A 57,671-nucleotide genomic window follows, 5' to 3' on the forward strand; every position below is an offset into this window, starting at 1 on the left:
TAGTTAGTTAGTTAGTTAGTTAGTTAGTTAGTTAGTTAGTTAGTTAGTTAGTTAGTTAGTTAGTTAGTTAGTTAGTTTTTAAAGAGTAGCATAATGTTGTAATTATAAGACAATAAAAAACCCGAGCAAAGCTCGGGTTTTCTTATTTGATTCTCTTGTTAGAGTGAATCGTAGTATATAGAATTACTTTTGGTTTACAACTCTAAATGTAGTTCTTCTGTTTGCTGCATGCTCTCTTTCAGAACAAGAAACACCATCAGCACAACGGTTAGTTAATTTGTTTTCACCTAAACCGTTAGCAGTTAATTGGCTTCCATTAACACCTTTAGACATTAAGTACTTAACAACTGCACCTGCTCTTTTTTCAGATAAAGTTTGGTTGCTTGTTTTGTTTCCTCTTGCATCTGTGTGAGATTCAATTACAACTGCAACACCATCTTTTAATACTGGTAATAAACGAGCATCAATAATACGCTTAGCAGCTGGAGTTAAAGTAGCACTACCCAAGTTCCAATTAATTGGTAATGGAGTATTGTTTACTAATTCACAGTCTACAGTTTTCCAAGAAGTTAATCCTCCTTTAGAAACTAAAACTTCTTTAGTTACAGTCTTATATTTTGCTGCAACTGGTACAGTTTCTTCCCAAGCATCTTTTTCTAAAACAGTTTTCTTAATTGTAGAATATTTAGGCTCAGACTTCACAACTCTTGTAGTTGGAGGAGTTACCATTACTGTTTTCTTAAATACTTTAGTTTTTGCTGGAATAGCTACAGTAGTTGTAGATTGAGCTCCAGGGTTAGTTACTGTTACTGAAGTGCTTTCAGAAGGAATGTCAATAACTCTTGTTGTAGGAGGAGTTACCATTACAGTTTTCTTAATTACTTTAGTTACAGCAGGTACATCAACAACTCTAGTTGTAGCAGGAGTGTCAACAACAGTTCTCTTAACTGTAGTAGTTTGTTCTGGAATAGCAACAACTCTTGTTGTAGGAGGAGTTACCATTACAGTTTTCTTAATTACTTTAGTTACTGCAGGAATAGCAATAGTTCTAGTAGATGGAGGGTTAGTCATAACTCTCTTCTTGACAACTTTAGTAACCTCTGGTATAGCTATTACATTTGTTGTAGGAGGAGTTTTCATAACTCTCTTAGTGTATGTTGCAAAACAGCTTGGGTCATTAGAACCTTCAGCACATTTACCAGCGTTAGCTAATACAGATGCATCATTACTTAATACAGTTTTGTTAACTGTAGTGTATTGAGCAGGAACTTCTTTATAACACCAGTAACGACAATCGTTAGGGTCAGAAGACTCACAATCAGGAGCTTTTTCGCTCATTTGCCATCTTGCAGATGCAGCTCTTACTTCAATAGTTTCACTATCTCTACCAAAAGATGCAGGTACAACTCTTAAAGAGTTTCCTTCAACCTTTTTTCTGTAAGATAAAGTTTCTGTTCCGTAAGTTGCAGGTACTACTGCTAAACGCTGAGAAGCTTCTCTTGTTACAATAACAACATCTCTCATTTCGTAAGTTGCAGGTACAATCTCTAAACGAGAACCAGCTTCTTTTACAGTAACAACAACATCTCTAGTTTCGTATTTAGCAGGTACAACCTCTAAACGTTGAGACGCTTCTCTTGTTACTATAGTTTCTGTTACAGTTTTCATTGTAGCAGGAACAACAACTAAACGTTGGTAAGCTGCTTTAGAAGTAATAACTACATCTCTAGTTTCATACTTAGCAGGAACTGTTACTAAACGTTGAGACGCTTCTTTAGTCATAACAACTTGTTTAGAAGTAGTTGCTCTTGCAGCGACTCTTTGTAAGCTTTGTCCACCTTCGTCAGTTGTAACAACAACATCTCTGTTTTCATAAGTTGCAGGTACTACAACTAAACTTTCACCTCCAGCATCAACTAATACTCTTTCAGTAACAGTTTTGTACTGTGCAGGGTGCGTTACAATTCTTTTGTAAGCTGGCGCTACTTCTATAGTAACATCTTGATTTTTCCATACTTCTGGAGTTTTACAGCGTACATAACATTTTCCTGGTTCTGCGTTTGTAGGTAAGTCCTGTGCAGATACCGTAAATCCGAACATTAATAATGCTCCAGAAAATAATAGTTTTTTCATAATAAATGATTTGATTTTGATTTAATTTTTCTCTACTTAGTATGACACACGATCTTTAGTGAAAGTCACATGACAAAGATAGTAAATTTAAAAAGAATGTTAAAGAGTTGTTAATGTTTTTTAAAAAACAGTTATAACTTGTTGTGGTACAAGCTTTTAATTATGCCGTCAGAAAGTCCAATTTTTGGCACAAATATTTTTCTAGCCCCACTCCATTTCATTGCAGATAAATATATTTTTGTTGCTGGAACTATAACATCTGCTCTATCTGGATTTAAACTTAGTTCAGTAATTCGATCCTGGTAACTCATCTTTTTTAAGAACTGATATTGTGCATTTAAATAAATGTAGGAGATTGGGTTTCCTTCTGTTCTGCCAGACATTTTAAATAATTTGTTAATATTTCCTCCAGAACCTATTAAAGAAATACTTTTATAATCTTTAGTGTTTTCTTTAATCCACTTTTCTACACTTTTAAATTTTACTTTATTTTCTGCTTTAGAGTTGTTTAGTAAACGTACGGTACCCATTTTAAAGGATTTAGAATTAACTATTTTTCCTTCAGAGAAAACGGTAAATTCTGTACTACCACCACCAACATCTACATATAAGTAAGACTTGTCGCTTTGTATTAGCTCCTTTAAATCTGTAGAAGAAATAATTCTGGCTTCTTCCTTACCATTAATAATGTCAATTTTAATTCCTGTTTTTTTAAGAATTTTTTTAGCAACATCTTGTCCATTCTCAGCTTCTCTCATTGCAGAGGTTGCACAGGCTTTATATCTTTCTACACCATGAATTTTTATTAAAAGTTTAAATGCTTCCATAGCATCTATCATTCTTATGGTGTTTTCTTCTGAAATTTTTCCGTTAACAAAAGCATCGGCACCTAAACGAATAGGTACACGGATTAAGGCAGATTTTTTAAACTTAGGTTCTTTTCCTTTTTCGATAATAACATTGGAAACCAAAAGTCTAACTGCATTTGATCCAATATCTATAGCGCCATATTTTTTTATTTCTAACAAACTATCTATGATTTTTTGGGAATTCTACCATTATTGTAGTCCCTTTTTTTATGTTTTTCCAATGTTTTTCTTCAAATTCAATTGCAATAACACCACAAGTAGAGACATGTGCAATTGGTTTGCTTCCAAATTTATTTACAAATGTATTTATTCCATGATCATGACTAAAAATAATTGCACTATCAAAACTATCATCTAATGCTTTTACGGTTTTTACCAAGTAACCATCGCTAAAACTATATAATTGACGTTTAATTTGCAAATTAGATAACGGATAGCTAAAGTTTTCGCAAAAAATTACAGAAGTATGTAATGCTCTATTAGCACTACTAGAAATAAAGACATCTGGTTTCTGTATTTTAGAAGCCAAAAATTTTGATAATAGATGAGCGTCATTTATACCGCGCTCTTTTAAAGGTCTATCAATATCTTGCACACTATCATAACTCCAAGAAGATTTTGCGTGACGAACAATGTAAAGTGTTTTCATTTTAACTTTAAAATAGAGCTGTAAATATAAAAATTACGGTTGTAATCTTTCTAGTTTCCAAGAAAAATCTTTTTGTAAAGTGTAACGTATCCTATCGTGCATTCTATTTGGGCGACCTTGCCAAAATTCAATAGAAACAGGCTTCACTAAAAAACCGCCCCAATGTCTAGGTCTTAGAATCTCTTTGTTAATGTGTTTTTTTTCTTCTTCGGAAAGTTGTTTGTCTAGCAAATCTCTAGAACCAATAACTTCACTTTGTTTAGATGCTAAGGCGCCAAGCTTACTTCCGTCTGGGCGAGATTCAAAATAACCATCAGATAAATTTTCTGCAAGTTTTTCTGCGCTACCTTTTATAATAATTTGCTGTTCTAAACCAGCCCAAAAGAACGATAAACAAATGTTATTGTTGGCTGCAATAGCTTTTCCTTTTTCAGAATTATAATTTGTGTAGAATATAAAACCTTCCCAAGTATATTTTTTTAGTAAAACAACTCTATTTTTAGGAAAACCATCTAATCCAATAGAAGAAATGGTCATTGCATTGGCTTCATGTACAGTATCAGATTCGTCTGCATTTATAAACCAATTCCTAAATAATTCTAACGGATTCTCCGGACAAGTACTTTCTAAAAGTTCTTGTTTTTGATAGGTTTTTCTATGATTACTTAAATCTTGTGGCATTATTGTAGTTTAAAAGGTGTTTTTTGGAAGGTTCGCTAACGTTGTTGTATAAGAAAATTTGCGGTTTTGTCAGCGAGGAATTTCCTAAGGAAATTCAGAAGTTGGCAAAAATGCAACTGCTTTTGATTAAGTACTAATTTAGCATTTTTTTTTATACGGTGTTAGCCATAGTTTTTTTAAAATTCAGTTCGAGAGTTACCATCAGTCATAAAATCAAATTTTTCATAAAACTCTGGACTATTTAAAATTTTCTTTAGGTCACTTTTTGAATTTTTATTTCTTATCAGTATTTCAAAATCATATTTTTTTCCTGACTTTTCTGTTATAGTCAAGTAGTTTTTGTTTCCGAAAATCGAGTGAGTTGTCCAACTTCCATAATCCATATATTTCAGATAAATATTTTCAAGTTCATTCAGAGCAACACTCTTACTTTCATCGTTCTCGTTAAATTCAATTCTTTCTGTTGAAATTTTTAGTTTTCCGATTTTTTTCGGTTTGATAAAAGACTGTCCGAATAGAAAATAAATTCCTGATACATAAATTGCAAGAGCAAAATATTTCAAATATATGTTTTGACTTTCTTTGTCATACATAAAAATGTAAAATCCTGAAATCATATAAAGAATGATAAATACAATCATAAAGATTTTATTGAATCCCTTTGTTTTTACTATTTCAGTTTCAAATTCTGCTGTCATTTTTCTTTAATTATAGCTAATGTAAAAGAATATCCATTGTTTTAATTGTGGATATTCAACGTTAGCGAAGTTACCCAAAAATACCTTTAGAAACAAACCAAACTATTTCTTATAACGCATTTTTTTATAATTAAAATGGGTGTTCCATAAATCTGATAGTATATTTGCACTTTACTTATATATGTCCATAAACACACTTTTAATAACACCTCCTTTTACACAATTAAATACGGCGTATCCTGCAACAGCGTACATTAAAGGTTTTTTAGAATCTAAAAATGTACAAATAACGCAAATGGATTTAAGTATTGAGTTGTTTACGGCTGTTTTTACCAAAGAATTTATTGATGCAATTTTTAAACAAGCAGCAATGCTTGGTAATAAAGAATTGCCGTTGGTTTGGAATCAAAAAGAAGACTATATTAATAAGGTAGATTCGGTAATGAATTATTTACGCGTGCAAGAAGTTACCGCAGCGTATCAAATTGTACACAAAGATTTTTTACCACACGGACATAGACGTATAAAATTAGAAAAAGATTTAAGTATTGAGTTCGGTAAATTAGGAATCTTAGACAAGGCAAAACATATTGCAACCTTATTTGTTGAAGAATTAGGCGATTTTATAAAAGCTAATGTAGACGAGTTTTTCTCTTTTACGCGCTATGCTGAACAAATTGCTAGCGCAGCTTCTAGTTTTGATGAGTTAGCCGAATGTTTACAATACGAAACTACGCTGATAGAAGATGAAATGTTGTATTTGTTGGATGAAAAATTACAACAAGACAGCTATGATTTAATTTGTTTTACGGTGCCTTTTCCTGGAAATTTATTTTCTGCTTTGCGATGTGCGCAACATATAAAACAAAAATACCCGAACATTAAAATAGGAATGGGCGGCGGTTATTGCAATACCGAACTGAGACGCTTGTCTGATCCAAGAATTTTCGATTTTGTAGATTTTATCACCTTGGATGATGGCGAAAGTCCGTTGTTACGAATTACCGAATTTTTAGAAGGAAAAATAGGTGAGGAGTCTTTAGAAAGAACTTATATATGTCGAGATAATAAAGTTGTGTATGCAGATAAGATTCCAAACACCATTTTTCATCATAAAAATTTACCAGCGCCAAGTTATGTTGGTTTACCTGCGGAAAAATATTTATCGTTTTTGGATGTTATGAATCCAATGCACAGAATGTGGTCTGATGGAAAGTGGAATAAACTCACTATTTCTCACGGATGTTATTGGAAACAATGTTCTTTTTGCGATGTTACCTTAGATTATATCGGAAATTACCAAAACACAACAGCAGATGATTTGGTAAGTAAAATTGAAAAAATAATTTCTGAAACGGGAATTACAGGTTTTCATTTTGTTGATGAAGCTGCGCCGCCAAAAATGCTAAGAGCATTGGCTAATAAATTAATTGAACGCAAAGTGTACATTACTTGGTGGACAAATATTCGTTTCGAGAAAACATTTACGCCAGAATTATGTGCTTTGTTATCTAAATCTGGCTGTATTGCAGTAACAGGAGGTTTGGAGGTTGCTTCCGATAGATTATTAGCAAAGATGAAAAAAGGTGTAGATATTGCCCAAGTTGCAAGAGTTACCAAAGCTTTTTCTGATGAAAATATTATGGTACACGCCTATTTAATGTTTGGTTTTCCTACGGAAACGGAACAAGAAACAATTGATTCTTTAGAAGTTGTGCGTCAATTATTTCAAAACAATTGTATTCAATCTGCATTTTGGCACCAATTTGCGTGTACAAGTCATAGTCCAGTTGGTAAAAACCCAGATGAATTTCAAATTAATATTATTGGTCCAGAATTTAAAGGTTTTGCTGAGAACGATCTGTATCACGAAGATCCAACAGGAGCGGAGCATCATTTATTTAGTGAAGGATTAAATATTGCCTTAAATAATTACTTAAATTATAAAGGTTTTAATATTCCGTTACAAGAATATTTCAATTTTAAAGTTCCTGATAAAACGTTGCAACCTAATTTAATTGCTGATTGTTTAGAAGCTGGAATTCCGCAGAAAAAAACTACTTAATTTTATTAACGTAATTAGCAAGATAAACGCCAGAACTAATACAAGCTTGTAGCAAATAACCGCCTGTTGGTGCATCCCAATTTAACATTTCTCCAATACAAAATTGATTAGGTAAATTGTTGATTTCAAAGTTTTCATTCACAGCTTTTAGGTCAATTCCGCCAACTGTAGAAATAGCTTCGTCAATAGGAGAGAAGTCGATAATATCTAATGGAAATTTTTTAATGTTTTCAGCTAAATAACTGCTATTTAAATATGTTTCTTTTGGAAGATATGTTTTTAATAAATCAATCTGAGAAGGACTTAATTTTAATTCCTTTTTTAAAATTTGAATAGTGTTTTTTTGATTTGAAGTAACCATTTTAGAAAGTATATTTTCTAATGATAAAGAAGGTTTAAAATCGATATAAATTGTTGCTTTTTTATGTTGATTTAATGCCTCTCTAATTTGCGGACTTAAACCATAAATAGCATTTCCTTCCAATCCAAATTTTGTAATAACAGCTTCACCTTTTTGCGTTTTATTATCACAAGAAATAGCAATGTTTTTCAATGGTTTTCCTTCGTTTTGTTGAATTAAATTAGGCTTCCAGTCAATTTTATAGGCACAATTAGTGGCTTGAAAAGGAATGGTTTTAATGCCTTTTTCTTTGAAAGTGTTTAGCCAACTTCCATCAGAACCTGTAACTTTCCAACTTCCGCCTCCTAAAGAAAAAACGGTGTAATCTGAAATAACAGTTGTATTGTTTATTATTGGATTATTATCTGAATTCCAACCAGAAAAAACATGTTCATATTTAATGTTTACACTTTTACTTTCAAGATGATTTAGAATTGTCGTTAAAACTTCAATCGGTTTAATGCCTTCTTTTGGATAAACTCTTTTGCTACTTCCGATAAAAGTTGGAATTCCGATTTTATTTAACCAATTTCTGAAATCAGTATTCGTAAAGTTTAATAATGCATTTTTCAGAAAATTAGAAGGCGTATAACGTTTAATAAATTCAGAAATATCTTCGGAATGCGTAAGGTTGAATCCTCCTTTTCCAGCAACTAAAAACTTACGGCCGGCAGTTTTATTTTTTTCATAAATAGTAACCGTAAATTTCTCTTCCTCTAAAAAAGAAGCGAGTAAAAAAGCAGAAGGTCCGCCACCAATAATTGAAACCGTTTTTTTCACAACTTATCAAGTATATCTAATAGCTTAATTTTTTTCTTGATATAAGTTTTTTCAAGCAATTCTAATTTTTTAGTTAGGTCTTTTTTGTAACCTGTTTTTGTGAATTTTTGAATATGTTTTTCAATAGTTTCGTCAGTAAATAAGCGCAATTCTTTTTTACAAGAATCGCAAATTGTAAACTCAAAAAGTTGAGTTCCGTTTTTATCACAATTAAAACATTTGTTATTCATATTAAACTTATTGAACAAAACCTGGCCATCTTTTAAGATAGGTAATAAAAGTTTTACTTACGCCTTCTTTTAAAAGATGTTCTTCGGAAACAGGAACTTCATTTGGCGTAAAATTTGGGTTTTCAATCACTAATTTAGGGAAATTGTGATGTAAAATTGCGGATGTTCCAATTGAAACAAAATCTACATTGTTGTCTAAAACTCTTTGCACATCCTTTGCATTGCTAATTTTTCCAGCAACTGTCCATCTTACGTTTTTAAAATCGATACTTTTAAAGTGTTCCAGTAAAGATATATTTTGATGTTTTTCTTCGTGTGGCATTTTAAAAACATCCCATAAAGAGATGTCTAAAAAATCTATTTTGTTCAAGTTTACAAGATTTTGACAAACAGTTTTTATTTCGTCAATATCCATTCCAAATCTTTCTGGAGACAATCTAACTCCAAGTAAAAATTCCTTGCCGCATTTTTCTCTAATTCCTTCAACAATTTCGAATAATAATCGGGCTCTGTTTGTTAAGTTCCCTCCGTATTCATCGGTTCTTTTATTTATTTCAGAACTTAAAAATTGCGTTAAAATATATCCGTGTGCACCATGAACTTCAACACCGTTATATCCACATTCTTTTGCTCTAAATGCTGCTGAAATAAAGTCTTCTTTTAATTGAATAACCTCACTTAAAGAAAGCGCTCTTGCTTTTGTTTTTTCATTGTTTGAAGGACAAACAGGACTACCTTCAATTAATTCTGATGGAGTTCTCATTCCTGCATGATGTAGTTGAACTACGGCTAAACTGCCTTCTTTTTTAATGGCAGAAGACAATCTTTTATGTCCATCATTTAAAGAATCATTAAAAATACCGAGTTGTCCAGGGAAACCTTTTCCTACTTCTTGAACGTGAGAAGCGCAAGTCATTACTAGCCCAAAATCTCCTTTAGCTCGCATGGTTAGCCAATTAAATTCATCATCGGATAATTGACCGTTTTCATGACTTTGCTGGTTTGTTAACGGAGCTAACATAAATTTGTTTTTCATGATAGTTCCACATGGAAAAGTTATAGGAGAATTAGGTTTTGTCATTATGAAATAGGTATGTTTTTTTTAAATATTGCAAGTTTAAAGTAAAGCTAAAAAAGTTTAATTTCTTGTAGATTTAATTAAATACAATCCAATAAAAGTTAAGAAACCGTTTAAAACCAATACAAAGAATCCAAAATCGAATCCTAATTTTTCTTTAGAATAATAGCTAATTAAAAAGGTAAGAACTGGTGCAATTAAACAAATTGCAGGAACTATTTTGTCTTTCACATTTAATTTAGTGAATAAACCAAAGGCATATAAACCTAATAAAGGTCCGTAAGTATAACCTGCAAACGTGAATATTTTTGCAATTACACTTGCATCAGCAATAAAGTATTTAAAGATTAAAATGGTTGCAATTAATACAAAAGAGAAAATAATATGAATTTTCTTTCTCGTTTTTTCTTGTTGAATTGCATCTTCTTTTTTGTCAATTTCTAATATATCAATACTAAAAGAAGTGGTTAATGAAGTTAGTGCAGAATCTGCGCTTGAATACGCTGCAGCAATTAAACCTAACAAGAAAAATAATGCTGTTGCTAAACCTAAAGTTCCTTTGGTTGCAATTATAGGAAACAATTGATCTTTGTGAGCATCAATTCCGTTTTGTTGTGCGTAATCAGTTAATAAAACACCCAATGCTAAAAAGAAAAAGTTAACAATTACGAGTACAATTGTAAACCAAAACATGTTTTTTTGCGCATCTTTTAAGTTTCTGCAAGTCAAGTTTTTTTGCATCATGTCTTGGTCTAAACCTGTCATAACAACTGCAATAAATGCTCCAGCTAAAAACTGTTTCCAGAAATAATTCCCTGCATTTACATCATCAAAAAAGAAGGTTTTAGATAGCTCATTATCTGCAACGTAAGAGAATATGTTGCTGATTTTCATTTCATCAGAAATGGTGTAAATACAAACACCAACGGCAATTAACATAAATAATGTTTGTAATGTGTCTGTCCAAACAATGGTTTTTATTCCGCCTTTAAAAGTGTATAACCAAATTAATAATATGGTAATAGAAACGGTTACCCAAAACGGAATTCCATATGCATCAAACAAAATTATTTGCAACACATTGGCAACTAAAAATAATCGAAATGCTGCGCCAATTGTTCTGGAAAGTAAGAAAAAACTTGCACCAGTTTTGTAAGAATAGTTTCCAAACCTGTCTTGTAAATAGGTGTAAATTGAAGTTAAATTTAATTTATAATAGAGTGGAAGTAATACCAAACCAATTACAGCATAACCAACAACATATCCTAAAACCATTTGAAAATAACTCATACTATCGCCTTCAACCCAACCAGGAACAGAGATAAATGTAACTCCAGAAAGTGAAGCGCCAATCATACCAAAAGCCACTAAATACCAAGGAGAAGAGTTGTTTGCCTTAAAAAAAGTAGTGTTATTTGCCGATTTTCCTGTAACGTAAGAAATAAAGATTAAGACAGAAAAATAAGCTAAAATTAATAATAGTATATGAAGTGGTTGCATGAATTAATTATGAATTTTTAATTACGAGTTACGAAGATATACTTTTTAAAATTTTAATCGATTAATTCGTAATTGATAATTGATAATTCCTAATTTTGCATTCTATGGATTTTTCTTCAAAACTTCTTGAAAATGCTGTAAATGAAGTTTCTCGTTTGCCAGGAATTGGTAAAAGAACTGCGCTTCGTTTGGTATTACATTTGTTAAAACAACCTTCAGAAAACACAAAATTTTTAACGGAAGCGTTGTCTGGATTGCGTGAAAACGTAAATTCTTGTGAGAAATGCCACAATATTTCCGATACCGTTATTTGTGCTATTTGTAGCAATCCCAACAGAAGAGCTGAAATTGTTTGTGTTGTTGAAGATATTAGAGATGTAATGGCAATTGAAAGTACGGCACAATTTAGAGGTTTGTACCATGTTTTAGGCGGAAAAATTTCTCCTATTGAAGGAATTGGGCCTCAAAATTTACAAATAGAATCTTTAGTAAACAAAGTAAAAGAAGGTGAGATTAAAGAATTAATTTTTGCATTAAGTTCTACAATGGAAGGTGATACAACCAACTTTTATATTTATAAACAGATTGAAGAATTCAACATTACAACTTCTACAATTGCTCGTGGAATTTCCGTTGGTGATGAATTAGAATACGCAGATGAGGTTACTTTAGGAAGATCTATTGTAAATAGAATTCCTTTTGAGCAGAGTATAAGAGGATAGTTTTTAGCTTTAGTAGTGGTTTATGCAGTGAGTAACTGAATACTACTTACTGGAAACCTTCTTCCTCATCTTCTTTCAGCAGCTTCTCCTCGTGTTTATCCCAAGATTTTCTAGCACGTACTTTTTTATAGAGTTTAATGCTCATCATCATGAGTGTTCCAAAAAGGATAATTCCTACAACGCCCCAAACCCAATTAATAGCGCTTTTTAAAGTTACTAAAAACACAATTGCAAATAAGATTATGGTTGCAACTTCGTTCCAAATTCGGAGTTTAAAAGCGGTGTATTTAATTTCGTCATTTTGTAATTGTTTAAAAATTCTATGACAAGAAAAATGATAAAAATACAATGCTAATACAAAAGCCAATTTTACATGCATCCAAGGCATCTCTAGATAAATAGGGTTTTTCCAAAGCATCCAAATGGCAAAGAAACTGGCTAAAATTGCAGAAGGCCACGTAATAATATACCACAAACGTTTGCTCATTAATTTGTATTGCGTTTGTAAAATTTCTTTAGCAGGAGCTGCTTTTTTTTCAGCTTCTGCGTGATAAATAAACAATCTGACGATGTAGAATAAGCCTGCAAACCAGGTTACTACAAAAATAATGTGAAGCGCTTTTACGTATAAGAAATCCATATGTTTCGGTTGTCAGTTATCAGTATTGATAATTGGTTATTGTTCAATGTTAATTGCTTTATTGTCAAACTCATTAATCCAACCCGCTAATACATTTACCCATTCGTCATTATCATTTATGCAAGGAACTGTGTGGAATTCTTCTCCACCAGCTTCTAAAAATTCATGTTTACCTTCCATTGCAATTTCTTCCAATGTTTCTAAACAATCAGAAACAAAAGCTGGAGTTACAATTGCAAGTTTTTTAATTCCGTCTTTTTCAGCTTTGTTTACAATTGTTCTGTCGGTATAAGGTTGCAACCAAGGATCAACACCTAAACGAGATTGAAACGATGTTGAAACTTTATTTTTATCCCAACCTAATTCAGTAATTACATTTCTAGTTGTTTGCATACATTGGTGTTTGTAGCAGAATTCGTGTGCCTTAGAGGGTGAACTACAGCATGGTGCTTCACCAGGAATTCCTGGTTTGCAGTGACTTTTTGTAATGTCAGATTTTCTAATATGACGCTCCGGAACTCCGTGATAAGAAAACAACACATGGTCATAATCCTTATCCGCTAAATAGTCTTTTATGCTATTTGATAAAGCAGAAATATATTCAGGTTTGTTGTAAAAAGCAGGAACATCTGTAATTTTCATTTTAGGAAAGAATTCCTTTCTTAACTCTTCAGCAAGAACAACAATAGTTTCTGTGGTTGCCATTGCAAATTGTGGATATAATGGAACTAACATAACTTGCGTTACACCTTTGTCATGTAATTCTTGTAAACCACTTTTTAAAGACGGATTTCCATAACGCATTGCTAATGCTACTGGAAGTTCGGTTTTTTGTTGAACTTTCTTTTGTAATCTTTCTGATAAAACAATTAACGGTGAACCGTCTTTCCACCAGATTTTTTTATAGGCTGCGGCAGATTTTTTTGGTCTTGTGTTTAATATAATTCCTTTTACTAAAAATGCTCTAAACCAATAAGGAACGTCAATTACGCGTTCATCCATTAAAAATTCGCCTAAATAATTTTTTACATCTTTTGGATCTGTGCTCTTCGGAGATCCTAAGTTTACTAATAAAACTCCTTTCATTATTTTCTTAATTGATTTGTAGTTTCGTAAAGAGCAATTGCTAAACTGTGTATTACGTTCATGCTAGAATTTCTTCCAAACATTGGTATTGCAACTGTTTTATCTACTAAATTTATGTTTTCTATTCCGTTTCGTTCGCTACCCAAAAGTAATACGATTTTTTCATTTGAAGTAAAATCAAAATCTTGAATATTGATGCTTTTATCAGTAATTTCTATACCAATAATTGTATTCCCTGCTGCTTTTAACTGGTTGATTGTTTTTTCGAAGTCCGTGTAATACTCAAATGGAATTTGCGTCAACGTATTTCGTGCGGTTTTTTTTACAATCCTATTTTCTGTTGAAGGAGAATTTTCATGTAAATATATTTTTTGAACTCCAAAACTTTCGGAAATTCTAAAACACATACCTATATTTTCTGGTGTTCTAATTGCGTCACACAGAATTGTAATAGGGAATTGTTGCTGTGTATTTTCTATGTCGTAATGTGTTAATTGCTTCATTTAGTTGTTTTGTAAAGACAATACATATTGCTTAGGTGTTGTTCCAAATTTCTTTTTAAAAGCAGCTATAAAATGACTCGAAGTGCTGTAGCCAACTTGTAAGCCAACTTCGTTAACGTTGTATTGATTGCTTTCTAATAGCTTTTTAGAATGTTCCATCTTATAATCAAATAGAAAACTAAAAACGGTGTCTCCATAAATTTGCTTGAAGCCTTCTTTTAATTTCTTTAGGTTTAAGCCAATTTCGTTTGCTAATTCCTGTAAACTTGGCGGTTCTGCCATTCTAGAAATAATAATTTCTTTCGCTTTTCTAATTTTTAAGACATCGCGTTCATCAACTAAAAACGGGCAATATTCACCATCTAAATTTTCATCTTTCTGAAAATGTAAACTCAATAATTCGTAAATCTTTCCTTTTATGTATAAATCTTTTATAGAACTGTTGATGTTGGCATTAATAATTTGCTGTAAAACTATTAATACAGTAGGTTTTATAACACTATCGTCATAATATTTTCTATTGCTATTTTCTTCGGATAAAAAAGGAATGTAGCTTGCTTCTTTAGAGAACAAAGAATGGAATTTTTTTATCGATATTAATAAAGAAACCATGGTAGATTTTGGTAGAATTTCTAAGTTTATCGGTAATTTTTGTTGTGGATTGTATAATAAAATTGAGTGTTTGTCTAAAACATCAAACGTATAATTACCATTATTAAAATGAAATTTTAAGTTTCCGCGTAAGCAAAAGTGCAATTGAATAAATGTACTGTCAATATCTCTTTCTAAATGACGGGTTTTAGAAGTCTCATTCTGAGTGTGTAAGACAAGAAAATCGTTTTCAAGATTAATTTCTTCAAAAGGACTCTGAGCGACATTTTTTGGCATTTTCAAAAATTTAAAAGGATGCTATTTTATTTAGAATTGTTCTAAATTAAATTCATTCAAATAGCTAAATTCATTGCAAAAATAAGTCATTTAGATGATATTTGTCATAAAATAAACTAAAAAACAAAAAACGACATTTAAAGTTCTTTTAGCGATACTTTTTTCTTTCTTATCTTTTTACTTTTGAGCGATATTTGAAATTATTGAATGACTTTCCATCACAAGAACACAAATCTATATAACATTGGTGTCAGCTATAAAAAAGCCGATGCGCATATACGAGGTAAATTTTCTTTATCAAAAGAGAATCAAATTGCTTTACTGGAAGAAGCAAAACAAAGTGGTGTAGATGGTATTTTAGTTTTATCAACTTGTAACAGAACCGAAATTACTGGTTTTGCAGAACACCCTTTTCAACTTATAAATTTACTTTGTAAATACTCTAAAGGAAGCGTAGATGAGTTTTCAAAAGTTTCTAATGTTTCTAAAAATAAAGATGCTGTTCAGCATTTATTTAGAATGGGAACAGGTTTGGATAGCCAAATTTTAGGGGATTATGAAATAGTTGGTCAACTAAGACAAGCATTTAAACAAGCTAAAAACTTAGGAACTACCAATGCATATTTAGAACGTTTGCTAAATAATATTATGCAAGCAAGTAAACGTGTTAAGAATGAGACTAAGTTAAGTTCTGGAACAACATCGGTTTCATATGCAGCTGTTCAATATATAATTCAAAATGTTGCAGATTTTAATTTGAAAAATATTTTAGTTTACGGATTGGGTAAGATGGGGAAACATACTTGTAAAAATCTTGCTGAATATACACGTAACGAGTCTGTAACCTTAATTAATAGAACAGAAGAAAAAGCAGTTGAATTTGTAAAGGAGCATCCTTCAATAAAGAAAGCAGATTATGCAAATTTAACGCAAGAAGTAGCTAATGCAGATGTGCTAATTGTTTCAACAGGCTCAGATAAACCAACTATAACAAGAGAACATATTTCGGAAGGTAAAGAAATCTTAATTTTAGATTTATCAATGCCAGAAAATGTTTCGGAAGAAGTTAAAAATCTTCAAAATACTACCTTAATAAATGTTGATGAGTTATCTAAGATTACAGATAAAACATTGGCAATTCGTCAAGCAGAAGTTCCTTCTGCAGAAAAAATTATTGACGAGCATAAAGAAGAATTTACAGCTTGGTTAAATCATCGAAGATTTACACCAGCAATTAATACATTAAAGCAATCGCTTGAAGCAATTCAAAAAGATGAAATTAATTTTCATAAAAAGAAAGTTAAAGATTTTGATGAAACACAAGCTGAAATGCTAACCTCACGCTTTATTCAGAAGATAACAACACAGTTTGTAAAACACTTAAAAGAAGAAAATACTTCTGTAAGTGATAGCATAAAAGTGATAGAAAAAGTCTTCGGAAACAACTAAAAAAATCATGCAAAAAACAATTAGAATTGGAACTCGAGATAGCGAATTAGCACTTTGGCAAGCCAATAAAGTTCGTAAAGAGTTAGAAGCCTTAGAATATAAGTGTGAAATTGTTCCAATAAAATCCACAGGAGATATCGTTTTAGATAAACCATTGTACGAACTTGGTATTACGGGTATTTTTACTAAAAACTTAGATATTGCTATGTTAAATGGCGATATTGATATTGCAGTACATTCTCTTAAAGATGTTCCAACAGTTTTACCTGAAGGAATAATACAAGCAGCTGTTTTAAAACGTGGGAATTATACAGATATTTTAGTTTTAAAAGACAACGAAGAGTTTTTTGGACAGCCAAACGGAGTTATTGCAACAGGTAGTCTTCGTAGACAAGCAATGTGGTTAAACCGTTATCCAACGCATAAAGTTGTTGGACTTCGCGGTAACGTAAATACACGTTTAGAAAAGTTAGACAACAACGATTGGAACGGTGCAATTTTTGCAGCAGCAGGTTTGGAAAGATTAGGTAAACGTCCATCGGAATCTATAGATCTTTCTTGGATGCTTCCTGCACCAGGACAAGGTGTAATTATGGTTACATGTTTAGAAAAAGACGATTTTACTAAAGATGCTTGTGAGCAATTAAATCATTATGAAACACAAGTATGTGTTGGTATAGAGCGCGAATTCTTAAATTTATTGGAAGGCGGTTGTACTGCTCCAATAGGAGCTTTAGCCTATATTGATGCAAAAACTGAAGAGATTAATTTTAAAGGTGTTTTATTAAATAGAGACGGAACTAAAAAAATTGCGGTAAATAAACCTGCAAAAGTTGGTCGTCATCGTTATTTAGCAAAAGATTGTGCCGATTATATAATTAACAGAGGAGGTAAAGAGTTAATGGCAGAAGACGAGGATGTTGAAAAGGAATTTTCAATTTATTCAACCAAAGCATTATCAGAAATTCAAAAAAACTTATTGCCAACTTCTATGAAAGTAGAAAGTAGCGATTTTATAAAAACTCGTTTTAATAGAATTCCACCAAAAACGGTAAAAGACGAAATTAAAAACGTAATTTTTACAAGTAAAAATGGAGTAGAATCTATTTTAAATTCTTTTACTTCGGATGAGTTACAGTTTAAAAATATTTACTGTGTAGGTCGTAGAACTAAGAAGTTAATAGAGCAACGTATAGGTAAAGTTAAACACGCCGCAAGAAATGCAGCAAAGTTAGCAGAGTATCTTTCTTCTGAAATTGCAGAACAAAAAGTCACCTATTTCTGTAGCGATTTACGTTTAGATACGTTACCAACTATTTTAACTGAAAACGGAATAAGAGTCAACGAAGTTGAAGCTTACAAAACAATGTTTAGCCCAACAATAGTTGATGAATCTGTAGACGGAGTTTTATTTTACAGTCCATCTACAGTAGAAAGTTATTTGCAGGAAAATGAGGCAAATAAAATTGCTTTTTGTATTGGAGAAAGCACAGCTAAAGAGGCAAGAAAACATTTTGAAAACGTACAAGTAGCAAATTTACCAACAGTTGAGAGTGTAATTGAAATGGTGAATTTACATTTTGTGAAAGAGTAAGATTATGTTCAGAACTAGAAGACTTAGAAAAACAGCAGGCATAAGAAGGTTAGTTCAAGAAACTAAACTTTCTGTAGACGATTTTATTTATCCACTTTTTATTGAAGAAGGAGAAAATATAGAGTCAGAAATAACTTCAATGCCAGGAATAAAAAGATATTCTTTAGATAGAATTTCTAAGGAGTTAGATGAGGTTGTTGAACTAAAAATTCCTGCAGTTTTATTATTCGGAATTCCATCGAAGAAAGATGATGAAGGAACTGAAACTTGGAACGATAACGGAATTATGCAACAGGCAATCCGTTTTATCAAGAAAAACTATCCAAGTTTATATGTAATTACAGATGTTTGTTTTTGTGAATATACAAGTCATGGACATTGTGGAGTTATTCATAATAATGATGTTGATAATGATGCAACGTTAGTAAACCTTGCAAAGCAAACAATATCGCACGCAAAAGCAGGAGCAGATATGGTTGCGCCTTCAGGAATGATGGACGGAACAATTGATATGATGCGTCAATCCTTAGATAATTCAGGTTTTGCAAACTTGCCAATTATGGGTTATTCAGTAAAATATTCATCAGCATTTTATGGGCCTTTTAGAGAAGCGGTAGATTCTGCACCAAGTTTTGGAGACAGAAGAACCTACCAAATGGATCCAGCAAATAGAGATGAAGGAATGCGTGAAGCAACTTTTGATGATCAAGAAGGAGCGGATATTTTAATGGTAAAACCAGCATTGTCTTATTTAGATATCATCAGAGATTTAAAAAATAATTTCGACAGACCAATTGCATGTTATAATGTAAGCGGAGAATATTCTATGATAAAAGCAGCTGCAGAAAAAGGTTGGATAGATGGCGAGAAAGTAATGATGGAAAGTTTACTGTCTATGAAAAGAGCAGGAGCAGACATTATTATTACCTATTTTGCTAAGGAAGCAGCAAGGTTGCTGTTAAAGCGTTAAACTGTTTAATTGTGTAACTAAACAATTGCACGATTCAACAAATACACAATTACACATTATGTTTAAAAAATCAGAAAAATTATATAAAAAAGGATTGGTAAATCTTGTTGGAGCTGTAAACTCTCCAGTAAGAGCATTTTCTTCAGTTGGTGGAAATCCGTTATTTATCAAAAAAGCAAAAGGTACTAAAATTACTGATGTTGATGGAAACAAATATGTAGATTTAGTATTGTCTTACGGACCAATGATTTTAGGTCACAGACATAAAAAAGTGCAAAAGGCAGTAGAAAAAGCATTAAAAAAAGGATATTCTTTTGGAGCATCTACTCAAAACGAAATAAAATTAGCAAAAATAGTTTGTGATGCTTTTCCAGGAATGGATAAAGTACGTTTTGTAAACTCAGGTACAGAAGCTGTTTTAAGCGGAATCCGTTTAGCAAGAGCATTTACTGGAAAAGATAAAATTATAAAATTTGCAGGTTGTTATCACGGTCATCAAGATGCGTTATTGGTAGCTGCAGGTTCTGGTTTAGCAACATTAAGTTTGCCTGGATCTAAAGGAGTTCCAGAAGGCGCAGTAAAAAACACGCTAATTGCTAATTTTAACGATTTAGAAAGTGTAAAAAAACACTTTGAAAATGATGATAATATTGCAGGAGTAATTATTGAGCCAATTGCTGGTAATATGGGAGTTGTAATTCCTGAAGATAATTTCTTGGTAGAGTTAAAAGCCTATTTAAAAACAAAAGGAGCATTGTTAATTGCAGATGAAGTAATGACAGGTTTCCGTTCTAAATTTGGTGGAGCTCAAGAATTATTAGGTATAGAAGCAGATATTACATGTTTAGGTAAAGTAATTGGTGGAGGTTTTCCAGTGGGAGCTTACGGAGCAAGAGAAGAAATTATGCAAGAAGTTGCGCCATTAGGAGGCATGTATCAAGCAGGAACTTTATCAGGAAATCCAATTGCAATGGCAGGAGGAATTGCTACGTTAACCGAATTGAAAAAGCAAAACCCATATGCTAAGTTCGAGGAAATAGGAAGTATTTTAGAAGTGATTCTATTAGAAACAGCTAAAAAATACAATGTAGCTTTAACTGTAAATAGGTTTGGTTCAATGTTAAACCCTTTCTTTGTAAATAGTGAAGTTACCAATTTTGTAGAAGCTCAATTGTCGGATACAGATAAATTTGCAGTTTTCTTTTGGGAAATGATTAAAAATGGTGTGTTTTTACCACCATCTCAGTTCGAAGCATGGTTTTTATCATCTGCTTTAACAGAAAAAGATATTCAAAAAATAAGTAAAGCAATTGATGCAGGAATGTTAGCTGTATCAAAAATGTAAAAAAAAAATGCTTTATGCAATAAGCTTTATGCAGTATGCTTAAAGCCTAAAGCCTAAAGCTTAAAGCCAAATCATGATAAAAAACGATTTATTTTTAAGAGCATTAAAAGGAGAAACTGTAGATAGACCACCAGTTTGGATGATGCGTCAAGCAGGTAGATATTTGCCAGAGTTTATGGAAATCAAGAAGAAATACGATTTCTTTACACGTTGTCAAACGCCAGAACTGGCTTCAGAAATTACAGTACAACCAATTCGTAGATACGGAATGGATGCAGCAATTCTGTTTTCAGACATTTTGGTAATTCCACAAGCAATGAATATCGAAGTGCAAATGAAACCAGATTTTGGACCATATTTACCAAATCCAATTCGTACTCAAAAAGACGTAGATAATGTAATTGTTCCAGATGTTCATGTGGAATTAGATTATGTGTATCAAGCCATAAAAGCAACCAAAGAAAAATTGAATGATGAAATTCCATTAATTGGTTTTGCAGGTTCGCCATGGACAATTTTATGTTATTGTGTGCAAGGTCAAGGTTCTAAAAACTTCGATAAAGCAAAGCAATTTTGTTTTACAAATCCAATTGCTGCACATCAATTATTGCAAAAAATTACAGATACAACAATTGCCTATTTAAAAGCAAAAGTTGCAGCAGGCGTAAATGCTGTTCAGGTTTTTGATTCTTGGGGAGGAATGTTGTCTCCAGTAGATTATCAAGAATTTTCTTGGCAATATATCCAGCAAATTATCGATGCTTTAAAAGACGAAGCACCCGTAATTGCATTCGGAAAAGGATGTTGGTTTGCCTTAGATACAATGGCAAAATCAGGCGCATCTGCATTAGGTGTAGATTGGACGTGTTCGGCAAGAAATGCCCGTTATTTATCTGGCGGAAATATTACTTTACAAGGTAATTTTGATCCTACACGTTTATTTTCTCCACCTGCTGAAATCAAGAAAATGGTTACACAAATGATCAATGAATTTGGTAAAGACAAGTACATTGTAAATCTTGGTCACGGTATTTTACCAAACATTCCGTTAGACAATGCCAAGGCGTTTATTGACGCTGTAAAAGAATACAAGAGTCCGTCTTAAAATAATAATTTGGGCGTTACCACGCAAAAAAGCGTGGTCGCGCTTTCCATTATATCTTTTTATGCTGAATTTATTTCAGCATCTGTTTATTTAAAGAAGTAATTTTATTCTTTGTAAGAGATACTGAACCGAGTTGAGCATAAAAAGGATGTCATTTCAATCGCTAATGCGGAGCAGCGTCTCTGAGAATTAAACGATTTTAGGAATAAAAAGAAACGAAGATGCCACATTTTATATTAGATTGTTCGGAACCAATTCTTGAAATTCAAGATCCACAAAAAGTTATAGAAGCTGTTTCCGAAACTGCTTTTGAAACAGGTTTATTTGATAGAAATGATATAAAAGTACGCATGAATCCTTTTAAGCATTCTTTGGTGCAAGGAGGTAATTCTGATTTTATTCACGTTTTTGGAAACATAATGCAAGGAAGAACAGAAGCCCAAAAAGCAAATCTTTCAAAGAAAATTGTAACTAAACTGAATGAGTTATTTCCAGAAGTGCCAATTATCTCAATAAATATAAGAGATTTCGAAAAAGCCACCTATTGTAATAAAAACATGATTTAACAAAATGATTCAAAATATTTTAAGCGGAATTAAAGCCTATTCAGGTGCTTTTGATTTAATATCAAAACTAAAACTCTGGAAATATTTTGCAATCCCAATTGTAATTAGCGTTTTAACAGCAACTATTGTTGGTTTTACTGCGTATGGGTTATCAGACAATATTGGTGTCTTCTTAGCTAAAATTTGGATTTGGGATTGGGGCAAAGAAACAGTAATATCTATTACTTCATTTATTGGAGGAATCTTTGTTTTAGTCATCGGATTAATTTTATACAAACACATTATTTTAGCCTTATCTGCGCCATTTATGAGTCCCGTTTCCGAAAAAATTGAAATTCATTTCAATGGTAAACTAAATCATAATCATAGAAAAACTTCATTTCAAGAGCAATTATGGAGAGCAATTAGAATCAATTTTAGAAATTTAGGAAAAGAAATATTAATTACTATTCCTATTTTATTGCTAAAGTTTATTCCTGTTGTAAATATATTTTCTACCGTTTTGTTGTTTTTAATTCAGTCGTATTATGCTGGTTTCGGAAACATAGATTATACGTTAGAAAGACATTTAGGTTATAAAGAGAGTATCAACTTTGTTGGAAGAAACAAAGGTGTTTCCATCGGAAATGGAATCATTTTTATGCTGTGTTTGTTAATTCCTGTTGTGGGAATTATAATTGTTTTACCATTATCGGTAACAGCAGCATCTGTAAAAACAGTAGAATTGTTAAATAAAGAAAATGAAAGAGCAGTTTTTTAAATACATACAAGAATTACAAGACACTATAACAGCTACTTTAGAAAAAGTTGATGGTAAAGCCAAGTTTCAAGAAGACAATTGGAAACGTGCTGAAGGCGGCGGAGGAAGAACACGCGTTATAGAAAATGGGAATATTTTTGAAAAAGGAGGCGTAAATATTTCTAAAGTTTTTGGAGAATTACCGGAAGCGTTAAGAAAACAATTTGGAGTAAAAGAAGGAAATTTTTTTGCTTGCGGATTAAGTTTAGTATTGCATCCAACAAATCCGTTTATACCAACTGTACACGCAAACTGGCGTTATTTTGAAATGTATGATGAAGCTGGTAATATTGTAACGCAATGGTTTGGTGGCGGACAAGATTTAACGCCGTATTATTTATTTGAAGAAGATGCAACTCATTTTCATGCGGTTTGTAAAACTGCTTGTGATAAACATAATTCAGAATTTTACCCGAAGTTTAAAAAGGTTTGTGATGATTATTTTTGGAATAAACATAGAGATGAAGCTCGCGGAATTGGCGGTTTGTTTTTCGATTATCAAAAAGAAACCGAAGAGTTTTCAATAGAAGACAGATATAATTTTGTAACTGAAGTTGGTAATAGTTTTTTGGAAAGTTATGTGCCTATTGTAGAAAAAAGAAGAGAAATTGAGTATTCTAAAGAACATAAAGACTGGCAAGAAGTTAGAAGAGGTCGTTATGTAGAGTTCAATTTAGTACATGATAGAGGAACACTTTTCGGACTAAAAACCAATGGGCGAATAGAAAGTATTTTAATGAGTTTACCTCCAACGGTTCAATGGATTTATAATCATCATCCAGAAGAAAATTCTGAAGAAAGTAAATTATTAAAAGTATTAGCTAAACCTAAAGACTGGGTGTAGTTAATTATTGAAAACATAATTTTAAAGCCAAAAACCAATGTTATTTGTGTAATAATTTTTTTTTGGCCTTATTTTTTATGAATATTGTAAATATGTGTAAAAATTTTCATCAATAAAAAGATGAAAAAATCCGTAGTATTTTGTACTTTTGTTCTCGTTAAAACAGACTTACTATGGCAAGATTCGAATTAAAGTTACCAAAAATGGGTGAAAGTGTTGCGGAAGCAACTATTACTTCTTGGTTAAAAGAGGTTGGTGATACTATTGAATTAGATGAAGCAGTTGTAGAAATTGCTACAGATAAAGTAGATAGTGAAGTGCCAAGTGAAGTAGAAGGAACACTTGTAGAAATTTTATTCGATAAAGATTCGGTTGTTAATGTTGGAGACACTATTGCGGTTATAGAAACTGAAGGAGGAAGTGTCGAAGATTCAACTCCAGAAGTGAAAACTGAAGTTGCTCCTGTAGCTGCAGTTACAGAAGCAGCTAAAACTGTTGAAGTTGCTAAAGAAACTGTTGCGACTCCAATTTCTAAAACATCTGAAAGCGGGAAATTTTATTCCCCATTAGTAAGAAATATAGCGCAGACAGAAGGAGTTTCTATGGAAGAGTTAGAAACTATTGCTGGTTCGGGAAAAGATGGAAGAGTTACAAAAGAAGATATATTATCTTATTTAGAAAATAGAAGTGCAGCGCCAGTAAAAACTGTTGCGAAAACCGAAGTAAAACCAGAGAAGAAAGAAGCCGTAAAAGCGGCTCCAGTTTCTGTAAATGGAGAAGATGAAGTTGTAGAGATGTCTCGTATGGGGAAACTTATTGCGAAACACATGGTAGATTCTGTTCAAACTTCGGCGCATGTTCAGTCATTCATTGAAATAGATGTAACTAATATTGTAAAATGGAGAGGAAAAGTAAAAGATGCTTTCTTAAAAAGAGAAGGAGAGAAGCTTACTTTTACACCAATTTTAATGCACGCTGTTGCAGCAACGATTAAAAAATATCCTTTAATAAATATCGCTTTAAATGGTGATACAATTATTAAAAAGAAAAATATAAACCTTGGTATGGCAGCAGCATTACCAGATGGAAATTTAATTGTTCCTGTAATTAAAAATGCAGATCAATTAAACTTAGTTGGAATGACAAAAGCTGTAAATGATTTAGCAGGCAGAGCAAGAGATAATAAGTTAAAACCAGATGAAATTCAAGGTGGAACTTATACAGTAACAAATGTCGGTAGTTTTGGTTCTGTTATGGGAACACCAATTATCAATCAGCCACAAGTTGCAATTCTAGCTTTAGGAGCTATAAGAAAAGTGCCAGCAGTAATTGAAACTCCAGATGGAGATTTTATTGGAATCAGACAAAAAATGTTTGTTTCTCATTCTTATGATCACAGAGTTGTAAACGGAGCTTTAGGTGGAATGTTTATTAAAACACTTAAAGAAACTTTAGAAGCTTGGGATATGAACCAGGATTTTTAGAAAATAATTAGATATAAAAAAAGCTCGTTACTAAATTTTAGTAACGAGCTTTTTTATTTTTTACAAAATAACCACCAATTCATATCTCTACTTAATTTAAAACCTAATTTTTGGTAAAGAGGAATTGCCAAATTCCCTTTGTTTGTATGAAGCATTGGAAGTTTGTTTTCTCTTATAATATCTTTTGCTGTATGATATATTAATTGTTTCGCATAGCCTCTTCTTGTATAATCAGGGTGAGTTACAACCGAACTAATTTCTATAAAATCGTTGGTTTGCATTCTTTGACCAGAAATAGCAACTAATTTATTGTCTTTAAAGATTCCAAAAAACTTACCCATTTCAAAACCTCTTTTCTGATAAAATCCTGGCATTACTAACCAAATTAAATCATATACTTCATCTATATGTTTAGTAGTTAATAATACAATTTCTTCATTTATTTCTACATCGGTTAAATTTTCTAAAACCATTTGACAGCCATCTATTTTTCTTTCTAAAATAGTAGTGTCAGAATTAATGTTTGGAATTCCATCTTCTGAGACTAAAAAGAATTTATCTATTCTTTCGGCATATTGTGTTAATGCTTCTGGAGTTTTTTCAGCATTAAAAAAAGCGCCAAAATTATTTATTTCTGGGTCATAAAATTGAACACCATCATATTCAATAAGAAATTCTTTATGTGTTTCTTGTAAAGAATACCATACTGGGTTTTTGAGTTTTTCTTCTAATGAATTCATAAAATAAAGGTAAAAAAAAAGCTCGCAATTTGCGAGCTTTTTTATAGTATAAAATTTAAAATCTTAAGCTAGCATTGTAACTGGATTTTCAATAAACGTTTTTAATGTTTGTAAAAACTGAGCTCCAACAGCACCATCAACAGTTCTGTGGTCGCAAGTTAATGTTAAGTTCATTGTATTACCTACAACTATTTGTCCGTCTTTAACAACTGGTTTTTGTACAATTGCACCAACAGATAAAATTGCTGAATTTGGTTGGTTTATTATAGAGTTAAAATTCTGTATACCAAACATACCTAAGTTAGAAACTGTAAATGTACTTCCTTGCATTTCTGCAGGAGCTATTTTTTTGTTTCTAGCTTTACCTGCTAAATCTCTAACACCAGCACCAATTTGAGTTAAACTTAATTGATTAGTGTGTTTTATAACTGGTACTAATAAACCATCATCTACAGCAACTGCAACACCAACGTGAATATGACTATGGAAAACTGTATTGTTGTCTGTCCAAGAAGTATTTACTTGTGGGTGTTTTTGTAAAGCCATTGCACATGCTTTTACAACCATATCGTTAAAAGATACTTTAGTGTCTGGAATAGCGTTTATGGTTTTTCTAGAAGCCATTGCATTGTCCATATCAACTTCAATATTTAAACTGAAATCTGGTGCAGAAAATTTAGAGTTACCTAAAGATTTTGCAATTGCTTTACGCATTTGAGAATTCTTAACTTCTTCAGATTTTTCTTCTCCAGAAGCAACAAAACTCATTGCTGGAGCAGAAGAAGTAGCTTTAGAAGCTTCAACAGTTTTAGCAGCAGGAGTGTAGTTTTCTACATCTTTTTTAACAATTCTTCCGTTTTCACCAGAACCATTAATGTCTGCTAAACTAATTCCTTTGTCTTTAGCTATTTTCTTAGCTAATGGTGAAGCAAAAATACGTCCACCTGAATTATTTGTAGTAGTGTTAGTTGTTGATTTAGTTTCCGCAACCTTAGTTTCTTCTTTCTTTTCTATAGGAGTAGCTTTTTCTGTTGGAGCACTAGCAGTAGCTCCGCCATTTGCTACAATTGCAGAAACATCTGTTCCTTCTGGACCAATAACGGCTAATAAACTATCTACAGGTGCAGTTTCACCTTCGTTTATACCTACATATAATAATGTTCCTTCGTAGAAACATTCAAATTCCATAGTAGCTTTGTCTGTTTCAATTTCAGCAAGAATATCTCCTTCACTAACGGCATCACCAACTTTCTTTAACCAAGAAGCTACAGTACCTTCTTCCATTGTATCACTCAAACGAGGCATAGTTATAACTTGAACACCTTCTGGTATTTCCGCTACACTTTTAGGTGCTTCGTCTTTTGTTTCTTCTGTAACTACTGCTGTTTTTTCTTCTATTACAGCTGGAGCATTTAATAAAGCTGAAAAATCTTCACCTTTTTCCCCAATAATAGCTAATAAAGTATCTACTGGTGCAGTTTCTCCTTCTTGTACACCAATGTGTAAAAGTGTACCTTCATGAAAAGATTCAAACTCCATAGTAGCTTTATCTGTTTCAATTTCGGCAAGGATATCACCTTCTTCAATTGCATCTCCAACTTTTTTTAACCAAGAAGCTACAACTCCTTCTTCCATTGTATCGCTTAAGCGAGGCATGTTTATTACTGTTGCCATATTATTTTCTTGAGTTTAATTAGCTTATAAAAGGATAATCTTCTTGATCGTAAACAGTATCATATAATTGCTGTGCTTCTGGATATGGAGAGTCTTCTGCAAACTTCTCACATTCAGCAACCATATTTTTTACTTCTTTCTTAATGGCATCAATTTCTTCAGCTGATGCATATTTTTCATTTTGAATAATATCTAAGACTTGCGTAATTGGATCAATTTTTTTGTACTCTTCAACTTCGTCTTTAGTACGATAGTGTTGTGCATCAGACATTGAGTGTCCACGGTAACGGTAGGTTTTCATTTCTAAAAACGTTGGTCCATCTCCACGTCTTGCTCTTTGTAAAGCTTCATCTATAGCTTCTGCAACTTTAATAGGGTTCATTCCATCGACAGGCCCACAAGGCATTTCGTATCCTAAACCTAGTTTCCAAATATCTGTATGGTTTGCTGTTCTTTCTACTGAAGTTCCCATTGCGTAACCATTATTTTCAACAATAAAAATTACTGGTAATTTCCAGTTCATAGCCATGTTAAAAGTTTCATGTAAAGAACCTTGACGTGCGGCTCCATCTCCAAAACAACATAAAGTTACGGCATCGTTTCCTTTGTATTTATCTCCAAAAGCTAAACCAGCTCCTAAAGGTATTTGTCCACCAACAATTCCGTGACCACCATAAAAACGGTGTTCTTTAGAAAAAATGTGCATAGAACCACCCATTCCATGAGAAGTTCCGGTTGCTTTTCCATACAATTCTGCCATTACGCGTTTAGGATCAACTCCCATACCAATTGGTTGAACGTGATTACGATACGCAGTAATCATTTTATCTTTTGATAAGTCCATTGCGTGTAATGCACCTGCTAAAACAGCTTCTTGACCGTTGTATAAGTGCAAGAAACCTCTTACTTTTTGTTGAATATAAACTGCTGCTAATTTGTCTTCAAATTTCCTCCAAAAGAGCATGTCTTTATACCAGTTTAGGTAGGTTTCTTTGGTTATTTTTTTCATAAGAAATAGTTGTTGTTTGTATTTGCTTGTTTAATATGCAAAAACAAAAATAACTGTTTTCTTTTGAATATAAAAATGAGTTTTCAGTAATTAAAGAAAACGATTTCGAAGAATTGGTTTTAGTTGTGTTTATACATTTAAAAACACTGACTTTTTATTAGTTTATAACTTTTTATTTAAAGTTATAAAGTGCGAGTTTTAGCTATAAGTTTTGGATGAGAATATTTTAATTTTTACTAATAATTAGTTAGTAATTTGTAGAATTTAACGCCATTTTTTTCAACATCAAATCGTTTAGAATTAATGTAACCTTTTTCTATTATGCTGTTAATTTCTAATGAATTTGATTTATTCATCACGTAATTAATTTTCTCAATTAATTCTTCTGAGTCTTTTTCATTATTTAAGTAGATAACACTGTCCTTAAGGTGGTTTTTTAATACTTGTATACTGGACGATATTACAGGAGTTTTCATTATTTGCGCTTCTATTGGAGGTCTTCCAAAACCTTCAAAAGAAGATGGAAATACAAAAATATCGCTTATTTTATATAGTGTGTTTAATTCGTTTTCTGTCAAGTCTTCTAAAAAAAAGAAATTTGAGATATTATGAGTTTCTATGTATTTAAAATTATGAAGCCTGTTTTCTTCTATAATTGCTTTTCCTACCTTAATAAAGGTGAAATCAGGTAAGTTTGCTGCTGCTTTTATAACAGTAGGAACATTTTTTCTTTCTTCTTCTGATGAAACTGTTAATATTATTTTCTCATCATTTTTAAAGCCAAATTTCTTTAAAAAACTAATTTTAGCTGCTTTGTTTAGAGTTTCTTGAGGCGAATCATTTATCTTAAAACTATTTTCAATAACAACACCATTTTTTTTAATGTTTGGAAAAGATTCTGATACTTTTTGATAAGTATAAAGTGAAACAAATATTACATGTTTAAATTTTGAAATTTTAGAATAGCTTTTCAGAAGTATTTTATTCTTCATTTTTTGAATAAAAGAAGGGTTTTTATCTGTTAAGTTAAAATCTCTGTAATCGTGTATTATAATTATTGAGTTCTTATATGGGAAAAAAGGAAATAAAGTTGCTAATAAAAAACTTTCAACTACAAAAACATTAGTGTTTTTCCTGTACAGAAAAATAACTTTAAGTGGTAAAATAATTAGTTGATAGATTTTTCTGAAAACTGAAGTAGCAGAGTAGAGGATGTAATGGCTTTCTATTTCTAAATCTGTATAATTTTCATTAAAAAATGAAATAAAAGTGTTTGAGTATTTATAAATACCTGAGTTTATGTATTCCTTGGGGCCAAAAAACCAATTAATTTTCTTCATGTAGCGTTTTGTGATTTTTTTAAAACACTAAAGTAGTTTTTTAGATTGAAGTTGAATACTATTATTCGGTTTTACTAATAGCAATTGTAGCTTTTGCGCCTGTTGCTAATTCCCACTGATTTGAAGAAATTAAAGTGCCACAATCGTCATATACTTTAAATCCTGCGGTATTTGGTCCAGAAGTTCCTTGGTTTAACGCTTTAAAATCTATAGTATTGATACCAACTTCTAAAGGGATTTTAAAACTTTGATAACTTTGACGCAATACAATATTAAAAACTACAGGAACATTGTTATGGTAAACAGTTACTCTATCATTATCTGGGTGTTGGTAGTCTCTACAGTACACGGTAATAAATTTACCATTACTTCTAAAGCTACCTAAATTTTGATCTATAACAGCGTATCTACCGTTTATTTTTTTGAAGTTTTTACTAAATCGTTCTTTAGCAACTTGAGCATCGTTTTTAATGCCTTTGTTTTTTAATTTACGCTCGTCTTCTTTTTTTTGTTGCTTTTTCTGCTCTTCTTTACTTGCTGTTTTAAAGCCATTGTTATTACCAAAACCAATAGTTTTTGGCTTTGTAATGGTTTTTACAGGAGCTTCAAAAGTACCAATAGATTTTCCTTTAGTATTACCGCCATTATTGTTGTCTAACTGAGCAAACATTTGGTTTGCAGTTAATACTGTTATTAAAGTAAAAAAAAGTTTGAAGTGTTTCATAATTATAAAAACCTAACAACAAAGATAATGCCGTTTGTAATAATCTGTCTTAGTAATTTGTTAAAACTTACTTGTTAATTGTGGTTAAAAAGTTTTTAAACAGTGTTAATTTACAGGAAAATTGAAATACGTCTTAGGAAAAGGCTCATTACGTAATGTAAAATGCCACCATTCATTTACATAAGGTCTAAAGTTGTTTTTTAACATTACAGTTCTTAATAAAAGTCGATTTTCTTGTTGCTTTTTTGAAAGTTTTTTAGAAAACGGATGCGATATTTCCCCGAAGAAATCATACGGACTTCCCATGTCTAATTCTGTACCTGTTTTTACGTCGATTAAAGTTAAATCTACCGTACTTCCACGTGTGTGTCCAGATTTTGAAGCAATATAACCAAGGTTAAATAACTGACGTTTTGGAACATTTGGATAATATTCTCTCTTCTTTACAGTGTCGTTTAGAACGCGCGCCCAACGTACAAAATGATTTACCGCTTGTTGTGGTCTATACGCATCAAATACTTTTAAACTGAAGCCTTTTTCTAATAATTCTTCCTGAGCTTTCTTTAACGCATTTGCAGCTTTTTCCGAAATAACAAGTACATTGTCTTGGTAACCATCAATAGGAATTCCTATAAAATTATTATGAGAGCAGTAACGTAGCTCTGTTTCTATGGACGGAACAACATCGTTAAGATATACAAAACCTTTGGGTAATTCTTGAGCTATTAAACCAAGATTTAGAAATAGTAAAATAAGTAAAGTGGACTTTTTCATTATTCAAAAATACGAAAAAAGTGTATGTCTTTTATAATTATAGAATTGATAAGTATGCATAACGGTATTAAATATCATTATTTACTTCAACCCAATATCCGTCTGGATCTTGAAAGTAAACCTGTCTAATTCCGTCTTTTCGTATGTAATCTTTGTTTGGTGTATTACGCCAATCAGAGTAATCAATATTTAATTCTTTTAGATTCGATATAAAGGAGTCTAAATTAGATGTGGTTAAAGCAAAATGAACAGCTTTATTAACTTTTATTTCAAAATCTGGGCGAGGAATAAGATGAAGTTGTTTTCCTTCATTAAGTGATAGCCATCTTGTTTTTGATTCAGAAGCTGTGTTTTTAATTTCGTCAAGTTGAAATACCTTTTGATAAAATTCAACAGATTGGTTAACATTTTTTACTGAAAGTGCTATGTGATTAAAGTGAAAAGCAAGCATTGTTAAGTTTTATTATGAGCTTAAAAAGCTGAAGTTTTTTACATGGCTTCGCTAACGTGTTTGTGTATAGTTAGTTGCGATGTTTAGCAACTAAATTACTAAATAAATCACGAACTGCGAAAATCCGAAGGATTTTCCAAGTGAGCTATATGCAGTAATTAATTATACACGTTGTTAGCAGCAGTACTTTTTATTCATATCTATTATACCAATCACTTACAAAACAACATAATGAAAGGGCTTTCAAACTATTTATTTCCGTTCCATAGTCGGTAGATTTCCCATGCATAACCGAGTGTCTATTCAATTTACTAAAATATTTCTCTTTGTTTATTTTATAAGACGGAACATTCAACGAACTATCTTCTTTTAATATATTTACAAAACTTGGATTTTTGTCCTTGTCCAAATGTTTATCTAAATTCTTTCTATTATGAAAAATTTTTCCATCTATAATCCCATCTGCTTGAGATAAGAATAGAATAGTAGATGAATAAAACATTTTATTCCTATGTGCTCTAAAAGATTCCTTAAATAAATTTTCTCTTTCTGAATGTTTTTTTATTAATCGTTTTTCTATATCGGATAAATTTTCTTTGAAGAATTTTATCATGATATTTTCAGCTTCAACGATATTTTCATTTTTAATTAAATCAATAACTTTGGATGTTTCTTTCATTTCCATTTGTCCTGAAATATACCAACCATAGTTTAATAATGTTTTCGTATTTTCCTCGATAGAGTGATTTTTAAAACTAAAAAAATTAGAAATAATAGAACCAATTCCTCCTTTTTCGTTTAGTTCTTGAATTTTATTTCTTCTATTTGTTATGATTTCTCTCATTTTGCATAAAGTTCGTCTTGTATTGCTGCTAGCTAACGTTAACACGAATATGCAACGTTTTAATGTTTTATATTCGTAGTTAGCGAATTTCGTGATTTTTTATTGGAAAGTCAAGTGTGTAAATAAAAAAAGATAAGAGTCGCTAACCACAGCGACTCTTACCAAGTAAACTAATAAAACCAAGTATTAGTAACAATTAGGGTTAGCTACACTAATTGTTTTCTAATGTTTTTAATGCAGACTAATTACACGGGTAATTTGCCATTTATTATTTTCTTTTTTCCAAATTGTAACAAACTTACTTGCCACTTGTTTTTCGTTTGGCTCTTGCTTATTGAAAAACTTATGATAACCCATTTGTACAGCTCCGTAATTAGGAATTGGATATACTTCAATACTTCCTTTAATAAGTGTTCTAGTAACTTTATTACAAATGTTATTTTTTAAGGCTTTTAAAATAGCTGTTTTTGAGGTTGATAAACCGCCTCTGTCATGAAAAAACTCAAGATCTTCTGATAAAATTTCTGCCTGAACTTTCATGTTGCAATTATTATAAGCATCAAAAAAAAGACTGTCCATTTTTGTAATTTCTTCATGTAGTTCTTTATCTACAGGCTTGTATTTTGGTATTTCATTTACTTGCGCATTTAAGAAAGCAGAAGTATAAACCATAACTAAGAGTACAATTAATCTTGCCATTTTGTATTATTTTGCATCTACGTCTCCGCCAGATGTTTCTTTTTTATTAACGTTTGTTGGGTTTCCTTTATAATCTATATCTCCACCGCTTGTTGCTCTTGCGTCTATACTTTCTGAAGCATAAACATCTATATCTGCGCCACTTGTAACACTTGCGTTAGTTTGCTTGCTTTTTAATCCGAAGGCATAAATAGAGCTTCCGCTTGTAGCGCTAGAAGTGTGTTTTGTTGTGGAACCAGAAATGCTTAAATCTGCACCACTTGTGGCGTTAGATTCTACATTTTCAGCATCTACATCAATTTTTGCATCAGCTCCGCTAGTTACACTAACTTTAAAGTTAGTTGCTTTTATGGTGTTTTCTGTGTACACATCGCTTCCGCTTGTGGCAATTAATTCTTCAATATTTGTAAGTGTTAAGTGTACTTTACGTGCCTTGGCTTTCCAAATATTTTTTTCTGAATAAATGCTTAGTTTTCCATTTTCATTTACTTCAGTTTTAATAATATCGTGCAAGTTTTCATCAGCTTCAACTACTAAAGAAACTTCGTTTCCTTGTGTTATATAAAGATCTATACCTGTGCTAACTTTAACTACAGAAAAATTATCTTGAATTTTACGATTTTCAGTTTTTACATTTCTGTTTCCGCTTACGCTGTTAAACATATTACCAGCACAAGAAGCTGTAAGTGTTGCTAAAACGAATAGTGTAATGATTTTTGAAATAGTTGTTTTCATTTTGGTTTGTTTTTTAATTGAGTAACAAATATCTTTTTTAAAATAAGTTTGGCTAAATATTTATTACTCAATTGTTACTTTTTTCTACTGAATTGTTATTTAAAATTCAACATCAATACTATTACTGTCTGCTTTTATTCTTAATCTTCTTTTTCTTTCTCTTTCTTGATTAATTTCTTTTTCATTTCTCATAATATCTTCTTCGCAATCATTGCAATCAAAACCTTTTGGTGTCATTGTAAAATGCTGATTACTCATGTCTTTGTCATTTACATCTTGTAAATTATCTACACTATATAAAAAACGTTTTGTAGAATTATGAAAATATACGGTTACATCTTCTGGAACGTAAACTGTTGCTTTAATTTCCTCGTCTTTCCAAATGTTTCTATAATCACTTAAAAAGTAAGCGTCAAAAGTTAAATTTTTATCTTCTATAGTGTACTTGTATGTTATTTCTGAAGCACTTTTATTTGCTTTAGAACGATTTCTTCCATTAGATTCTTTATGAATTTCTACGTAAGCTTCATTAGTTTCACTCTTTTTTACATCAATTTTAACATTGTTAGAGTACGCCATCTTTACGTCATTTACATGAACTTCTTCAGAATTTGTTCTTCTTCGTAAGTTGTGCTGATAGTATAAATCATCATCATTAACCATCTTAATTTTTAACGTATCGTTTGCTATAATATTAATGTCACTTTTTTCAATTTTAGTACCATTATACGCATGTGAAGTTGCAAATTCAATTCCTGAAAAAGCTACTGTAAACAAAGCTACAAGCCACAAACCTAATAAAGTTAAAGATGTTGTTTTACTGAATTGTTTTACATTACTCGATAAGATTCTTAAACCTAAAATAAATAAGATTAAAAACGGAATACCAATTAATAAGAATCCAAAAACAGTAAGTAGCCATTTAGGTAAAACTGAATCATAGAAAAATGGTGGATATTGAACAAAATCATTATCAAAATTTAATATTTCTATACTTCCAACAGAGAATAAACCAATTATTAATGACAGTAAAACTGCAGCGGCAACAAACAATAAGATTACTCCAATAAATTTACCAAACACTTTAAAAACAGCTAAGAAAATCTTACCAATTGTGTCTAAAAATTCTTGTAAACCCGATTTAGATTGCTGTTTTAACTTTGCGTAATCTGCACTTGTTATTTTATCGCTAATCTCTGATGCGCCGTCTTTTACCTTTGTTGAAAGGCTGTTAAACTCGTCACGAATTTTTTTTTCAATGTTGTCAATATTTACAGCTTCACCTTCCATCTGTAGCTTTTCTGCTGTAGATTGTGCTTCTGGTAGTAAAATCCAAAGAATTATATACAAAGGAATTCCAAATCCACCGCTAAAACCTAATACTAAGAATATTAAACGAACCCAAATTGTGTCTATTCCAAAATAATAACCTAATCCAGCAGCAACACCACCTAAGAATTTATCGTCTCCACTTCTAAATAATTTTTTAGAGTTAGCGTTTCTCTTTTGGTAACTGTAACCTGTATCTGTGTAGCTTTCTTCTGCATCTGCATAATCTTCTGGTTGTCCCATAATAGCAATAACTTCTTCAATATCGCTTTCGTTTACAACTTGTCTTGCATCAGTAATTCTTTCTGAAAGTAGCTCACTAATACGTGCTTCAATGTCAGAAATAATTTCATTTTTCCCTTGCGGATCATCGCTTAGCGATCTAGAAATGGATTCTAAATACCTTTTTAATTTGCTATAAGCGGTTTCATCTATGTGAAAGAAAAATCCACCCAAATTTATGTTTATAGTCTTATTCATCTTTAGTTGATTTTGTTGTTGTTACTTGGTGTACTGCATTTACTAGATTGCTCCAGGTTTTGTCTAATTCTTTAAGGAACATGCCTCCATTTTCTGTTAAAACGTAATATTTTCTTGGTGGTCCAGAAGTTGATTCTTCCCATCTGTAGGTTAATAAACCTGCGTTTTTTAAACGTGTTAATAATGGGTAAATGGTACCTTCAACCACAATCATTTCTGCAGCTTTTAGCGTTTTTAGTATTTCAGAAGTATAAGCATCTCCATGTTGTAGTATGGAAAGTATGCAATACTCTAAAACACCTTTTCGCATTTGTGCTTTTGTGTTTTCTATCTTCATGTATTGTGTGTTATTTTATAAAGTTTATTGTAAAAGGATACTTGTATGTTTCTCCTTTATTTGCTTTTAAGGATGCAATTACTATCAATGCAATTTTTGCTAAAACCACAAAGCTTGCAATAGAAACAATGCCAAAGAATCCAAAAAGTCCAGAACCAATATCAATTCCAAAATCAACATGATCTACATTGTCTAATATATTAAAGAATGATCTGAAAAAGAATGGGAAAAAAGAGGCAGACAAAATAAATATATACAAACCAAAACTGATGTTAAAGTTTACAGCTTCTTTACCGTGTTCATCTAAAAAACCACTTCGTTCTTTTAATGTTTGCCATAATATTAATGGAGCAATTATACTACCAAGCGGAAATAAATAACCTGCAAATGCAGATATGTGTATTAAAAAAGCGTTGGTGTTTTGGTCGTTATTTTTCATGTTTGTAAGATTTCTATAATACTTTCTTATGCAAATATATATCTTTAAAAAGGTATTATGCAATACATAGTACTATAATTAACACTTCTTTAACATTTGTAAATTGATTAAAAATAGAAGTAAAGCTACTGTTGTTATTGGGTTTGTGTTTAGTTTATTTTAAGTATCTTGTCGGCATCAATATTTTTTACAAAACCTTTTTTATCGTTATAAAATGAAATTTACGCCAAGAAAAATAAATGCTTTTATGCTTTTTAAACTACCTGCAGCTTTTTTAACAGGTGTTAGAGTTGAATCACTTTCAGAAGAAAAATCTGTAGTAAAAGTAAAACACAGGTGGATAAATCAGAATCCATTTAAAAGTATGTTTTGGGCAGTACAAGGAATGGCTTCAGAATTTTCTTCAGGTATTTTAGTTATGCAGGCAATTGATGTTTCAGGAAAAAAAGTATCTATGTTAGTTACTAATATGAATGCTACATTTACTAAAAAGGCTACAGGTAAAATTAGATTTGAATGTAATGATGGAATTGCAATACAAAAAGCGATTCAGAAATCAACAGAAACAGGTGAAGGGCAAACAGTATTGGTAACTTCCGAAGGAATAAATGAAGAAGGTGTTTCAGTTTCTAAATTTCAATACGAATGGAGTTTAAAAGTGAAAAACTAAATAGTTACTCCTTAATATATAGTTTAGGTCTTTCTTCCTTATAATCACATTCCTGAAAAATTCCGCAAGACACATTTGTGCGCGCTAAAGATTTTGTAATTTCAAATTGCTTAGACAGCGCTTCTATTTCTGGAGATAAATACTTCATATAATACTTTCCTTAGTTAGTAAGTTAATTACTGTTATACTTACATAACATCAAAAATAAGGTAATTATTTAAATGTATCTAGTTTAAGTAATTTCTTACTTGTCTTAAAATTCATTAAATTTAGAAATTAAAAGTAGTAATTTGTAACAAAACACTACATAAATCATCTAATACTATATAAGACTTAAAAACCCAAACTATGTATCAAGACAAAATTCCACAGAATTCATCAAATAGAAATGCACACGAAATAGATTTTGAAATCTATGGAGAAGAAATGCAATATGTAGAAATAGAACTAGATCCAGAAGAAGGCGTTGTTGCAGAGTCCGGAAGTTTTATGATGATGAATGATGGCTTAAGGATGAGTACTATATTAGGAGATGGTTCCAATCAAGAAAAAGGATTGTTAGGTAAAATATTTTCAGCAGGAAAAAGAATACTAACAGGAGAGAGCTTGTTTATGACCGTTTTTACCAATATAGGAAGCGGAAAAAAGAAAGTTTCATTCGCATCTCCATATCCAGGAAAAATTGTTCCTATAGATTTAGCAGAGTTTGGCGGAAAGTTTATTTGTCAAAAAGACGCATTTTTATGTGCTGCAAAAGGCGTTTCAATAGGAATCGAATTTTCAAAAAAACTAGGTAGAGGTCTTTTTGGTGGCGAAGGATTTATAATGCAAAAAATGGAAGGAGACGGAATGGGCTTTATTCACGCAGGTGGAACCATGGCAAAAAAAATCTTGTTGGCCGGCGAAAAATTAAAAGTAGACACAGGTTGTTTGGTAGGCTTTACCCAAGATGTAAATTACGATATTGAGTTTGTTGGCGGAATTAGAAATACAGTTTTCGGAGGAGAAGGAATGTTTTTCGCAACTCTACAAGGACCAGGAACAGTTTATGTACAATCATTACCATTTAGTAGATTGGCAGGTAGAGTCTTGGCAATGGCGCCTAGAAATGGTGGAAGTAAAGGAGAAGGAAGTATTCTTGGCGGAATTGGCGATCTTTTAGATGGCGATAACCGATTTTAAAATAATTTGGGCGTTACTTTATCCTGAAAGCATTCAGGACCAAGTCGGGCTTTTCACTATATCTTTTTAATTTTAATCAATTAAAAAGGATGCCGTTTCAATCCCTAACGCGCGCGTATTTGTTAACTTTAGTTTTTATTTCAGACACAGTTTTCTGTAAAGTTGAGAAAAAACAAATCACAACAAATAACTATCAATCACAATAAATAACCTTCAATTTTTTCATCATAAATAATTCTACATTAAAAAATTGTAATTCGTAATTAGTTTGTATCTTTGCAATCCAAAAATAAACAACCAATAGTTTAATAACTATTTAAAATATATAAGATACAGATGAAGGGAGGTGCATTACCATGTTAATAATTCCAGTAAAGGAAGGAGAAAATATCGATAGAGCGTTAAAACGTTTTAAAAGAAAATTCGACCGTACAAAGACGAAGAGAAGCTTACAGCAAAGAAAGCAGTTTGACAAGCCTTCAGTTGTAAAAAGAGCACAAAGAATTAAAGCTGCTTATGTTCAAAAATTAAGAACACAAGAAGAACTAGGTTAATGAAACTCAGTTTTTATAAGTCTGTAAGACAAAATAAAAACTTTAGGTTGAATTAATTCCGTTTTTAAAACGGAATCTAAACTTATTCTTTCAAAAAATAGAATCCTGCACATTTGTGCAGGATTTTTTTGTTATAAAAATCAAATTAGTACATTTAGCTAAAATATAAACACGTTGATACAATCCTTTTTAGATTATCTAGCATTGGAGAAAAATTACTCCAAACACACTGTTTTAGCATATAAAACAGATTTAACGGATTTTAAAGATTTTTGTCTTACTGAATATAATCAACAAGAGTTAAAAGATGTAAATTATCCACAAATAAGAACCTGGATAGTTAGTTTGGTAAACAGAGAATTATCTAATAAAAGTATCAATAGAAAAGTTACTTCATTAAAATCTTTCTATAAGTTTCTTCAAAAAATCGAACAAATAGAACTAAACCCTTTAGCAAAACATAAAGCGTTAAAAGTTCAGAAAAAAGTTCAAATACCTTTTTCAAAAGAAGAAATAACACAAGTTCTAAGTGCAATTAGTAAAAAAAACGATTTCATCTCAGTTAGAAACAAATTAATAGTAGAGTTATTTTACTCAACAGGAATAAGAAGAACAGAGTTAATAAATCTAAAACAAGCAGATGTAGATTTTTATAGCAAAACAATAAAAGTTTTAGGAAAAAGGAATAAAGAACGGTTTGTACCATTATTACCTTCTGTGTTTGAGACGTTAAACAATTATATAGCGCTTAAAAAAAATATACAAACAAAAGAAGAACAGTTATTCATTACTGAAAAAGGAAATAAAATTTACGAAACACTTGTTTATAGAACAATAAATATGTACTTTAGTCAAGTCTCCTCAAAGGTAAAAAAGAGTCCGCATATATTGCGTCATTCGTTTGCAACACACCTTTTAAATGAAGGAGCAGATTTAAATTCGGTTAAAGAATTGCTAGGGCATTCAAGTTTAGCCTCCACACAAGTGTATACACACAATAGTTTGGATAAGATTAAAGAAGTGTTTAACAGGGCGCATCCTAGAAGCGGCCATAAAAAAAAGTGACAATATGAAAGTATTTACCCAATCAGTAAATTTTAATGCAGATAGTGATCTATTAAAGTTCGTTGAAAAGAAAGTAGAAGCGTTAGAGAAATTCCACGACAAGATTGTTGATGCAGAAGTTTTTTTAAAAGTTCAAAGCACAAGTGAAAAAGAAAATAAAATTACAGAAATTAAAATAAATATACCTGGAAGTGAATTAATGGTAAAGAAGCAGGCTAAAACCTTTGAAGAAGGAGTAAGCACTGCTATTGAGTCGTTAAAAAGACAATTAAAAAAGTCTAAAGAAAAGCATAGAGATTCTTTAGTTTCATAAAAAGTGAAAATTTTTCAAAAAAAGTTTTTGCAAACAAAAAAAACTTTATACATTTGCAATCCGTTAGAAATAGCGGATTGTTTTTTTGCAATAAAAAAGCCGATGTAGCTCAGCTGGCTAGAGCAGCTGATTTGTAATCAGCAGGTCGTGGGTTCGAGTCCCTCCATCGGCTCAAAAGAACAAAAAAGTTCATTAAAATATTAAAATTTTTGGGGAGATACTCAAGCGGCCAACGAGGACGGACTGTAACTCCGTTGACTACGTCTTCGCAGGTTCGAATCCTGCTCTCCCCACAAAATTTTAAACCTTTAATTTTTGTAAGAAAATTAAAAAGCGAAAGTAGCTCAGTTGGTAGAGCGTCAGCCTTCCAAGCTGAATGTCGCCAGTTCGAACCTGGTCTTTCGCTCAAATATCAACAAGCCGATGTAGCTCAGTTGGTAGAGCGCATCCTTGGTAGGGATGAGGTCACGGGTTCAAATCCCGTCATTGGCTCATTAATAAGTATTATTAGACACAAATATATTTAAACTAAGAATTAAAATTAATAATTATGGCAAAAGGAACTTTTGACCGTTCGAAACCACACTTAAACATTGGTACTATCGGACACGTAGATCACGGTAAAACAACTTTAACTGCGGCTATTACTAAAGTATTAGCTGATGCAGGATTCTCTGAAGCTAGATCTTTTGATCAGATTGATAATGCTCCGGAAGAAAAAGAAAGAGGTATTACAATTAACACTTCTCACGTTGAGTATCAAACAGCTAATCGTCACTACGCTCACGTAGACTGTCCAGGTCACGCGGATTACGTAAAGAACATGGTTACTGGTGCTGCACAAATGGACGGAGCTATCTTAGTAGTTGCTGCTACAGATGGACCAATGCCACAGACTAGAGAGCACATCTTATTAGGTCGTCAAGTAGGTATTCCTCGTATCGTTGTTTTCTTAAACAAAGTTGATATGGTTGATGATGAAGAGTTATTAGAATTAGTAGACATGGAAGTTAGAGAGTTATTATCTTTCTATGAATACGATGGTGATAATGGACCTGTTGTTTCTGGTTCTGCTTTAGGAGCATTAAACGGAGAGCAAAAATGGGTTGATACTGTTTTAGAATTAATGGCACAAGTTGATGTTTGGATCGAAGAGCCTTTAAGAGAGGTTGATAAAGATTTCTTAATGCCAATTGAAGATGTATTTTCAATTACAGGACGTGGTACAGTAGCAACTGGTCGTATTGAGACTGGTATTGCTAACACTGGAGACGCTGTAGATATTATTGGTATGGGTACTGAGAAGTTAACTTCTACTATTACTGGTATTGAAATGTTCCGTCAAATCTTAGATAGAGGTGAGGCTGGAGATAATGCAGGTATCTTATTAAGAGGTATTAATAAAGAAGATATTAAAAGAGGTATGGTAATCTGTAAGCCAGGTTCTGTAACTCCACATGCTAAGTTTAAAGCTGAGGTTTATGTTCTTAAGAAAGAAGAAGGTGGTCGTCACACGCCATTCCATAATAACTACCGTCCTCAGTTCTACGTAAGAACAACTGACGTTACTGGAAACATTGCGCTTCCTGATGGTGTTGAAATGGTTATGCCAGGTGATAACTTAACTATTACTGTTGATTTAATTCAACCAATTGCATTAAACTTAGGTTTACGTTTCGCTATCCGTGAAGGAGGTAGAACTGTAGGTGCAGGTCAGGTAACTGAAATCTTAGACTAAAAAGTCTAAATAGATAAATAAATTTTTTATAAGGTGTCTCGATTTTTCGGGACGCCTTTATAAATGAATAAGAAACGGGCGTAGTTCAGCGGTAGAGCACTGGTCTCCAAAACCAGCTGTCGGGAGTTCGAATCTCTCCGCCCGTGCAAATAGAGCAAATAAGATGAATATAACACAATATATCAAAGATTCTTTTGAAGAATTAAGTAATCACATGACTTGGGTTTCTAAAGAAGAAGCTCAAAAATCAACGGTAACTGTAGCTGTATTTACAATATTATTTGCATTAGCAGTAGCAGCGATTGATTTTGTTTTTCAAACAGGGTTAGATAACTTTTTTGGAATGTTTAAATCAATTTAATTATGGCAACTGATTCAGTAATGAAATGGTATGTTGTAAGAGCCATTGGTGGACAAGAGAATAAAGTACAAGCTTATATTGAAACTGAAATTTCTCGTTTAGGTCTTTCAGATTATGTAAGTCAAGTACTTGTTCCTAAAGAAAAAGTAATACAAATCCGAGATGGGAAAAAAATACACAAAGAGCGTGTTTATTTTCCAGGATATATTATGGTAGAAGCAAATCTATCTGGAGAAGTTCCTCACGTAATAAAAGGAATAACGGGAGTTATTGGTTTTTTAGGTGAAACAAAAGGAGGAGAACCAGTACCAATGCGTAAATCTGAAGTTAACAGAATGCTTGGTAAAGTAGATGAGTTATCTGTACAAGATGAAAATGTTGCAATTCCATATACAGTTGGAGAAACTGTAAAAGTTGTTGATGGACCATTTAATGGTTTTGATGGAACTATTGAGAATGTAAATGAAGAGAAGCGTAAACTTGAAGTAATGGTTAAGATTTTCGGAAGAAAAACTCCATTAGAATTGAGTTATATGCAAGTAGAAAAAATATAAGTGTTACACAATTATATATAACGATGCGTTTTTAAGCTTCCACTCAAAAACACATCATTAAATTTTTAAAAATGGCAAAAGAGCTAAGCAAAGTAGTTAAATTACAAGTAAGGGGAGGCGCAGCGAATCCATCGCCGCCGGTTGGACCCGCTTTAGGTGCTGCTGGAGTAAACATTATGGAGTTCTGTAAGCAGTTTAATGCTAGAACACAAGATAAGCAAGGTAAAGTATTACCAGTTGCTATTAATGTTTATAAGGATAAGTCTTTCGACTTTGTGGTTAAAACACCACCCGCAGCAGTACAGTTATTAGAAGCGGCCAAAATTAAAAAGGGTTCAGGAGAACCAAACAGGAAAAAAGTAGCAAGTGTTACTTGGGATCAGATTAAAGTTATTGCAGAAGACAAAATGGTAGATTTAAATGCCTTTGAAATTTCTTCAGCAATGCGTATGATTGCAGGAACAGCTCGCTCTATGGGATTAACTGTTAAAGGTAATGCACCAGCATAAACTTTATTAAAAATTAGTAAAATGGCAAGATTAACAAAAAAGCAAAAAGTAGCTTACGCAAAAGTAGACGCTAATCAGTCTTACGATTTAAATGCAGCTTCTGCTTTAATCAAAGAAATTACTACTGTAAAGTTTGATGCATCTGTAGATTTAGCAATACGTTTAGGAGTAGATCCTCGTAAAGCAAATCAAATGGTTCGTGGAGTTGTAACACTACCACACGGAACAGGTAAAGATGTAAAAGTGCTTGCATTAGTAACACCAGACAAAGAAGCTGAAGCTAAAGAAGCAGGAGCTGACTTTGTAGGATTAGATGAATACCTTCAGAAAATTAAAGGAGGATGGACAGACGTAGACGTTATTATTACAATGCCTAGCGTTATGGGTAAATTAGGTCCTTTAGGACGTGTATTAGGACCTCGTGGTCTAATGCCAAACCCAAAAACAGGTACTGTAACTATGGACGTTGCTAAAGCAGTAAAAGAAGTGAAAGCTGGTAAAATTGACTTTAAAGTTGATAAAACAGGTATTATTCACGCTGCAATTGGTAAAGCGTCGTTTGGAGCAGATAAGATTGCAGACAATGCAAACGAATTACTACAAACTATTATAAAATTAAAGCCAACAGCTTCAAAAGGAACTTATATTAAGAGCGTATTTATGTCTTCTACTATGAGTCCAAGTGTAGCTGTAGATGTAAAATCTGTTTCATAAGGCAGTTAAAATAAGTATATCATGACTAGAGAAGAAAAATCACAAGTAATACAAGATTTAACAGCAAGATTAGCAGATACTAATACAATCTATTTAGCAGATATTTCTGGGTTAGATGCAGCAACTACATCTAACTTACGTAGAGCTTGTTTTAAAGCTAACGTACAATTGGCTGTTGTAAAGAACACATTGCTTGCAAAAGCAATGGAAGCTTCTGATAAAGATTTCGGAGATTTACCTACGGTATTGAAAGGAAATACTTCAATGATGATTTCTGAGGCGTCTAACGCACCAGCAAAGTTAATCAAAGAGTTCAGAAAAAAATCTAAAGACCGCCCTTTATTAAAAGGAGCGTTTGCAGAAGAGTCTATTTATATTGGAGATGACCAATTAGAAACTCTTGTAAATATTAAGTCTAAAGAAGAACTTATTGGAGATATTATCTCATTATTACAATCGCCTGCTAAGAACGTTATTTCAGCGTTACAATCAGGAGGAAGTAAATTATCTGGTATCTTAAAGACATTATCAGAAAAATAATTACGCGCACAAATAAACTATAATAATAAAAGAATTTTTAAAAACAATTAAAATGGCAGATTTAAAAGATTTCGCAGAACAGTTAGTTAACTTATCAGTAAAAGACGTTAACGAATTAGCTGATATTTTAAAAGAAGAGTACGGTATTGAGCCAGCAGCAGCAGCAGTAGCTGTAGCAGGACCAGCAGCAGGAGGCGGAGACGCAGCTGATGAGCAAACTGAATTTGATGTTATATTAAAAGCAGCAGGTGGTTCTAAATTAGCAGTTGTAAAATTAGTTAAAGAATTAACTGGTTTAGGTCTTAAAGAAGCTAAAGGTATCGTAGATAGCGCACCAGCAGCAGTAAAAGAAGGAGTATCTAAAGATGAGGCTGAAGGTCTTAAAAAATCTTTAGAAGAAGCTGGAGCAGAAGTAGAGCTTAAGTAATCTTTTTATCCCGAGTTTTACACGGGAAATAACAATAAAGGTTTAGGTACTAAAGGGTTAACTCTTTAGTCCTAAACCATTTTGTGTATATATTCGTCTTATTTTTTATCGCAATTTTTTAATTGTGATTTGACGTCTATAATAAGCTGATTAACAATCGGTTGAGGCAATTAAAAATTGCAAGTGAGGTCTTAATGACTTCGAAAAATTTATTTTTAATTTAAAAATAGTTTCTCTTTTGGCAACGATAAATACAACTGAAAGAATCAATTTCGCATCTTCAAAGCTAGGAACTGATTATCCAAATTTTTTGGATATTCAAGTAAAATCTTTTCAAGATTTTTTCCAATTACAAACTAAAGCTGATGAAAGAGGTGAAGAAGGTTTATATAAAACCTTCATGGATAACTTTCCAATTACAGATACACGTAATCAATTTGTTTTAGAATTCTTAGATTACTTTGTAGATCCACCAAGATATAGCATTCAAGAATGTATAGAGCGTGGTTTAACACATAGCGTACCTCTAAAGGCACGTTTAAAATTATACTGTACCGACCCTGAACACGAAGACTTTGAAACCATTGTACAAGACGTATATTTAGGGACAATTCCTTATATGACTAACTCTGGTACATTCGTTATCAATGGTGCAGAAAGAGTTGTAGTATCGCAACTACACCGTTCACCAGGTGTATTCTTTGGGCAATCTTTCCATGCAAATGGAACTAAATTATATTCTGCAAGAGTAATTCCTTTTAAAGGATCTTGGATAGAATTTGCTACTGATATCAATCAAGTAATGTATGCTTATATTGATAGAAAAAAGAAGTTACCGGTAACAACATTATTCAGAGCCATTGGTTTTGAAAGAGATAAAGATATATTAGAAATTTTTGATTTAGCAGAAGAAGTTAAAGTTTCTAAAGCTGGATTAAAGAAAGTATTAGGACGTAAACTTGCTGCAAGAGTTTTAAAAACTTGGCATGAAGATTTCGTTGATGAAGATACAGGAGAAGTTGTATCTATTGAACGTAACGAAATTGTTTTTGATCGTGATACTATTTTAGATAAAGAACATATTGATGAAATAATAGAATCTGGTTCTAAAACTATCCTTTTACATAAAGAGGATACAGAAATGGCAGATTATGCTATTATTCATAATACATTACAAAAAGATCCAACAAATTCTGAAAAAGAAGCTGTTGAACATATCTATAGACAATTACGTAATGCTGAGCCGCCAGATGAGGAAACTGCAAGAGGAATTATTGATAAATTATTCTTCTCAGAGCAACGTTACAACTTAGGTGAAGTAGGGCGTTTTAGAATGAATACAAAGTTACAGTTAAACGAACCTATAGACCAAAAGGTGTTAACTAAGAACGATATCATTACTATTATTAAGTATTTAATTGAGTTAATCAATTCTAAGGCTGAGGTAGATGATATTGATCACTTATCTAACCGTCGTGTAAGAACAGTTGGAGAGCAGTTAGCAGGACAGTTTGGTGTTGGTTTAGCACGTATGGCTAGAACAATTCGTGAGCGTATGAATGTACGTGACAACGAAGTGTTTACTCCAATTGACTTAATTAACGCGAAGACATTATCTTCAGTAATTAATTCATTTTTTGGAACAAACCAGCTTTCTCAATTTATGGATCAAACCAATCCTTTAGCAGAAATTACGCATAAGCGTCGTTTATCTGCACTAGGACCTGGAGGTTTATCAAGAGAAAGAGCAGGATTTGAGGTACGTGATGTTCACTATACACACTATGGAAGATTATGTCCAATTGAAACACCAGAGGGACCAAATATTGGTTTAATTTCTTCATTAGCAGTATTTGCTAAGGTTAACAATTTAGGATTTATTGAAACTCCATATAAGAAAGTAGAAGAAGGTAAAGTTTTAGATCAAGATCCAATATATTTATCAGCTGAAGAAGAAGAAGGTATGAAAATTGCCCAATCTAATTTAGACTTAGATAAAGATGGTAAATTTACAGCAGACAGAGTTATTGCACGTGAAGAAGGAGATTTCCCAGTAGAAACTCCAGAAGCAATTAACTATATGGACGTTGCACCAAACCAAATTGCATCTATATCAGCATCGTTAATTCCATTCTTGGAACATGATGATGCCAATAGAGCATTAATGGGATCTAACATGATGCGTCAAGCAGTACCATTATTAAGACCAGAATCTCCAATTGTAGGAACAGGTTTAGAACGTAGAGTTGCAAAAGATTCTCGTATCTTAATCAATGCAGAAGGAGCAGGTGTTGTAGAGTATGTAGATGCAAATATCATTACTATTAAGTATGATAGATCTGATGACGAACGTATGGTTAGTTTTGATACTGATGAAGTTTCTTATAACTTAATTAAGTTCAGAAAAACAAACCAAGGAACTAACATTAACTTAAAGCCAATTGTACAAAAAGGTGATAGAGTTACTGAAGGACAAGTTCTTTGTGAAGGTTATGCAACACAAAAAGGAGAATTAGCTTTAGGAAGAAATATGAAAGTAGCCTTTATGCCTTGGAAAGGGTATAACTTTGAGGATGCAATTGTAATTTCTGAAAAAGTAGTTCGTGAAGATATATTTACATCTATTCATATTGATGAGTATTCTTTAGACGTAAGAGATACAAAATTAGGAGTTGAAGAACTAACTAATGATATTCCTAACGTTTCTGAAGAAGCTACAAAAGATTTAGATGAAAATGGAATGATTAGAATTGGAGCAGAAGTGAAGCCAGGAGATATCCTTATCGGGAAAATTACTCCAAAAGGTGAATCTGATCCAACTCCAGAAGAAAAATTATTACGCGCAATTTTTGGTGATAAAGCAGGAGATGTAAAAGATGCATCTTTAAAAGCTTCTCCATCATTAAGAGGTGTAGTAATTGATAAAAAATTATTTAGACGTGCAGTAAAAGATAAACAAAAAAGAGCAAGAGATAAAGAAGCTATTTTAGCTTTAGAATCTTCATTTGTATCTAAGTTTGAAGATTTACAAAACCGTTTAATTGATAAGTTATTTTCTCTTGTTAATGGTAAAACATCTCAAGGAATTTTTAACGATTTAGGTGAAGAAGTACTTCCAAAAGGAAAGAAATTTACTTTAAAAATGTTAAATTCCGTTGAAGATTATGCACACTTAACAGGTACATGGACAACAGATAAAACGTTAAATAGTTTAGTAGTAGAATTAGTTCATAACTACAAAATTAAAGTAAACGATTTACAAGGTGTTTTACGTAGAAAGAAATTTACAATTTCTGTAGGAGATGAGTTACCAGCAGGTATTTTAAAACTAGCTAAAATTTATGTTGCTAAAAAACGTAAATTAAAAGTAGGTGATAAAATGGCAGGACGTCACGGAAATAAAGGTATTGTTGCTCGTATTGTAAGAGCTGAAGATATGCCTTTCTTAGAAGACGGAACTCCAGTAGATATTGTATTAAATCCATTAGGTGTACCATCTCGTATGAATATTGGTCAGATTTATGAAACTGTTCTTGGATGGGCAGGTCAAAAATTAGGAACTAAATATGCAACACCAATTTTTGATGGAGCATCTTTAGATCAAATCAATGAGATTACAGATACAGCAGGTGTACCAAGATTTGGACATACTTACTTATATGATGGAGGAACAGGAAAACGTTTCGATCAACCAGCAACAGTTGGTATCATTTATATGATTAAGTTAGGACACATGATTGAAGATAAAATGCATGCGCGTTCTATTGGACCATATTCATTAATTACACAACAACCATTAGGTGGTAAAGCACAATTTGGTGGTCAACGTTTTGGAGAGATGGAAGTATGGGCATTAGAAGCATATGGAGCGTCTGCGATCTTAAGAGAAATCTTAACTGTAAAATCTGATGATGTAATGGGTAGAGCTAAAACATACGAAAGTATTGTTAAAGGTGAAACTATGCCAGAACCAGGTTTACCAGAATCGTTCAATGTATTAATGCACGAACTTAAAGGTCTTGGATTAGACGTTAAGTTAGAAGAGTAATAAACAGTGAAGCGTCGTTGGATATTTATGTATCCAACGACAAATCATTTTTTCAATATTTGTCTCGTTAGAGACTTTCAATTTAAAATTTGACCATCCATTATGGCAAGAAGAAACGAAAAGTACACTGTAAAAAAGTTTAATAAAATTTCAATTGGTTTATCATCTCCAGAAGCAATCTTAGAGATTTCTAAAGGAGAAGTTTTAAAACCAGAAACTATCAACTATCGTACACATAAACCAGAAAGAGACGGTTTATTCTGTGAGCGTATTTTTGGTCCTGTTAAGGATTATGAATGTGCTTGTGGTAAATACAAAAGAATCCGTTATAAAGGAATTGTTTGTGATCGTTGTGGTGTAGAAGTAACAGAAAAGAAAGTACGTAGAGATAGAGTAGGACACATTAATTTAGTGGTTCCTGTTGCTCATATCTGGTATTTCCGTTCGTTACCAAACAAAATGGGTTACCTTTTAGGATTACCGTCTAAGAAATTAGATATGATAATCTACTACGAGCGTTATGTGGTTATACAACCAGGTATTGCTAAAAACGTAGAAGGAGAACCATTACAAAAAATGGATTTCTTAACTGAAGAAGAATATTTAGATATTGCTGACGAGTTACCACAAGAAAACCAATATTTAGACGATTCTGACCCAAATAAGTTTATCGCTAAAATGGGAGCTGAATGTTTAATTGACTTATTAGCACGTATTGATTTAGAATCATTATCGTACGAATTACGTCATAAAGCAAACACAGAAACTTCTAAACAACGTAAAACTGAAGCATTAAAACGTTTAAATGTTGTTGAAGCATTTAAAGATTCTCAGAAAAATAGAGACAATCGTCCAGAATGGATGATCATGAAAGTAGTTCCGGTAACACCACCAGAATTACGTCCATTAGTTCCATTAGATGGAGGTCGTTTTGCAACTTCAGATTTAAATGATTTATATCGTAGAGTAATTATACGTAACAATCGTTTAAAAAGATTAATGGAGATTAAAGCTCCAGAAGTTATTTTACGTAACGAAAAGCGTATGTTACAAGAATCTGTAGATTCATTATTTGATAACACACGTAAATCATCAGCAGTAAAAACAGAATCTAACAGACCATTAAAATCTTTATCAGATTCATTAAAAGGTAAGCAAGGACGTTTCCGTCAAAACTTACTTGGTAAGCGTGTAGATTATTCAGCACGTTCTGTAATTGTTGTTGGACCAGAATTAAAGCTTTCAGAATGTGGTATCCCAAAAGATATGGCAGCAGAACTTTACAAGCCTTTTGTAATTAGAAAACTAATTGAAAGAGGAATTGTAAAAACTGTAAAATCTGCAAAGAAAATTATAGACAGAAAAGAACCAGTTGTTTGGGATATTTTAGAAAATGTAATTAAAGGACACCCAGTTTTATTAAACCGTGCGCCTACATTACACAGACTTGGTATTCAAGCATTCCAACCAAAATTAATTGAAGGTAAAGCAATACAGTTACACCCATTAGCGTGTTCTGCATTTAATGCCGATTTTGATGGAGATCAAATGGCGGTTCACTTACCTTTAGGACCAGAAGCTATTTTAGAAGCACAACTATTAATGTTGGGTTCTCATAATATCTTAAACCCTGCAAACGGTGCTCCAATTACGGTACCTTCTCAGGATATGGTACTTGGTTTATATTATATGACTAAGCACAGAAAGTCTACAAAAGAAGTTCCTATTAAAGGAGAAGGATTAACATTCTACTCTCCAGAGGAAGTAAACATTGCTTTTAACGAAGAAATGGTAGACCTAAATGCAGGTATAAAAGTTAGAACAAAAGATATCGATGAAAACGGAGAATCAGTAACTAAAATTATTGAAACTACTGTTGGACGTGTATTATTTAACGAAAAAGTACCAGAAAAAGCAGGATATATTAATGAGGTATTAACTAAGAAAAACTTACGTGGTATTATTGATGGTATTTTAAGAGCTACCGATATTCCTACAACAGGAGATTTCTTAGACCAAATTAAGAATATGGGATATAAATTTGCCTTCCAAGGAGGTTTATCATTCTCATTAGGGGATATTATTATTCCTGATGAAAAGCAATCTATGATTGATGAAGCTCGTACAGAGGTAGATGCAATTGTAGGAAACTATAACATGGGTATGTTAACGCAAAAAGAGCGTTATAATCAGGTAATTGATGTTTGGGGTTCTACCAACAACAGATTAACTGAGTTATCAATGAAAAATTTACGTGAAGACCAACAAGGTTTCAACTCAGTATATATGATGCTTGATTCTGGAGCTCGTGGATCTAAAGAACAGATTCGTCAGTTAACAGGTATGCGTGGATTAATGGCAAAACCTAAAAAATCTACTGCAGGTGGTGGAGAAATTATTGAGAATCCAATTCTTTCTAACTTTAAGGAAGGATTATCAATTCTTGAATACTTTATCTCAACTCACGGTGCGCGTAAAGGATTAGCCGATACCGCATTAAAAACAGCCGATGCAGGTTATTTAACACGTCGTTTAGTAGATGTTTCTCAAGACGTTATTGTTAATATTGAAGATTGTGGAACATTACGTGGTTTAGAAGTTACTCCATTAAAGAAAAATGATGAAATCGTTGAATCTTTAAGTGATAGAATTACAGGTAGAGTTGCATTACACGATGTTTTTGCACCAGGTACAGATGACATAGTTGTAGCAGCAAGTGAGTTAATCACAAATGCTTTAGCTAAGAAAATTCAAGGTTTAGGTATTGATAGAGTAGAAGTACGTTCTGCCTTAACATGTGAAGCTACTCGCGGAATATGTGGTAAATGTTATGGACAATCTTTATCTACTGGAAACCCAGTTCAAATTGGTGAAGCAGTTGGTGTAATTGCAGCACAGTCTATTGGAGAACCTGGTACACAGTTAACATTAAGAACGTTCCACGTTGGTGGTGTTGCTGGTAACATTTCTGAAGAAAACAAGTTGATCGCTAAATATGATGGTTCTGTATCTATTGAAGATTTAAGAACTGTTATGGGTAAAGATAATGATGGAAACGAAGTAGAAATTGTTATTTCTAGAACAGCGGAAATCAAGATTAAAGACAAGAAAACAGGAATTACATTAAGTACTAATATTATTCCTTATGGTTCTTACATTTTTGATAAAGATAGAAAATCAATCAAAAAAGGAGATGCAGTTTGTCAATGGGATCCATTTAATGGTGTAATTGTTTCTGAATTTGGAGGTAATGTTAAGTTTGATAATTTAGAACAAGGTATGAACTACTCTGTTGAAATTGATGAACAAACTGGTTTCCAAGAAAAAATTATTACAGACTCTAAGAACAAAAAGATTATTGCTTCTTTAATCATTGAAGATAAAGATGGTAATGCATTACGTTCTTACAGTTTACCAGTAGGTGCACACTTAATGGTAAGTGATGGAGATAAAGTTCCTGCAGGTCATACACTTGTTAAAATACCAAGAAAATCTGGTAAAGCAGGAGATATTACTGGAGGTTTACCTCGTGTAACAGAATTATTTGAAGCACGTAATCCTTCTAATCCAGCTGTAGTTGCAGAAATAGATGGTGTAGTATCATTTGGTAAAATTAAGCGTGGTAATCGTGAGATTATTGTTGAGTCTAAAACTGAAGACGTTAGAAAGTATTTAGTAAAACTATCTAACCAAATCTTAGTTCAAGAAAACGATTTTATTAAAGCAGGTATGCCACTTTCTGACGGTGCAACAACTCCTTCTGATATTTTAAAGATCAAAGGACCAGGAGCAGTTCAAGAATATTTAGTAAACGAAATTCAAGAAGTATATCGTTTACAAGGTGTAAAAATTAATGACAAGCACTTTGAGGTAGTAGTACGTCAAATGATGCGTAAAGTTAAGATTATAGATTCTGGAGATACATTATTCTTAGAAAACCAATTGGTTCATAAGATTGATTTTATCAAGGATAACGATGCAATCTACGGAATGAAAGTTGTTGAAGATGCAGGAGATTCTGAAAACTTAAAAGAAGGTCAATTAGTTTCTGCACGTAAATTACGTGATGAAAATTCAATTTTACGTAGAAATGATAAGAGTTTAGTAGTAGCAAGAGATGCACAACCAGCAACAGCAGAACAGGTGTTGCAAGGTATTACAAGAGCATCGTTACAAACTAAATCGTTTATCTCTGCGGCATCTTTCCAAGAGACAACTAAAGTATTAAATGAAGCCGCTGTAAACGGTAAAATAGATACATTAGAAGGTCTTAAAGAAAATGTAATTGTTGGTAAGAGAATTCCAGCAGGTACAGGTATGCGTTCTTACGATAAATTAATTGTAGGTCCTAAAGACGAGATTGAACAAAGTTTATAATTAAACGTTATACGTTTAACTATTTAAAAGTTGAATTGTTTTGGGTAACTTGTTACACAATTCAATTCAACTTTTTTATTTTAAAGCAGATAAACAGGTGTGTAAACATACAATTACACGAATAAACAAATAAACATTTTATTATGGCTGAAGACAAAAAACAAGACAATCAATTAAATATAGAATTACCACAAGAAATTGCAGAAGGAACTTATAGTAACTTAGCAATTATAAATCATTCTGTATCTGAGTTTATTGTAGATTTTATTAATATAATGCCAGGAGTTCCTAAGGCTAAAGTCAAATCTAGAATAATACTAACACCACAACATGCAAAACGTTTAGCCAAAGCTTTAGCTGAAAATGTACGTAAGTTTGAACAACAAAATGGTGAAATTAAAGATTATGAACAACCTCCAATTCCAATGAATTTTGGACCTACTGGACAAGCTTAAAAAAAATAGATATTAAATATAAAAAATCCGCAACATTGTTTGTTGCGGATTTTTATGCTTAAATATATGTTATTCTAAACTTATTTTAGAATTTTCTTATTTAGTTTCATTAGCCTTTACTTCATTAATAAACTTTTGTAAACGTTTACCGTAATCAGAAGCCTTAACTTTAGGAGTAAGCGAGTTATTTATGGTGTCTAATAATCTAACATTAGCATCAAAAAGTTCTGTTAACGCTAAATAAGGAGCAGCTTCACTGTCAGAATTGTTCTTAGCAAACTGCGCAGTAAATAAGAAACGTTTACGCATCATTCTTTTATAATCGTCTTCTAGTTGCTTTATTTTATCCTCATCATTAACCTTTCTAGCTTCAAAATCTTGTTTTATAAAATCTAAACGCTGATTTTTGAAACGAGCATCTATTTTCTTAAATTCCTTGATAATATCTTGATTTTTAGAACCGGTTACTTCTGGGTTAAAACCAAATTGTTCAATCTTATCATTAATAGTTATAGTTCCTTCTTCTCCAAAAAACATAATTCGTTTTTCAGTTGTATTTCCATCAAAGGTTAAATAATACATTACTGGATCTTTAACATTATCAGATAATAAAAAAGTGTCGTCTCCTAATAATTTTACAGAATCTATAGAAACTAATACTGTATCATTCATTTTTTGAAGATATAACGTTCCTTTTTTTAATCCTTTAATTTGACCTTGAACAAGCATGTTTCCTTGTTTCTTGTTAGAACAAGAAAAAATTAAAACTGCTAAAGTTACTAATGCTACTATTTTTTTCATTTGATATTTAATTTTCGATTGCAAATATGCGGATTTAGATTATACTTTTGAAGCTATTTCCATTAAAATAGTACACAAAATTGCACCAACTGTACCAATTGCATAACCAAATACAGCAAGTAAAACTCCAACAGTTGCTAAAGATGGGTGAAATGCTTGTGCAACAATAGGAGCAGAAGCTGCACCACCAACGTTTGCTTGGCTACCAACTGCTAAGAAGAAATATGGTGCTTTAATTAATTTTGCTACTAAAATTAGTAAACCTGCATGTATAGACATCCAAACTACACCAATTGCAATTAAACCAACATTGTCAAAAATCATGGTTAAATCCATTTTCATTCCAATAGAAGCAACTAATATGTAAATAAAAATACTACCCAATTTACTTGCGCCAGCGCCTTCATAATTCTTCGCTTTTGTAAATGATAAAATAATTGCTATAATAGTTGAAATACTTATCAACCAAAAGAAACCAGAACCTAAAAAGGTAAAGATGTTTCTCCATGTTTCCGATTGAATTTTTGCTACTAAACCGCTAAAGAAATCACTTAAAAATGCAGAAGAAAAATGCCCGAAACCAACAGTTCCGAATGCTATTGCTAGCATTATCATAAAATCGGTTAAAGTTGGATTTCTTTTAACACCTAGTGTAAATTTAGAAACCTTTTCTTTTAATTCTTCAATAGCAGAAGTATCTGCTTTTAACCATTTATTTATCTTGTCTTTTTTACCAATTCCTATCAATAAGATAGCCATCCAAACATTGGCTACAACAATATCTACAAATACCATTCCTCCGTATTTTTGAGGATTGTATTGGTAAATTTCCAACATTGCAGTTTGGTTTGCTCCACCGCCAATCCAACTTCCTGCCAACGTAGAAAGCCCACGCCAAACAGCATCAAAATCGGCTCCGCCAACTGTTTCTGGAGAGAATATAGAAATTAATAATATTGCCAAAGGTCCTCCAATTATAATTCCTACAGTTCCTGTAAAAAACATAATTAAAGCTTTATTCCCTAGGTTAAAAATTGCTTTTAAATCGATGCTTAAGGTCATTAAAACTAAAGCAGCAGGTAATAAAAATCTACTTGCAACATAATATAATTGCGATTTTCCTTTTACAACTTCACCAGCAGCACTTGTTGTTTCCCATTCGGGGGAAATTATGCCTAAAGTTGTGAAGATTGCAGGAATAAAATACGCCATGAATAAGCCAGGAACTATTTTGTAAAATTTAGGCCAAAATCCGTCAGTTTTACTTTCTGTATAAAATACGAACCCAAGAGAAATCATTAAAATTCCGAATACGATTGCATCATTTGTAAAAATAGGTGCTTCCATGTATAATTGTTAGTTTTTGCTAAAGTATAAAATTAATTCTTAGTCTTTTTTCTATGATCTGTACTAATAGCAATACCTAGTTGAATTCTGTTAAAATCGCCACCATTATTAACGCTTATTCTTTGATAACCAGCTTGTAATTTAACAATTTTAGAAAGCTTGTATTTTAAACCTGCTCCTAACCAATTTTGATTGAAAGCTTCGCCATCGAAATCTAAAAATGTTTCGTTGTATAAATACGTAGACCATTTGTTGTCTAAAGGGTAGTTTAGTGCAATTTGATAACGTAAAAAATGACCAGTTTCAGAATTAAAAAAACGTTGTTCAGCTCTTAAACGATGAGCAAAACCTAAAGAATTTATGTTATGTTTTAGGTTGAAATCTTCATAAATTCTGTGTTCATTTATGTTTCCTCCATCAAATCCAAAAGTACCGTCTGTGTTTAAATATGAATATCCTAAAGTGGCGCTCATGTTATTGTTTATTTTATAATTAGCGCCTAAACGACCAATAAATTGCTGCATATCATCTCCAATTTCAAAAAAGCGAAAATGTGCCATCGTTTTTAAACTAAATTTATTTGAAACTTGGTGAGAACCATTATACATGTACCAAACACCCAATTCTTTTTCTGGGTTGTTTTGCGCAAAATTGTTTAAAGAAAATAAAATAATAAGGATAAAAAGTGCTTTTTTCATTGCTATAGGCTATTTGTTATATTTAAAATCTCCCACCATAGATAGGTAGGAGATTGTTAATTTTAATTACGATTCAAAAATAATTAATTTTTAGAAAAAGTAGTTATTTTTTTAAAAGGAGAAATATCAATCTTTTCAACTAGTGATTTATATTTAGCCCATTCATCTGTATAGAAAGCATTTGTTTTTTCAATTCCTTCTTGGAAAGATTCTTTAAATTGATTTAACAATACAGTTTCTGTATTAGTTTGTTCTCCAAAACGAGAACGAATATATCTACTTGCTTGCCCAAAACGTTGATTTACGGTAATTTCAGGATTTCTTGTAATTCCTTGTCGTTTATCAATTGTGCCTAAATACATTGCTATTAAACTATCAATTTTTTTAATAATATCTTTTGAAGATTTTATTTCATCTTTATACTTTTCTTTATCCTCTTTTGTAAACTCTGATTTTAAAGAAGTTGCAGTATTTTTACTTTCTACCAATTGCTTTACAACGTTTGCAATTTTTTGTTGATAGGTTTCCAATTCTTTACTGGCATCATATTTTTGATTAATAGCCGCTTCAGAAATTTGCAATCTTGGATCAAATTCAACTTTAATGTTTTGCTCAGAAACAACATCACCAAATGTCATTTTTAGTTTGTAAGTTCCAGGTTTAAC

57 protein-coding genes and 5 tRNA genes (1 of these 62 running past the window's edge) are annotated in these 57,671 nt (G+C 32.0%); 31 read left to right on the forward strand and 31 right to left on the reverse strand.

Annotated features, from left to right (window positions below; all coding sequences use genetic code 11):
- Positions 1-183: 183 nt before the first annotated feature.
- The 5 genes from L1S33_RS11545 to L1S33_RS11565 form a co-directional block, all read right to left on the reverse strand.
- Positions 184-2,133, reverse strand: coding sequence for an OmpA family protein (locus tag L1S33_RS11545; protein WP_240551816.1), 1,950 nt, complete (start codon positions 2,131-2,133; stop codon positions 184-186).
- A gap of 131 nt (positions 2,134-2,264) precedes the next feature.
- Positions 2,265-3,161, reverse strand: coding sequence for a Ppx/GppA phosphatase family protein (locus L1S33_RS11550; protein WP_240562443.1), 897 nt, complete (start codon positions 3,159-3,161; stop codon positions 2,265-2,267).
- A gap of 1 nt (position 3,162) precedes the next feature.
- Positions 3,163-3,651: a SixA phosphatase family protein gene (locus L1S33_RS11555; protein WP_240551818.1), complete on the reverse strand. Its 489-nt coding sequence runs from the start codon at positions 3,649-3,651 to the stop codon at positions 3,163-3,165.
- Between the two features lie 33 nt (positions 3,652-3,684).
- Complete coding sequence (gene pdxH, locus L1S33_RS11560) at positions 3,685-4,332, reverse strand: pyridoxamine 5'-phosphate oxidase (protein WP_240551819.1); 648 nt, start codon at positions 4,330-4,332, stop codon at positions 3,685-3,687.
- A 176-nt stretch (positions 4,333-4,508) separates the two neighbouring features.
- Positions 4,509-5,030 carry a hypothetical protein gene (locus L1S33_RS11565; protein WP_240551820.1) on the reverse strand — a complete coding sequence of 174 codons (522 nt, stop codon included), beginning with the start codon at positions 5,028-5,030 and terminating at the stop codon, positions 4,509-4,511.
- A gap of 181 nt (positions 5,031-5,211) precedes the next feature.
- Between L1S33_RS11565 and L1S33_RS11570 the strand changes: the two genes are divergently transcribed.
- Positions 5,212-7,095: a B12-binding domain-containing radical SAM protein gene (locus tag L1S33_RS11570; RefSeq protein ID WP_240562444.1), complete on the forward strand. Its 1,884-nt coding sequence runs from the start codon at positions 5,212-5,214 to the stop codon at positions 7,093-7,095.
- Here L1S33_RS11570 and L1S33_RS11575 read toward each other — a convergent pair.
- Genes L1S33_RS11575 through L1S33_RS11590 form a run of 4 tightly spaced genes read right to left on the reverse strand, consistent with a single transcriptional unit; the run spans position 7,088 to position 11,083 of the window.
- A complete protein-coding gene (locus tag L1S33_RS11575) occupies positions 7,088-8,275 on the reverse strand; it encodes a BaiN/RdsA family NAD(P)/FAD-dependent oxidoreductase (RefSeq protein ID WP_240562445.1) in 1,188 nt (395 codons plus the stop codon). The genes L1S33_RS11570 and L1S33_RS11575 overlap by 8 nt on opposite strands.
- Positions 8,272-8,505 carry a hypothetical protein gene (locus tag L1S33_RS11580; protein WP_240562446.1) on the reverse strand — a complete coding sequence of 78 codons (234 nt, stop codon included), beginning with the start codon at positions 8,503-8,505 and terminating at the stop codon, positions 8,272-8,274. The genes L1S33_RS11575 and L1S33_RS11580 overlap by 4 nt, the downstream gene beginning before the upstream one ends.
- Before the next feature lie 7 nt (positions 8,506-8,512).
- Complete coding sequence (locus L1S33_RS11585; protein WP_240562447.1) at positions 8,513-9,586, reverse strand: NADH:flavin oxidoreductase; 1,074 nt, start codon at positions 9,584-9,586, stop codon at positions 8,513-8,515.
- Positions 9,587-9,643: 57 nt separating this feature from the next.
- Complete coding sequence (locus L1S33_RS11590; protein WP_240551825.1) at positions 9,644-11,083, reverse strand: sodium:solute symporter; 1,440 nt, start codon at positions 11,081-11,083, stop codon at positions 9,644-9,646.
- A gap of 104 nt (positions 11,084-11,187) precedes the next feature.
- Between L1S33_RS11590 and recR the strand changes: the two genes are divergently transcribed.
- Complete coding sequence (recR, locus tag L1S33_RS11595; RefSeq protein WP_240562448.1) at positions 11,188-11,805, forward strand: recombination mediator RecR; 618 nt, start codon at positions 11,188-11,190, stop codon at positions 11,803-11,805.
- A 46-nt stretch (positions 11,806-11,851) separates the two neighbouring features.
- Here recR and L1S33_RS11600 read toward each other — a convergent pair whose 3' ends face one another.
- The 4 genes from L1S33_RS11600 to L1S33_RS11615 are packed head-to-tail and all read right to left on the reverse strand — an operon-like array spanning position 11,852 to position 14,922.
- Entirely contained in the window at positions 11,852-12,445 is a 594-nt protein-coding gene (locus tag L1S33_RS11600) for a CopD family protein (RefSeq protein WP_240562449.1), read from the reverse strand.
- A 36-nt stretch (positions 12,446-12,481) separates the two neighbouring features.
- The gene (gene hemH / locus L1S33_RS11605) at positions 12,482-13,531 is read right to left on the reverse strand and encodes a ferrochelatase (protein WP_240562450.1); all 1,050 of its coding nucleotides are present in this window, start codon (positions 13,529-13,531) and stop codon (positions 12,482-12,484) included.
- Positions 13,531-14,034 carry a TrmH family RNA methyltransferase gene (locus L1S33_RS11610; RefSeq protein ID WP_240562451.1) on the reverse strand — a complete coding sequence of 168 codons (504 nt, stop codon included), beginning with the start codon at positions 14,032-14,034 and terminating at the stop codon, positions 13,531-13,533. The genes hemH and L1S33_RS11610 overlap by 1 nt, the downstream gene beginning before the upstream one ends.
- Positions 14,035-14,922 carry a helix-turn-helix domain-containing protein gene (locus L1S33_RS11615; RefSeq protein WP_240551830.1) on the reverse strand — a complete coding sequence of 296 codons (888 nt, stop codon included), beginning with the start codon at positions 14,920-14,922 and terminating at the stop codon, positions 14,035-14,037. It lies immediately after the preceding gene.
- A gap of 207 nt (positions 14,923-15,129) precedes the next feature.
- Here L1S33_RS11615 and hemA point away from each other — a divergent pair, with 207 nt between their 5' ends.
- The 9 genes from hemA to L1S33_RS11660 all read left to right on the forward strand — a co-directional run bounded on the left by hemA (position 15,130) and on the right by L1S33_RS11660 (position 25,078).
- Positions 15,130-16,371: a glutamyl-tRNA reductase gene (gene hemA / locus L1S33_RS11620; RefSeq protein WP_240562452.1), complete on the forward strand. Its 1,242-nt coding sequence runs from the start codon at positions 15,130-15,132 to the stop codon at positions 16,369-16,371.
- 7 nt (positions 16,372-16,378) lie between these two features.
- Positions 16,379-17,965, forward strand: a complete 1,587-nt coding sequence (hemC, locus tag L1S33_RS11625; RefSeq protein ID WP_240562453.1) for a hydroxymethylbilane synthase — start codon at positions 16,379-16,381, stop codon at positions 17,963-17,965.
- A 4-nt stretch (positions 17,966-17,969) separates the two neighbouring features.
- The gene (gene hemB / locus L1S33_RS11630) at positions 17,970-18,935 is read left to right on the forward strand and encodes a porphobilinogen synthase (protein ID WP_240562454.1); all 966 of its coding nucleotides are present in this window, start codon (positions 17,970-17,972) and stop codon (positions 18,933-18,935) included.
- Positions 18,936-18,990: 55 nt separating this feature from the next.
- Positions 18,991-20,280 (forward strand): glutamate-1-semialdehyde 2,1-aminomutase, encoded by a 1,290-nt coding sequence (hemL, locus tag L1S33_RS11635; protein WP_240553041.1) that lies wholly within the window; start codon positions 18,991-18,993, stop codon positions 20,278-20,280.
- A gap of 73 nt (positions 20,281-20,353) precedes the next feature.
- The gene (gene hemE, locus L1S33_RS11640) at positions 20,354-21,385 is read left to right on the forward strand and encodes a uroporphyrinogen decarboxylase (RefSeq protein ID WP_240551834.1); all 1,032 of its coding nucleotides are present in this window, start codon (positions 20,354-20,356) and stop codon (positions 21,383-21,385) included.
- Between the two features lie 221 nt (positions 21,386-21,606).
- The gene (locus L1S33_RS11645; RefSeq protein WP_240562455.1) at positions 21,607-21,951 is read left to right on the forward strand and encodes a 5-carboxymethyl-2-hydroxymuconate Delta-isomerase; all 345 of its coding nucleotides are present in this window, start codon (positions 21,607-21,609) and stop codon (positions 21,949-21,951) included.
- A 4-nt stretch (positions 21,952-21,955) separates the two neighbouring features.
- Positions 21,956-22,711, forward strand: a complete 756-nt coding sequence (locus tag L1S33_RS11650) for an EI24 domain-containing protein (protein WP_240551836.1) — start codon at positions 21,956-21,958, stop codon at positions 22,709-22,711.
- On the forward strand, positions 22,692-23,594 hold the full coding sequence (gene hemF, locus L1S33_RS11655) for an oxygen-dependent coproporphyrinogen oxidase (RefSeq protein ID WP_240551837.1): 903 nt from the start codon (positions 22,692-22,694) through the stop codon (positions 23,592-23,594). The genes L1S33_RS11650 and hemF overlap by 20 nt, the downstream gene beginning before the upstream one ends.
- Positions 23,595-23,767: 173 nt before the next feature.
- On the forward strand, positions 23,768-25,078 hold the full coding sequence (locus L1S33_RS11660; protein ID WP_240562456.1) for a dihydrolipoamide acetyltransferase family protein: 1,311 nt from the start codon (positions 23,768-23,770) through the stop codon (positions 25,076-25,078).
- A gap of 53 nt (positions 25,079-25,131) precedes the next feature.
- On the opposite strand, the gene L1S33_RS11665 is transcribed toward L1S33_RS11660, so the two are convergent.
- The 13 genes from L1S33_RS11665 to L1S33_RS11725 all read right to left on the reverse strand — a co-directional run bounded on the left by L1S33_RS11665 (position 25,132) and on the right by L1S33_RS11725 (position 36,653).
- Positions 25,132-25,818, reverse strand: a complete 687-nt coding sequence (locus L1S33_RS11665; protein WP_240562457.1) for a GNAT family N-acetyltransferase — start codon at positions 25,816-25,818, stop codon at positions 25,132-25,134.
- Between the two features lie 63 nt (positions 25,819-25,881).
- The gene (locus L1S33_RS11670) at positions 25,882-27,492 is read right to left on the reverse strand and encodes a pyruvate dehydrogenase complex dihydrolipoamide acetyltransferase (RefSeq protein WP_240562458.1); all 1,611 of its coding nucleotides are present in this window, start codon (positions 27,490-27,492) and stop codon (positions 25,882-25,884) included.
- A 19-nt stretch (positions 27,493-27,511) separates the two neighbouring features.
- Complete coding sequence (gene pdhA, locus L1S33_RS11675; RefSeq protein WP_240562459.1) at positions 27,512-28,501, reverse strand: pyruvate dehydrogenase (acetyl-transferring) E1 component subunit alpha; 990 nt, start codon at positions 28,499-28,501, stop codon at positions 27,512-27,514.
- Positions 28,502-28,737: 236 nt separating this feature from the next.
- Positions 28,738-29,841 carry a glycosyltransferase gene (locus tag L1S33_RS11680; RefSeq protein WP_240562460.1) on the reverse strand — a complete coding sequence of 368 codons (1,104 nt, stop codon included), beginning with the start codon at positions 29,839-29,841 and terminating at the stop codon, positions 28,738-28,740.
- Positions 29,842-29,902: 61 nt separating this feature from the next.
- Positions 29,903-30,565, reverse strand: a complete 663-nt coding sequence (locus L1S33_RS11685) for a hypothetical protein (RefSeq protein WP_240562461.1) — start codon at positions 30,563-30,565, stop codon at positions 29,903-29,905.
- Positions 30,566-30,670: 105 nt separating this feature from the next.
- Complete coding sequence (locus L1S33_RS11690; protein WP_240562462.1) at positions 30,671-31,339, reverse strand: M15 family metallopeptidase; 669 nt, start codon at positions 31,337-31,339, stop codon at positions 30,671-30,673.
- A 67-nt stretch (positions 31,340-31,406) separates the two neighbouring features.
- Positions 31,407-31,790: a VOC family protein gene (locus L1S33_RS11695; RefSeq protein WP_240562463.1), complete on the reverse strand. Its 384-nt coding sequence runs from the start codon at positions 31,788-31,790 to the stop codon at positions 31,407-31,409.
- A gap of 190 nt (positions 31,791-31,980) precedes the next feature.
- Positions 31,981-32,634 carry a hypothetical protein gene (locus tag L1S33_RS11700; RefSeq protein ID WP_240562464.1) on the reverse strand — a complete coding sequence of 218 codons (654 nt, stop codon included), beginning with the start codon at positions 32,632-32,634 and terminating at the stop codon, positions 31,981-31,983.
- A 231-nt stretch (positions 32,635-32,865) separates the two neighbouring features.
- Entirely contained in the window at positions 32,866-33,333 is a 468-nt protein-coding gene (locus L1S33_RS11705; protein WP_240562465.1) for a nuclear transport factor 2 family protein, read from the reverse strand.
- A gap of 6 nt (positions 33,334-33,339) precedes the next feature.
- Positions 33,340-34,068: a head GIN domain-containing protein gene (locus L1S33_RS11710; protein WP_240562466.1), complete on the reverse strand. Its 729-nt coding sequence runs from the start codon at positions 34,066-34,068 to the stop codon at positions 33,340-33,342.
- Positions 34,069-34,167: 99 nt separating this feature from the next.
- A complete protein-coding gene (locus L1S33_RS11715) occupies positions 34,168-35,877 on the reverse strand; it encodes a PspC domain-containing protein (protein ID WP_240562467.1) in 1,710 nt (569 codons plus the stop codon).
- The gene (locus tag L1S33_RS11720) at positions 35,870-36,214 is read right to left on the reverse strand and encodes a PadR family transcriptional regulator (RefSeq protein ID WP_072555298.1); all 345 of its coding nucleotides are present in this window, start codon (positions 36,212-36,214) and stop codon (positions 35,870-35,872) included. Before L1S33_RS11720 ends, L1S33_RS11715 begins: the two co-directional genes overlap by 8 nt.
- A 10-nt stretch (positions 36,215-36,224) precedes the next feature.
- Positions 36,225-36,653 carry a DUF4870 domain-containing protein gene (locus L1S33_RS11725; protein ID WP_240562468.1) on the reverse strand — a complete coding sequence of 143 codons (429 nt, stop codon included), beginning with the start codon at positions 36,651-36,653 and terminating at the stop codon, positions 36,225-36,227.
- Between the two features lie 214 nt (positions 36,654-36,867).
- Between L1S33_RS11725 and L1S33_RS11730 the strand changes: the two genes are divergently transcribed.
- Positions 36,868-37,323 carry a DUF4442 domain-containing protein gene (locus tag L1S33_RS11730; RefSeq protein ID WP_240551852.1) on the forward strand — a complete coding sequence of 152 codons (456 nt, stop codon included), beginning with the start codon at positions 36,868-36,870 and terminating at the stop codon, positions 37,321-37,323.
- 4 nt (positions 37,324-37,327) lie between these two features.
- Here the strand turns inward: L1S33_RS11730 and L1S33_RS11735 are convergent, their stop codons facing one another.
- Positions 37,328-37,471, reverse strand: coding sequence for a hypothetical protein (locus L1S33_RS11735; RefSeq protein WP_240562469.1), 144 nt, complete (start codon positions 37,469-37,471; stop codon positions 37,328-37,330).
- A gap of 200 nt (positions 37,472-37,671) precedes the next feature.
- On the opposite strand from L1S33_RS11735, the gene L1S33_RS11740 reads away from it, so the two are divergent.
- The 19 genes from L1S33_RS11740 (at position 37,672) to L1S33_RS11830 (ending at position 54,160) form a co-directional block, all read left to right on the forward strand.
- Positions 37,672-38,505: a TIGR00266 family protein gene (locus L1S33_RS11740; RefSeq protein WP_240562470.1), complete on the forward strand. Its 834-nt coding sequence runs from the start codon at positions 37,672-37,674 to the stop codon at positions 38,503-38,505.
- Positions 38,506-38,861: 356 nt separating this feature from the next.
- Complete coding sequence (rpsU, locus tag L1S33_RS11745; RefSeq protein ID WP_240551854.1) at positions 38,862-39,059, forward strand: 30S ribosomal protein S21; 198 nt, start codon at positions 38,862-38,864, stop codon at positions 39,057-39,059.
- Between the two features lie 174 nt (positions 39,060-39,233).
- Positions 39,234-40,124 carry a tyrosine-type recombinase/integrase gene (locus L1S33_RS11750; protein WP_240562471.1) on the forward strand — a complete coding sequence of 297 codons (891 nt, stop codon included), beginning with the start codon at positions 39,234-39,236 and terminating at the stop codon, positions 40,122-40,124.
- A gap of 4 nt (positions 40,125-40,128) precedes the next feature.
- Entirely contained in the window at positions 40,129-40,437 is a 309-nt protein-coding gene (gene hpf / locus L1S33_RS11755) for a ribosome hibernation-promoting factor, HPF/YfiA family (protein ID WP_240551856.1), read from the forward strand.
- Between the two features lie 98 nt (positions 40,438-40,535).
- Positions 40,536-40,609 (forward strand) — tRNA-Thr (locus L1S33_RS11760).
- Positions 40,610-40,648: 39 nt separating this feature from the next.
- A tRNA-Tyr gene (locus L1S33_RS11765) sits at positions 40,649-40,730 on the forward strand.
- A gap of 40 nt (positions 40,731-40,770) precedes the next feature.
- Positions 40,771-40,843 (forward strand) — tRNA-Gly (locus tag L1S33_RS11770).
- A 13-nt stretch (positions 40,844-40,856) separates the two neighbouring features.
- A tRNA-Thr gene (locus L1S33_RS11775) sits at positions 40,857-40,929 on the forward strand.
- A gap of 58 nt (positions 40,930-40,987) precedes the next feature.
- The gene (gene tuf, locus L1S33_RS11780) at positions 40,988-42,175 is read left to right on the forward strand and encodes an elongation factor Tu (RefSeq protein WP_240562472.1); all 1,188 of its coding nucleotides are present in this window, start codon (positions 40,988-40,990) and stop codon (positions 42,173-42,175) included.
- A gap of 74 nt (positions 42,176-42,249) precedes the next feature.
- A tRNA-Trp gene (locus L1S33_RS11785) sits at positions 42,250-42,321 on the forward strand.
- A 17-nt stretch (positions 42,322-42,338) separates the two neighbouring features.
- The gene (gene secE / locus L1S33_RS11790) at positions 42,339-42,536 is read left to right on the forward strand and encodes a preprotein translocase subunit SecE (protein ID WP_072555290.1); all 198 of its coding nucleotides are present in this window, start codon (positions 42,339-42,341) and stop codon (positions 42,534-42,536) included.
- Positions 42,537-42,538: 2 nt separating this feature from the next.
- Entirely contained in the window at positions 42,539-43,090 is a 552-nt protein-coding gene (gene nusG, locus L1S33_RS11795; RefSeq protein ID WP_240551858.1) for a transcription termination/antitermination protein NusG, read from the forward strand.
- Positions 43,091-43,161: 71 nt separating this feature from the next.
- Positions 43,162-43,599, forward strand: coding sequence for a 50S ribosomal protein L11 (gene rplK / locus L1S33_RS11800; RefSeq protein ID WP_072555288.1), 438 nt, complete (start codon positions 43,162-43,164; stop codon positions 43,597-43,599).
- A gap of 21 nt (positions 43,600-43,620) precedes the next feature.
- Entirely contained in the window at positions 43,621-44,313 is a 693-nt protein-coding gene (gene rplA, locus L1S33_RS11805; RefSeq protein WP_072555287.1) for a 50S ribosomal protein L1, read from the forward strand.
- Positions 44,314-44,334: 21 nt separating this feature from the next.
- A complete protein-coding gene (gene rplJ, locus L1S33_RS11810) occupies positions 44,335-44,853 on the forward strand; it encodes a 50S ribosomal protein L10 (protein ID WP_240562473.1) in 519 nt (172 codons plus the stop codon).
- A 52-nt stretch (positions 44,854-44,905) separates the two neighbouring features.
- Positions 44,906-45,280, forward strand: coding sequence for a 50S ribosomal protein L7/L12 (gene rplL / locus L1S33_RS11815; RefSeq protein WP_240562474.1), 375 nt, complete (start codon positions 44,906-44,908; stop codon positions 45,278-45,280).
- Between the two features lie 238 nt (positions 45,281-45,518).
- Complete coding sequence (rpoB, locus tag L1S33_RS11820) at positions 45,519-49,328, forward strand: DNA-directed RNA polymerase subunit beta (RefSeq protein ID WP_240562475.1); 3,810 nt, start codon at positions 45,519-45,521, stop codon at positions 49,326-49,328.
- 102 nt (positions 49,329-49,430) lie between these two features.
- Complete coding sequence (gene rpoC / locus L1S33_RS11825; protein WP_240551862.1) at positions 49,431-53,705, forward strand: DNA-directed RNA polymerase subunit beta'; 4,275 nt, start codon at positions 49,431-49,433, stop codon at positions 53,703-53,705.
- A gap of 143 nt (positions 53,706-53,848) precedes the next feature.
- Positions 53,849-54,160: a DUF3467 domain-containing protein gene (locus L1S33_RS11830; protein WP_072555282.1), complete on the forward strand. Its 312-nt coding sequence runs from the start codon at positions 53,849-53,851 to the stop codon at positions 54,158-54,160.
- A gap of 96 nt (positions 54,161-54,256) precedes the next feature.
- Here the strand turns inward: L1S33_RS11830 and L1S33_RS11835 are convergent, their stop codons facing one another.
- The 4 genes from L1S33_RS11835 to L1S33_RS11850 all read right to left on the reverse strand — a co-directional run.
- Positions 54,257-54,961: a DUF4369 domain-containing protein gene (locus L1S33_RS11835; RefSeq protein WP_240562476.1), complete on the reverse strand. Its 705-nt coding sequence runs from the start codon at positions 54,959-54,961 to the stop codon at positions 54,257-54,259.
- A 39-nt stretch (positions 54,962-55,000) separates the two neighbouring features.
- Positions 55,001-56,308 carry a DUF819 family protein gene (locus tag L1S33_RS11840; protein WP_240562477.1) on the reverse strand — a complete coding sequence of 436 codons (1,308 nt, stop codon included), beginning with the start codon at positions 56,306-56,308 and terminating at the stop codon, positions 55,001-55,003.
- 32 nt (positions 56,309-56,340) lie between these two features.
- Positions 56,341-57,006, reverse strand: a complete 666-nt coding sequence (locus L1S33_RS11845; RefSeq protein WP_240551870.1) for a DUF2490 domain-containing protein — start codon at positions 57,004-57,006, stop codon at positions 56,341-56,343.
- Between the two features lie 83 nt (positions 57,007-57,089).
- On the reverse strand, positions 57,090-57,671 hold the end of the coding sequence (locus L1S33_RS11850) for a VPS10 domain-containing protein (RefSeq protein ID WP_240562478.1). It continues 2,607 nt past the right edge of the window; only the last 582 of its 3,189 coding nucleotides appear in the window; the start codon falls outside the window, past its right edge — the gene reads right to left on this strand; its stop codon occupies positions 57,090-57,092.

The organism is Tenacibaculum aquimarinum (assembly GCF_022478115.1).
GTDB classification, from domain to species: Bacteria; Bacteroidota; Bacteroidia; order Flavobacteriales; family Flavobacteriaceae; genus Polaribacter; species Polaribacter aquimarinum_A.

Excerpts from the sequence above, each read along its gene's own strand:
- L1S33_RS11545 (WP_240551816.1), bottom strand. The coding sequence starts at position 2,133 with ATGAAAAAACTATTATTTTCTGGAGCATTATTAATGTTCGGATTTACG.
- L1S33_RS11565 (WP_240551820.1), bottom strand. The coding sequence starts at position 5,030 with ATGACAGCAGAATTTGAAACTGAAATAGTAAAAACAAAGGGATTCAAT.
- L1S33_RS11835 (WP_240562476.1), bottom strand. The coding sequence starts at position 54,961 with ATGAAAAAAATAGTAGCATTAGTAACTTTAGCAGTTTTAATTTTTTCT.
- hemF (WP_240551837.1), top strand. The coding sequence starts at position 22,692 with ATGAAAGAGCAGTTTTTTAAATACATACAAGAATTACAAGACACTATA.
- rplA (WP_072555287.1), top strand. The coding sequence starts at position 43,621 with ATGGCAAGATTAACAAAAAAGCAAAAAGTAGCTTACGCAAAAGTAGAC.
- hpf (WP_240551856.1), top strand. The coding sequence starts at position 40,129 with ATGAAAGTATTTACCCAATCAGTAAATTTTAATGCAGATAGTGATCTA.
- L1S33_RS11710 (WP_240562466.1), bottom strand. The coding sequence starts at position 34,068 with ATGAAAACAACTATTTCAAAAATCATTACACTATTCGTTTTAGCAACA.
- L1S33_RS11735 (WP_240562469.1), bottom strand. The coding sequence starts at position 37,471 with ATGAAGTATTTATCTCCAGAAATAGAAGCGCTGTCTAAGCAATTTGAA.
- L1S33_RS11840 (WP_240562477.1), bottom strand. The coding sequence starts at position 56,308 with ATGGAAGCACCTATTTTTACAAATGATGCAATCGTATTCGGAATTTTA.
- L1S33_RS11555 (WP_240551818.1), bottom strand. The coding sequence starts at position 3,651 with ATGAAAACACTTTACATTGTTCGTCACGCAAAATCTTCTTGGAGTTAT.
- L1S33_RS11660 (WP_240562456.1), top strand. The coding sequence starts at position 23,768 with ATGGCAAGATTCGAATTAAAGTTACCAAAAATGGGTGAAAGTGTTGCG.
- secE (WP_072555290.1), top strand. The coding sequence starts at position 42,339 with ATGAATATAACACAATATATCAAAGATTCTTTTGAAGAATTAAGTAAT.
- rplJ (WP_240562473.1), top strand. The coding sequence starts at position 44,335 with ATGACTAGAGAAGAAAAATCACAAGTAATACAAGATTTAACAGCAAGA.
- L1S33_RS11645 (WP_240562455.1), top strand. The coding sequence starts at position 21,607 with ATGCCACATTTTATATTAGATTGTTCGGAACCAATTCTTGAAATTCAA.
- L1S33_RS11670 (WP_240562458.1), bottom strand. The coding sequence starts at position 27,492 with ATGGCAACAGTAATAAACATGCCTCGCTTAAGCGATACAATGGAAGAA.
- hemH (WP_240562450.1), bottom strand. The coding sequence starts at position 13,531 with ATGAAAGGAGTTTTATTAGTAAACTTAGGATCTCCGAAGAGCACAGAT.
- L1S33_RS11650 (WP_240551836.1), top strand. The coding sequence starts at position 21,956 with ATGATTCAAAATATTTTAAGCGGAATTAAAGCCTATTCAGGTGCTTTT.
- pdxH (WP_240551819.1), bottom strand. The coding sequence starts at position 4,332 with ATGCCACAAGATTTAAGTAATCATAGAAAAACCTATCAAAAACAAGAA.
- L1S33_RS11740 (WP_240562470.1), top strand. The coding sequence starts at position 37,672 with ATGTATCAAGACAAAATTCCACAGAATTCATCAAATAGAAATGCACAC.
- L1S33_RS11570 (WP_240562444.1), top strand. The coding sequence starts at position 5,212 with ATGTCCATAAACACACTTTTAATAACACCTCCTTTTACACAATTAAAT.
- hemB (WP_240562454.1), top strand. The coding sequence starts at position 17,970 with ATGTTCAGAACTAGAAGACTTAGAAAAACAGCAGGCATAAGAAGGTTA.
- rplL (WP_240562474.1), top strand. The coding sequence starts at position 44,906 with ATGGCAGATTTAAAAGATTTCGCAGAACAGTTAGTTAACTTATCAGTA.
- hemC (WP_240562453.1), top strand. The coding sequence starts at position 16,379 with ATGCAAAAAACAATTAGAATTGGAACTCGAGATAGCGAATTAGCACTT.
- L1S33_RS11715 (WP_240562467.1), bottom strand. The coding sequence starts at position 35,877 with ATGAATAAGACTATAAACATAAATTTGGGTGGATTTTTCTTTCACATA.
- L1S33_RS11665 (WP_240562457.1), bottom strand. The coding sequence starts at position 25,818 with ATGAATTCATTAGAAGAAAAACTCAAAAACCCAGTATGGTATTCTTTA.
- L1S33_RS11720 (WP_072555298.1), bottom strand. The coding sequence starts at position 36,214 with ATGAAGATAGAAAACACAAAAGCACAAATGCGAAAAGGTGTTTTAGAG.
- L1S33_RS11725 (WP_240562468.1), bottom strand. The coding sequence starts at position 36,653 with ATGAAAAATAACGACCAAAACACCAACGCTTTTTTAATACACATATCT.
- L1S33_RS11845 (WP_240551870.1), bottom strand. The coding sequence starts at position 57,006 with ATGAAAAAAGCACTTTTTATCCTTATTATTTTATTTTCTTTAAACAAT.
- L1S33_RS11600 (WP_240562449.1), bottom strand. The coding sequence starts at position 12,445 with ATGGATTTCTTATACGTAAAAGCGCTTCACATTATTTTTGTAGTAACC.
- L1S33_RS11590 (WP_240551825.1), bottom strand. The coding sequence starts at position 11,083 with ATGCAACCACTTCATATACTATTATTAATTTTAGCTTATTTTTCTGTC.
- L1S33_RS11585 (WP_240562447.1), bottom strand. The coding sequence starts at position 9,586 with ATGACAAAACCTAATTCTCCTATAACTTTTCCATGTGGAACTATCATG.
- rpsU (WP_240551854.1), top strand. The coding sequence starts at position 38,862 with ATGTTAATAATTCCAGTAAAGGAAGGAGAAAATATCGATAGAGCGTTA.
- L1S33_RS11580 (WP_240562446.1), bottom strand. The coding sequence starts at position 8,505 with ATGAATAACAAATGTTTTAATTGTGATAAAAACGGAACTCAACTTTTT.
- L1S33_RS11685 (WP_240562461.1), bottom strand. The coding sequence starts at position 30,565 with ATGAAACACTTCAAACTTTTTTTTACTTTAATAACAGTATTAACTGCA.
- L1S33_RS11700 (WP_240562464.1), bottom strand. The coding sequence starts at position 32,634 with ATGAGAGAAATCATAACAAATAGAAGAAATAAAATTCAAGAACTAAAC.
- tuf (WP_240562472.1), top strand. The coding sequence starts at position 40,988 with ATGGCAAAAGGAACTTTTGACCGTTCGAAACCACACTTAAACATTGGT.
- L1S33_RS11615 (WP_240551830.1), bottom strand. The coding sequence starts at position 14,922 with ATGCCAAAAAATGTCGCTCAGAGTCCTTTTGAAGAAATTAATCTTGAA.
- L1S33_RS11705 (WP_240562465.1), bottom strand. The coding sequence starts at position 33,333 with ATGGCAAGATTAATTGTACTCTTAGTTATGGTTTATACTTCTGCTTTC.
- L1S33_RS11695 (WP_240562463.1), bottom strand. The coding sequence starts at position 31,790 with ATGCTTGCTTTTCACTTTAATCACATAGCACTTTCAGTAAAAAATGTT.
- rplK (WP_072555288.1), top strand. The coding sequence starts at position 43,162 with ATGGCAAAAGAGCTAAGCAAAGTAGTTAAATTACAAGTAAGGGGAGGC.
- L1S33_RS11690 (WP_240562462.1), bottom strand. The coding sequence starts at position 31,339 with ATGAAAAAGTCCACTTTACTTATTTTACTATTTCTAAATCTTGGTTTA.
- rpoC (WP_240551862.1), top strand. The coding sequence starts at position 49,431 with ATGGCAAGAAGAAACGAAAAGTACACTGTAAAAAAGTTTAATAAAATT.
- hemE (WP_240551834.1), top strand. The coding sequence starts at position 20,354 with ATGATAAAAAACGATTTATTTTTAAGAGCATTAAAAGGAGAAACTGTA.
- L1S33_RS11610 (WP_240562451.1), bottom strand. The coding sequence starts at position 14,034 with ATGAAGCAATTAACACATTACGACATAGAAAATACACAGCAACAATTC.
- L1S33_RS11830 (WP_072555282.1), top strand. The coding sequence starts at position 53,849 with ATGGCTGAAGACAAAAAACAAGACAATCAATTAAATATAGAATTACCA.
- hemA (WP_240562452.1), top strand. The coding sequence starts at position 15,130 with ATGACTTTCCATCACAAGAACACAAATCTATATAACATTGGTGTCAGC.
- nusG (WP_240551858.1), top strand. The coding sequence starts at position 42,539 with ATGGCAACTGATTCAGTAATGAAATGGTATGTTGTAAGAGCCATTGGT.
- pdhA (WP_240562459.1), bottom strand. The coding sequence starts at position 28,501 with ATGAAAAAAATAACCAAAGAAACCTACCTAAACTGGTATAAAGACATG.
- L1S33_RS11730 (WP_240551852.1), top strand. The coding sequence starts at position 36,868 with ATGAAATTTACGCCAAGAAAAATAAATGCTTTTATGCTTTTTAAACTA.
- L1S33_RS11680 (WP_240562460.1), bottom strand. The coding sequence starts at position 29,841 with ATGAAGAAAATTAATTGGTTTTTTGGCCCCAAGGAATACATAAACTCA.
- recR (WP_240562448.1), top strand. The coding sequence starts at position 11,188 with ATGGATTTTTCTTCAAAACTTCTTGAAAATGCTGTAAATGAAGTTTCT.